57 protein-coding genes, 1 tRNA gene, 1 other RNA gene and 2 pseudogenes (1 of these 61 only partly in view) are annotated in these 57504 nt (G+C 41.9%); 39 read left to right on the top strand and 22 right to left on the bottom strand.

Features of this window, described 5'->3' with window-relative positions; all coding sequences use genetic code 11:
- A protein-coding gene (locus NPX99_RS05410) for a hypothetical protein (protein WP_269030868.1) crosses the window boundary here: on the bottom strand, nt 1-564 show its 5' portion. It extends 78 nt beyond the left edge of the window; only the first 564 of its 642 coding nucleotides appear in the window; it begins with the start codon at nt 562-564; its stop codon lies off the left edge, out of view.
- Nucleotides 565-863: 299 nt separating this feature from the next.
- On the opposite strand from NPX99_RS05410, the gene NPX99_RS05405 reads away from it, so the two are divergent.
- From NPX99_RS05405 to NPX99_RS05390, 4 genes are all read left to right on the top strand, one after another.
- Nucleotides 864-1031, top strand: a complete 168-nt coding sequence (locus tag NPX99_RS05405) for a hypothetical protein (RefSeq protein ID WP_269030867.1) — start codon at nt 864-866, stop codon at nt 1029-1031.
- 251 nt (nt 1032-1282) lie between these two features.
- A complete protein-coding gene (locus tag NPX99_RS05400) occupies nt 1283-1726 on the top strand; it encodes a hypothetical protein (RefSeq protein ID WP_269030866.1) in 444 nt (147 codons plus the stop codon).
- Nucleotides 1727-1768: 42 nt separating this feature from the next.
- Nucleotides 1769-2374: a hypothetical protein gene (locus NPX99_RS05395; RefSeq protein ID WP_269030865.1), complete on the top strand. Its 606-nt coding sequence runs from the start codon at nt 1769-1771 to the stop codon at nt 2372-2374.
- Between the two features lie 42 nt (nt 2375-2416).
- A complete protein-coding gene (locus NPX99_RS05390) occupies nt 2417-3010 on the top strand; it encodes a hypothetical protein (RefSeq protein WP_269030864.1) in 594 nt (197 codons plus the stop codon).
- On the opposite strand, the gene NPX99_RS05385 is transcribed toward NPX99_RS05390, so the two are convergent.
- Entirely contained in the window at nt 2932-5202 is a 2271-nt protein-coding gene (locus NPX99_RS05385) for a toprim domain-containing protein (protein ID WP_269030863.1), read from the bottom strand. The two genes, NPX99_RS05390 and NPX99_RS05385, sit on opposite strands and share 79 nt — an antisense overlap.
- A 93-nt stretch (nt 5203-5295) precedes the next feature.
- Nucleotides 5296-6474, bottom strand: coding sequence for a YdaU family protein (locus tag NPX99_RS05380; RefSeq protein WP_269030862.1), 1179 nt, complete (start codon nt 6472-6474; stop codon nt 5296-5298).
- 514 nt (nt 6475-6988) lie between these two features.
- On the opposite strand from NPX99_RS05380, the gene NPX99_RS05375 reads away from it, so the two are divergent.
- The 5 genes from NPX99_RS05375 (at nt 6989) to NPX99_RS05355 (ending at nt 9798) form a co-directional block, all read left to right on the top strand.
- Nucleotides 6989-7294 carry an XRE family transcriptional regulator gene (locus NPX99_RS05375; protein WP_269030861.1) on the top strand — a complete coding sequence of 102 codons (306 nt, stop codon included), beginning with the start codon at nt 6989-6991 and terminating at the stop codon, nt 7292-7294.
- A 322-nt stretch (nt 7295-7616) separates the two neighbouring features.
- A complete protein-coding gene (locus NPX99_RS05370; RefSeq protein WP_269030860.1) occupies nt 7617-8009 on the top strand; it encodes a hypothetical protein in 393 nt (130 codons plus the stop codon).
- Nucleotides 8010-8014: 5 nt separating this feature from the next.
- Nucleotides 8015-8203 carry a hypothetical protein gene (locus NPX99_RS05365; protein ID WP_269030859.1) on the top strand — a complete coding sequence of 63 codons (189 nt, stop codon included), beginning with the start codon at nt 8015-8017 and terminating at the stop codon, nt 8201-8203.
- Between the two features lie 686 nt (nt 8204-8889).
- Entirely contained in the window at nt 8890-9588 is a 699-nt protein-coding gene (locus NPX99_RS05360; RefSeq protein WP_269030858.1) for a lambda exonuclease family protein, read from the top strand.
- A 54-nt stretch (nt 9589-9642) separates the two neighbouring features.
- On the top strand, nt 9643-9798 hold the full coding sequence (locus NPX99_RS05355) for a hypothetical protein (RefSeq protein WP_269030857.1): 156 nt from the start codon (nt 9643-9645) through the stop codon (nt 9796-9798).
- A gap of 48 nt (nt 9799-9846) precedes the next feature.
- On the opposite strand, the gene NPX99_RS05350 is transcribed toward NPX99_RS05355, so the two are convergent.
- A tRNA-Thr gene (locus tag NPX99_RS05350) sits at nt 9847-9921 on the bottom strand.
- A gap of 165 nt (nt 9922-10086) precedes the next feature.
- Between NPX99_RS05350 and NPX99_RS05345 the strand changes: the two genes are divergently transcribed.
- From NPX99_RS05345 to NPX99_RS05335, 3 genes and pseudogenes are all read left to right on the top strand, one after another.
- A complete protein-coding gene (locus tag NPX99_RS05345; RefSeq protein ID WP_269030856.1) occupies nt 10087-10239 on the top strand; it encodes a hypothetical protein in 153 nt (50 codons plus the stop codon).
- Nucleotides 10240-10398: 159 nt separating this feature from the next.
- Nucleotides 10399-11694: a UDP-N-acetylglucosamine 1-carboxyvinyltransferase gene (murA, locus tag NPX99_RS05340; protein WP_269030855.1), complete on the top strand. Its 1296-nt coding sequence runs from the start codon at nt 10399-10401 to the stop codon at nt 11692-11694.
- An 808-nt stretch (nt 11695-12502) separates the two neighbouring features.
- Nucleotides 12503-12975 (top strand): annotated as a pseudogene (locus tag NPX99_RS05335) (helix-turn-helix domain-containing protein).
- Nucleotides 12976-13118: 143 nt separating this feature from the next.
- Here NPX99_RS05335 and NPX99_RS05330 read toward each other — a convergent pair.
- From NPX99_RS05330 to NPX99_RS05300, 7 genes are all read right to left on the bottom strand, one after another.
- Complete coding sequence (locus NPX99_RS05330) at nt 13119-13349, bottom strand: hypothetical protein (RefSeq protein WP_269030854.1); 231 nt, start codon at nt 13347-13349, stop codon at nt 13119-13121.
- Between the two features lie 34 nt (nt 13350-13383).
- Nucleotides 13384-14235: a TIGR00282 family metallophosphoesterase gene (locus NPX99_RS05325; protein ID WP_269030853.1), complete on the bottom strand. Its 852-nt coding sequence runs from the start codon at nt 14233-14235 to the stop codon at nt 13384-13386.
- Between the two features lie 3 nt (nt 14236-14238).
- Nucleotides 14239-14835 (bottom strand): 5-formyltetrahydrofolate cyclo-ligase, encoded by a 597-nt coding sequence (locus tag NPX99_RS05320; RefSeq protein WP_269030852.1) that lies wholly within the window; start codon nt 14833-14835, stop codon nt 14239-14241.
- A gap of 340 nt (nt 14836-15175) precedes the next feature.
- Nucleotides 15176-15336: non-coding RNA, 6S RNA (ssrS, locus tag NPX99_RS05315), on the bottom strand.
- A 369-nt stretch (nt 15337-15705) separates the two neighbouring features.
- Nucleotides 15706-16524: a tetratricopeptide repeat protein gene (locus NPX99_RS05310; protein ID WP_269030851.1), complete on the bottom strand. Its 819-nt coding sequence runs from the start codon at nt 16522-16524 to the stop codon at nt 15706-15708.
- Between the two features lie 103 nt (nt 16525-16627).
- Nucleotides 16628-16753: a type B 50S ribosomal protein L36 gene (ykgO, locus tag NPX99_RS05305; protein WP_004863016.1), complete on the bottom strand. Its 126-nt coding sequence runs from the start codon at nt 16751-16753 to the stop codon at nt 16628-16630.
- 1812 nt (nt 16754-18565) lie between these two features.
- A complete protein-coding gene (locus NPX99_RS05300) occupies nt 18566-19681 on the bottom strand; it encodes a 5-(carboxyamino)imidazole ribonucleotide synthase (RefSeq protein WP_269030850.1) in 1116 nt (371 codons plus the stop codon).
- Between the two features lie 4 nt (nt 19682-19685).
- On the opposite strand from NPX99_RS05300, the gene NPX99_RS05295 reads away from it, so the two are divergent.
- Nucleotides 19686-20456, top strand: coding sequence for a hypothetical protein (locus tag NPX99_RS05295; protein WP_269030849.1), 771 nt, complete (start codon nt 19686-19688; stop codon nt 20454-20456).
- Here the strand turns inward: NPX99_RS05295 and purE are convergent.
- A complete protein-coding gene (gene purE / locus NPX99_RS05290) occupies nt 20394-20891 on the bottom strand; it encodes a 5-(carboxyamino)imidazole ribonucleotide mutase (protein ID WP_269030848.1) in 498 nt (165 codons plus the stop codon). The genes NPX99_RS05295 and purE overlap by 63 nt on opposite strands.
- Nucleotides 20892-21303: 412 nt before the next feature.
- Entirely contained in the window at nt 21304-21636 is a 333-nt protein-coding gene (locus NPX99_RS05285; protein WP_269030847.1) for a hypothetical protein, read from the bottom strand.
- A gap of 345 nt (nt 21637-21981) precedes the next feature.
- Between NPX99_RS05285 and NPX99_RS05280 the strand changes: the two genes are divergently transcribed.
- From NPX99_RS05280 to clpB, 8 genes are all read left to right on the top strand, one after another.
- Complete coding sequence (locus tag NPX99_RS05280) at nt 21982-22134, top strand: DUF5993 family protein (protein WP_269030846.1); 153 nt, start codon at nt 21982-21984, stop codon at nt 22132-22134.
- A gap of 10 nt (nt 22135-22144) precedes the next feature.
- Complete coding sequence (locus tag NPX99_RS05275) at nt 22145-22726, top strand: disulfide bond formation protein B (RefSeq protein WP_269030845.1); 582 nt, start codon at nt 22145-22147, stop codon at nt 22724-22726.
- A 1393-nt stretch (nt 22727-24119) separates the two neighbouring features.
- Entirely contained in the window at nt 24120-24338 is a 219-nt protein-coding gene (infA, locus tag NPX99_RS05270; RefSeq protein WP_004857577.1) for a translation initiation factor IF-1, read from the top strand.
- Between the two features lie 215 nt (nt 24339-24553).
- Nucleotides 24554-25252, top strand: coding sequence for a Maf family nucleotide pyrophosphatase (locus tag NPX99_RS05265; protein ID WP_269030844.1), 699 nt, complete (start codon nt 24554-24556; stop codon nt 25250-25252).
- A 67-nt stretch (nt 25253-25319) separates the two neighbouring features.
- Nucleotides 25320-25637 (top strand): DNA gyrase inhibitor YacG, encoded by a 318-nt coding sequence (yacG, locus tag NPX99_RS05260; RefSeq protein ID WP_269030843.1) that lies wholly within the window; start codon nt 25320-25322, stop codon nt 25635-25637.
- A 35-nt stretch (nt 25638-25672) separates the two neighbouring features.
- Complete coding sequence (locus NPX99_RS05255) at nt 25673-25807, top strand: hypothetical protein (protein ID WP_269030842.1); 135 nt, start codon at nt 25673-25675, stop codon at nt 25805-25807.
- The gene (locus NPX99_RS05250; RefSeq protein ID WP_269030841.1) at nt 25807-25941 is read left to right on the top strand and encodes a hypothetical protein; all 135 of its coding nucleotides are present in this window, start codon (nt 25807-25809) and stop codon (nt 25939-25941) included. The genes NPX99_RS05255 and NPX99_RS05250 overlap by 1 nt, the downstream gene beginning before the upstream one ends.
- A gap of 310 nt (nt 25942-26251) precedes the next feature.
- Complete coding sequence (gene clpB / locus NPX99_RS05245) at nt 26252-28873, top strand: ATP-dependent chaperone ClpB (protein WP_269030840.1); 2622 nt, start codon at nt 26252-26254, stop codon at nt 28871-28873.
- Nucleotides 28874-29370: 497 nt separating this feature from the next.
- On the opposite strand, the gene NPX99_RS05240 is transcribed toward clpB, so the two are convergent.
- The 3 genes and pseudogenes from NPX99_RS05240 to NPX99_RS05230 all read right to left on the bottom strand — a co-directional run bounded on the left by NPX99_RS05240 (nt 29371) and on the right by NPX99_RS05230 (nt 31150).
- Nucleotides 29371-29724 (bottom strand): helix-turn-helix domain-containing protein, encoded by a 354-nt coding sequence (locus NPX99_RS05240; protein ID WP_269030839.1) that lies wholly within the window; start codon nt 29722-29724, stop codon nt 29371-29373.
- Nucleotides 29725-30000: 276 nt separating this feature from the next.
- Nucleotides 30001-30333 (bottom strand): annotated as a pseudogene (locus NPX99_RS05235) (helix-turn-helix domain-containing protein).
- A 556-nt stretch (nt 30334-30889) separates the two neighbouring features.
- On the bottom strand, nt 30890-31150 hold the full coding sequence (locus NPX99_RS05230) for a hypothetical protein (RefSeq protein WP_269030838.1): 261 nt from the start codon (nt 31148-31150) through the stop codon (nt 30890-30892).
- A gap of 118 nt (nt 31151-31268) precedes the next feature.
- Here NPX99_RS05230 and NPX99_RS05225 point away from each other — a divergent pair, with 118 nt between their 5' ends.
- The 14 genes from NPX99_RS05225 to NPX99_RS05165 all read left to right on the top strand — a co-directional run bounded on the left by NPX99_RS05225 (nt 31269) and on the right by NPX99_RS05165 (nt 46964).
- Nucleotides 31269-31580, top strand: a complete 312-nt coding sequence (locus NPX99_RS05225; RefSeq protein ID WP_269030909.1) for a hypothetical protein — start codon at nt 31269-31271, stop codon at nt 31578-31580.
- A 342-nt stretch (nt 31581-31922) separates the two neighbouring features.
- Nucleotides 31923-33248: a PBSX family phage terminase large subunit gene (locus NPX99_RS05220; RefSeq protein ID WP_269030837.1), complete on the top strand. Its 1326-nt coding sequence runs from the start codon at nt 31923-31925 to the stop codon at nt 33246-33248.
- Nucleotides 33248-35098, top strand: a complete 1851-nt coding sequence (locus NPX99_RS05215) for a portal protein (RefSeq protein WP_269030836.1) — start codon at nt 33248-33250, stop codon at nt 35096-35098. Before NPX99_RS05220 ends, NPX99_RS05215 begins: the two co-directional genes overlap by 1 nt.
- Before the next feature lie 89 nt (nt 35099-35187).
- A complete protein-coding gene (locus NPX99_RS05210) occupies nt 35188-36012 on the top strand; it encodes a hypothetical protein (RefSeq protein ID WP_269030835.1) in 825 nt (274 codons plus the stop codon).
- A gap of 263 nt (nt 36013-36275) precedes the next feature.
- The gene (locus NPX99_RS05205) at nt 36276-37394 is read left to right on the top strand and encodes a N4-gp56 family major capsid protein (RefSeq protein WP_269030834.1); all 1119 of its coding nucleotides are present in this window, start codon (nt 36276-36278) and stop codon (nt 37392-37394) included.
- 128 nt (nt 37395-37522) lie between these two features.
- Nucleotides 37523-38317, top strand: a complete 795-nt coding sequence (locus NPX99_RS05200) for a hypothetical protein (RefSeq protein ID WP_269030833.1) — start codon at nt 37523-37525, stop codon at nt 38315-38317.
- Nucleotides 38318-38553: 236 nt separating this feature from the next.
- On the top strand, nt 38554-40017 hold the full coding sequence (locus tag NPX99_RS05195) for a hypothetical protein (protein ID WP_269030832.1): 1464 nt from the start codon (nt 38554-38556) through the stop codon (nt 40015-40017).
- 338 nt (nt 40018-40355) lie between these two features.
- Complete coding sequence (locus tag NPX99_RS05190) at nt 40356-40814, top strand: hypothetical protein (protein WP_269030831.1); 459 nt, start codon at nt 40356-40358, stop codon at nt 40812-40814.
- Nucleotides 40811-41935: a tail fiber domain-containing protein gene (locus NPX99_RS05185; protein WP_269030830.1), complete on the top strand. Its 1125-nt coding sequence runs from the start codon at nt 40811-40813 to the stop codon at nt 41933-41935. Before NPX99_RS05190 ends, NPX99_RS05185 begins: the two co-directional genes overlap by 4 nt.
- A complete protein-coding gene (locus NPX99_RS05180; protein WP_269030829.1) occupies nt 41932-42933 on the top strand; it encodes a phage tail protein in 1002 nt (333 codons plus the stop codon). The genes NPX99_RS05185 and NPX99_RS05180 overlap by 4 nt, the downstream gene beginning before the upstream one ends.
- A 221-nt stretch (nt 42934-43154) precedes the next feature.
- On the top strand, nt 43155-43439 hold the full coding sequence (locus tag NPX99_RS05175) for a hypothetical protein (protein WP_269030828.1): 285 nt from the start codon (nt 43155-43157) through the stop codon (nt 43437-43439).
- 298 nt (nt 43440-43737) lie between these two features.
- The gene (locus NPX99_RS08810; protein ID WP_442864049.1) at nt 43738-43959 is read left to right on the top strand and encodes a glycoside hydrolase family protein; all 222 of its coding nucleotides are present in this window, start codon (nt 43738-43740) and stop codon (nt 43957-43959) included.
- Nucleotides 43960-44262: 303 nt separating this feature from the next.
- Nucleotides 44263-44706: a hypothetical protein gene (locus NPX99_RS05170; protein WP_269030827.1), complete on the top strand. Its 444-nt coding sequence runs from the start codon at nt 44263-44265 to the stop codon at nt 44704-44706.
- Nucleotides 44707-46175: 1469 nt separating this feature from the next.
- The gene (locus NPX99_RS05165; protein ID WP_269030826.1) at nt 46176-46964 is read left to right on the top strand and encodes a DUF4167 domain-containing protein; all 789 of its coding nucleotides are present in this window, start codon (nt 46176-46178) and stop codon (nt 46962-46964) included.
- A gap of 452 nt (nt 46965-47416) precedes the next feature.
- Here the strand turns inward: NPX99_RS05165 and NPX99_RS05160 are convergent, their stop codons facing one another.
- Both NPX99_RS05160 and NPX99_RS05155 read right to left on the bottom strand, forming a co-directional pair.
- A complete protein-coding gene (locus NPX99_RS05160; RefSeq protein WP_269030908.1) occupies nt 47417-47863 on the bottom strand; it encodes a hypothetical protein in 447 nt (148 codons plus the stop codon).
- A gap of 62 nt (nt 47864-47925) precedes the next feature.
- Nucleotides 47926-48309 (bottom strand): hypothetical protein, encoded by a 384-nt coding sequence (locus NPX99_RS05155; RefSeq protein ID WP_269030825.1) that lies wholly within the window; start codon nt 48307-48309, stop codon nt 47926-47928.
- A 99-nt stretch (nt 48310-48408) separates the two neighbouring features.
- On the opposite strand from NPX99_RS05155, the gene NPX99_RS05150 reads away from it, so the two are divergent.
- Nucleotides 48409-48546 carry a hypothetical protein gene (locus NPX99_RS05150; protein ID WP_269030824.1) on the top strand — a complete coding sequence of 46 codons (138 nt, stop codon included), beginning with the start codon at nt 48409-48411 and terminating at the stop codon, nt 48544-48546.
- Nucleotides 48547-48656: 110 nt separating this feature from the next.
- Here the strand turns inward: NPX99_RS05150 and NPX99_RS05145 are convergent, their stop codons facing one another.
- Both NPX99_RS05145 and NPX99_RS05140 read right to left on the bottom strand, forming a co-directional pair.
- Entirely contained in the window at nt 48657-49670 is a 1014-nt protein-coding gene (locus tag NPX99_RS05145; protein WP_269030823.1) for a PAS domain-containing sensor histidine kinase, read from the bottom strand.
- A gap of 21 nt (nt 49671-49691) precedes the next feature.
- Nucleotides 49692-50486, bottom strand: a complete 795-nt coding sequence (locus NPX99_RS05140; RefSeq protein ID WP_269030822.1) for a response regulator — start codon at nt 50484-50486, stop codon at nt 49692-49694.
- Nucleotides 50487-50656: 170 nt separating this feature from the next.
- On the opposite strand from NPX99_RS05140, the gene NPX99_RS05135 reads away from it, so the two are divergent.
- The 3 genes from NPX99_RS05135 (at nt 50657) to NPX99_RS05125 (ending at nt 53081) form a co-directional block, all read left to right on the top strand.
- Complete coding sequence (locus NPX99_RS05135) at nt 50657-50860, top strand: NepR family anti-sigma factor (protein ID WP_269030821.1); 204 nt, start codon at nt 50657-50659, stop codon at nt 50858-50860.
- 7 nt (nt 50861-50867) lie between these two features.
- Entirely contained in the window at nt 50868-51422 is a 555-nt protein-coding gene (locus NPX99_RS05130) for an RNA polymerase sigma factor (RefSeq protein WP_269030820.1), read from the top strand.
- Nucleotides 51423-51650: 228 nt separating this feature from the next.
- A complete protein-coding gene (locus NPX99_RS05125; protein WP_269030819.1) occupies nt 51651-53081 on the top strand; it encodes a sensor histidine kinase in 1431 nt (476 codons plus the stop codon).
- Nucleotides 53082-53133: 52 nt separating this feature from the next.
- Here NPX99_RS05125 and NPX99_RS05120 read toward each other — a convergent pair whose 3' ends face one another.
- Together NPX99_RS05120 and NPX99_RS05115 are read right to left on the bottom strand one after the other, a co-directional pair.
- Nucleotides 53134-54651: a metallophosphoesterase gene (locus NPX99_RS05120; protein ID WP_329957939.1), complete on the bottom strand. Its 1518-nt coding sequence runs from the start codon at nt 54649-54651 to the stop codon at nt 53134-53136.
- Between the two features lie 643 nt (nt 54652-55294).
- The gene (locus NPX99_RS05115) at nt 55295-57286 is read right to left on the bottom strand and encodes a M23 family metallopeptidase (protein ID WP_269030818.1); all 1992 of its coding nucleotides are present in this window, start codon (nt 57284-57286) and stop codon (nt 55295-55297) included.
- Nucleotides 57287-57504: the final 218 nt, after the last annotated feature.

Raw genomic sequence — 57504 nt, 5'->3', positions numbered from 1 at the left:
TAAGTCTAAACAATCTCGTAAATGATCAGCAAGGGAGTGTTGTTTGCGTTTGGAGGCGCTTAACTCTTTGATTGCTTGATCATAACCGACAACTTTTTCTACAAGAGAATAGCCAAGAATACCAAGAATCATCTTGATCGCTTTTAAATGATTGGATGCTTCTATTTGACGTTCAATGGGGTGGGTGTACCCTTGACTGCTTTCAACTTTTTCCCGGGTATAGTCTGGACTCATATGAAGGTCTGCTTGGCTTTGACGCCAATAAACATAAAAACGTTCTGCTGCTCTATATTGGGCTTTGCTGATATGTCCTTTTGCATATAAAAGCGCAATGGGACGGCTTTGTGCATTGGCAATGGCTTTTATGGTGCGTGGGTTGCTGGAGCTTTCTGGATGGGTTGGTTGAAAATAAGGATTACTCGTTTCAACCAAAATTTCTTGTGTTTTTAAATGGCCAATGTGCGGTTGCTCTTTATTGTGCGGTTGTTCTTTATTGTGTGTGGTGGGAAGAGACGTTTGTGCCTTTTGTTTATTTTGCTGTTCTTTTTTCTTTTGATGATTCATTTTCATCTCCTCAAAAATTATCGATTCTCTGTTTAAAAAATAAAATGTCAATTAATCTGGATGCTTGATGATCAGAGTTCTGGGGGCTTGGAGTGCTTGGTGCTCTGGGGGCTTGGGGGGAAAACTTTGTTGAGGGACGTTTCTCTTGTGAGTGGAGTGAGTAGAGCTGGAGGGGGGATTGGCAAAGAGAGCGTGTGATCTATTCCCTTGTGGAGTATGATGTTTTGTTGCATTGTGGACATTGGGTGGGGATGCGTTTTTGCCCATAAAGGAGGAGGACACATAAAGAAGCAGGGTGTATGGCTGTGACGTGGGGTATGGTTTTTACAGTGGTTGGTGTTTTGCTGCATTGTGGGCGGGATCTTTGTTTGTGCTTATATGATAGCCAAGCGTATGGGCAGGGAGCGATAATTGGAAGTGTTGGGGAAAGTGTTGGGGTTTTGCTTCATTTTGAAGCCTGTCTTTGAGTTTGTTTATGTGGAAGCGGAGCGTTTTGGTGTCCGTTGGCTTTGGTTTTCGAATAAATGGGTGTTGTGCGTTATGATAGGCATTGTTTTTGGCATCATCCTGGGTGGTTTTCACGTGGGAGCAAAGCATTTTGGTATTATACGAGGTTTGTTCTTGAAAGGGGGCGTATTTATATGGAGGGATTTTTTGAAGATGGGGGCATTTTGTTGCATTGTAGGTATAAGTTTTTACGCATAAAGGAGTGGGGTGTATGGCTGTGACGTGGGATGTGTTGTTAAAGGCCGTGGTATTTTGTTGCATTGTTGGAGATGTCCTGGTTTTTGCGCGTAAGGGAGCGAAACATATGGGGGTTACTTGGTGGGAGATCTTGATTGGGGTGGGGCTTTTTGCATTATTGGAAATTTCGTTGGTTTGGCTTATCAGAGAGCAGGAGGGGCTGATGTTGCGTGCTTTGTTGTTCTTGAAGGAGGCGATGGTGCCCTGCATGGTGGGAATTGCTCTTGGTTTTGCTTTGAATGGAGGTTTTGCGGGTTCTGTCTATAATGGAGCGAAGCGCAAGCAGGTGCGCGGGCGTTTGTTCTCGAGGGATATTGTGTTTGCGGGCATTTTGGGAGGTAGCTTTCCTTTTATTGTTGAGGGTGTAAGGTGTGTTGGTGTGCTATGGAATCTGTGCTTGAAGACAGTGGCGTTTTGAGGCATGGCGGGCATTGGTTTTGCATATAAAGGAGCAGGGCGTATGGCTGAGACGCGGGGCATATTTTTAAGAGCAGTGGTGTTTTGCGCCATTGTTGGTTTTTTCCTTGGGGTTTCTTATTTGGGAGCGAGAGGCGTGGTTGATAGGCAAGAGTTGTTCTTGCGGGTGCTCGTGTTTTCTTGCTTTCTTGGAACTGTTTTTGTTTTTGGCTGTGTGGGCGTAAAGAGCACGGCTGTGACGTGGGGATTATTTTTAAAAGCGCTGTTGTTTTGCTGCATTGCTGGCGTTGCCCTTGTTTTTGCTGGTGTGGGGGTGAGGGATGTAGGTATTGCGTGGGGGATGTTGTTGATGGGGGTGAGTTTTCTTGCATTGCTGGCGTTGCTTTTGGTTTGGCTGACAAAGGGGCGCCAAGATGGGGTGGGGTTGCGCTGTTTGTTGCTTTTGAAGGGAGTGGTGTTTTGCGCCATTGTTGGAGGGTTTGTGTTTTTTATGCGTGAGGGCGCCAAACATATGGGCGTGAGTTGGCTTTGGTGCTCGAATGATTTTGGATTTTACGTCCTTTTGGGATTTACTTTCCCTTTGATTTATGAGGGAGCAAGATGTGTTGGTGTGCTATGGAATCGGTGCTTGAAGACAGTGGCGTTTTGAGGCATGGTGGGCAGTGGTTTTGCATATAAAGGAGCAGGGCGTATGGCTGAGACGCGGGGCATATTTTTAAGAGCAGTGGTGTTTTGCGCCATTGTTGGTTTTTTCCTTGGGGTTTCTTATTTGGGAGCGAGAGGCGTGGTTGATAGGCAAGAGTTGTTCTTGCGGGTGCTCGTGTTTTCTTGCTTTCTTGGAACTGTTTTTGTTTTTGGCTGTGTGGGCGTAAAGAGCACGGCTGTGACGTGGGGATTATTTTTAAAAGCGCTGTTGTTTTGCCTTGTTGCTGGCGTTGCTCTTGTTTTTGCTGGTGTGGGGGCAAGGCGTTTGGGTGTTTCGTGGGCGATGTTTTTGATGGGGGTGAGTTTTCTTGCATTGCTAGAGCTGTTCTTGGTTTGGCTGACAAAGGGGTGGGGTAAGTGGCGGGGAGTGTTGTCTTGCTGCATTTTGGGAGTCGTTCTTGGTTTTGCGCATTTTGGTGCCAAACATATGGAAGCGAGCGGGATTTTGTTCTCCAATGAGTGGACGTTTTTATGTATGGTTGGATTGATCCCTGGTTTTGTTTATGAGGGCATAAGGTGTGTTCGTATTGTGTCTGTTTGGTTCTTGGAAAAAGGATTTTTTCTGGGGTCCTCAAGATAACGCCTTTGAGTGAGGAGCTGTTCCTGTGAACAGCGGTAGCGGTAGGTTTTTTGATCAAACCAAAGACCAATTTTGCCTTCAAAATCACCGGAACGTTGTTTGGCAATGTTCATAATAACGCCGGGGCGTTTTCCTAATTCTGCTTTTTCTTCTTGTCTGGGGGCGGCAAAAATTTTGTCTTCTAATGACCGATTACGCCAAACGGTGATGATGTTAAAGGCATTGGCACCAATTTCTGAAGCCCCTTTAATATCTTCAGTGCCGGGGATGTCTTTGTCTAATCCCCCTTTGCGTGCATGAGCAACAAGATGAATATGCACAGCATTTAAAATAGCCCAATCAACCATTTTATAAACCGCTTGTTCCTGTCCTGCATAGTCATCTGAACAAATGCCAAGCCGCATGAGGCTATCGATGATAAATTGATCGCAACCATAGCGCGCACGGCAATAGTCAAAAACATCTAGCAATCTGTCAACGCTGGATTTCCCAACATGTTCGTAAAGAATCAGTCCATCGTCTAAAAAATGCAAGATCCGTTCAATCATCTCTTTTGTTGGTTGTTCTATGCCGCCCGTTTGTTTTGTTAAACGGCGCAATGATTGTTCTCCTTTCATTTCTAGTGAGGCTAAGCAAAGACGACTGTTTTGAGAAATCCAATGAGGAATACAATCTGATAACAATTGGCTTTTTCCCGCACCACTTGCCCCGCTCCATAATGTTAATTCCGCTGGACGAAAATAGAGCTTGCCGTTGAGTTTAGGATAGGGAACTGTGTAGCCAAGATGTTGCTTGGGCGTTGGCCAAAAGAGCCCTATGATTTTGTCTTTATAATCTGAGGCGTGGTATAATCCTTCTGGTGCAAAGCTTTTTGCAGAGGAAAAGGCTGCTTTTATGGTGGCTGCATCAATACCAGCGGTTAAACAGTCATTGGCATCTTTACGGGGTAAGTGTACACGGTAACAGCGATGGCGACCAAGCCGGTTGGCAATTTCACGTGCCGCTTCTTCTCCTGGCTTGTCCATATCGGTGGCTAAAAAAATGGTTTCAAAAGATTCTAAATGATCAAATTCATTTTCAATCCAGTTGTGTTTGCCTCCACTCCCCCCTCCAAACGGTACGGAAACCGCCGGATATCCATAGGCTGCTAAAGAAAGTGCATCAATTTCTCCTTCAGTGATGACAATGGTGCGCTTTGTCGAAGAAAAAGCTTGGGTTAAGGGGATGTGGTTTGCAGCTGCGGGGTTGTGGCTTGTGGCTGTAGGGTTGTGGCTTGTGGCTGCGGGGTTGTGGTTTGCAGCTGCGGGGTTGTGGCTTGTGGCTGTAGGGTTGTGGCTTGTGGCTGTAGGGTTGTGGTTTGCAGCTGCGGGGTTGTGGTTTGTGGCTGCGGGGTTGTGGCTTGTGGCTGTAGGGTTGTGGCTTGTGGCTGTAGGGTTGTGGCTTGTGGCTGCGGGGTTGTGGTTTGCTGCTGTGGGGATGTGGCTTGTGGCTGTAGGGTTGTGGCTTGTGGCTGCGGGGTTGTGGCTTGTGGCTGTAGGGTTGTGGTTTGCTGCTGCGGGGTTGTGGCTTGTGGCTGCGGGGTTGTGGTTTGCTGCTGTGGGGATGTGGTCTGTGGAGAAGAGAGCTTGCCAGCCAAACAAAATCGGTTCACAGTGTGCTGTTGTTGGTTTTGGTTTTGCTCCCGCTTGTGCGAGCCGTTCTTTCACTAAAGCAAGCGTGCCATCGGGCTTATAAAAAGGGAAAATGATTTTTTCGCCTTCTTCTCCTATTCGGTAGCGTTTTAAAATTTCAAGAGGAATGCAGCGTTCTTTGGTGAGGTAAGTTTTCACTAAATTTTGTGGTATGCCCCCTGCGGGAACGGGTGGACGACGATAGGAACAACGCGGCACCATAAAGGGTTTGGGGCGTGTAAGATTGAGAAAAGTGCGGGCTTCTTCGAGGGCTTGAGAAAGATTAATTCCTTTGACTTCACACCAGAGGTCTAAAAGGTCACCCCCTCTGCCTTCAGCAAAATCATACCAAAGCCCCGCTTTTTCGCCGCTTAAACAGACCGATAAACTTTGACCCGCTTCACCGCGCGTGTTGCCTACAATCCAGTTGTTTCCCCGTCTTTGCCCTTTTGGTAAAAGCATTTGTGCGATTGTGCTTGGCTGTGAGATGAGGTGCTGTTTGATCTCAAAAATTGTACTCATGTTCATCCGTGTGGTCGTTGAGAAGATTGTGGGCGTCCTCGTTACTGCCGTGTGCTGTGCGGAGGGCGAGAGGAGCAGGAAAGCCTCTTCTGATTACTCCGTGTGGTAGTTGATAAGATTTGCATAAAGGGCATCATTGTCTCTGCTGTGTGCTGTGAAAACGGCATGACGACTAAAAATGGCAAGCCTCTCCTGTTGTTCTTTTATGCGTTCAATTTCTCGGCGGAACCAGTTACGCCATGTGGCTTGCCAATCGACTTTCAGTGCATCTTTGCCGCTTTTGGCATGCCAATAGTCACGGAATTTCTTTTCTTGCCAACGCGCTTGCTCTTCACTCAAACCTTCTGAAATTGCTGCGCTAATATCCGCTTGCCAATCGGTTGGAAGACGTTGCCCCTTGGGGGTTGCTTTTTTGAATGGGGCGGCTTTGGATATGTTCGTGCGGTTCTTGAATTCGTTGCTCGAATCGGATGTATTTTTTGTGGTTGTGTCCAAGCAGGGAAAACTTTCTGTCGTGATTTCTGCCGCTTCGTGAGAAAAAATCCCTTGCTCTTCTCTCCTTGCAAAGTTGGTGATATTCTTTGCCTTTCTATCAGAGCTTGATCCATGGGAAACCAATTCATCGAGAACTGTTTCATAGGAGCTTGAAGGGATAAGAGCTTGTGGGTGAGATCTATCCGGTGAAGATTTTCTTGAAGGCTTACAGGATGTGGGGGAAGAACGGAGACGGGTTACTGCTTGCTTCTCCTTTGCCTCCTCTTCTAACTCAATCAAAAAAGGATTTTTTTTTGAAACACCGTTAGGTGTTTCTTTTTCTTCTTCCTTCTGAGCTTGTGAGTTTTGTTCATCATCCGATGTAGGGGCGTTCAGCAGATGTTGAAGCTTTGCATTGATTTCTTTGCGTTTTTTTGCCGAAGAATGTCCTGCAAAGGATTTCTGTTCAAGCAATTTTGTCCGCTCTTGAAAGATGGTTTCACAACGCTTATTCCATAAGCCATTGGCTAAATTTAAAATTTTTCCCTCTTCTATCAGCATTTCTAAAACATTAACAAAAGTTCGCTTGTCACAACCGCAAAGACGCGCTAAACGTTCTACCGATAACTCTAGAGGACGGCCGCGGGCATACATTTCATTGAGGAGAATCGTATAAATCCCAATTTCATGGGCACGCATTCCACGTACTCCCCCTAGAAAATCATTCTGATACCAACAAACATAAGGAAGCCTAGACGATTCATAGTGAGGAGTTTCTTGGTGATTGGCGTGTTTCATACTTCAATTCACTTTCTTCTTTTAAACATTTCCATTGGCAATAAAATCAGGAATAGCGTTTTTGTGTATTCCGTGAAAGTTTTTATGCTTTGAGACAGAGTGTTGCGATTTTGTTGCGATTTTTTTGTTCATAATGACACTTGGGGGATGATTCTTTGGGCGTTGCTTTATGGAGTCTAATAAGTCATTGGCTAGGTGCAAATGCATGCAACTTTACAATTTGAGATTACGTAGATGACAAATAAAACATGGGAAAAAAATAAGATAAGACTTCTTAACGCATCGACTTTTTGGGCTTTTGGGGCATCGACTTTTTGGGCTTTTTGGGGATGGCGAGGACGCTTTTTTGCATCCTTTAGGGTGGTAAATTATTCTTTTGATCTAAAAATGAACTTTTATCCCCCCCTAAAAAATAAAATTTTCTTTCTTAATTTTATCCTTTTTAAAGGATAATGCAAGCTCGTTTTACAAAAAGGACGTGTTTTTTTAAAAAGACGCGCTATATGGTGAAACTATGAATATCGATGGTTGGCGTGAAAGGTTAAATGCTGCGCTTGAAAAAAGTGGCCGCTCAAAAAGATCTATTTCCCTCGCAGCCGGTAAAGGGGCAGGGTATCTCCATTCTATCCTCACTGAAGGAAAAGAACCTACAATCGAATCCCTCGCGCGCATTTGTCACGAAATTAATATCACTATGAATTATATCTTATATGGACAAGGGGCGAGTCCTGAAGATAAAGAATTTATCGAGCTTATTTCAAAGCTTTCTCCTGAAGAGAGGCAAGCTGTCTTGACTCTTTTGCGGAGACCAACTGCCTAAGCTGCAAAATAAGTTCTTTCTGTGCTTTTGAATCAAGATTATTCCAGTATTCTATCAATTTTAAATCACTCATTTTAGCTCTCCTGTCTGTTTGTGGTTGTAGTGGGTAAGAACAAATAGAGAACAATACAAGGACAGCGGGCAAAAAAGAGAACAAATTTCTATTCATATATGTCCTTTGAATGTCGTAAAGACTAAAAATATATCTTTTATTAAGGATAAAATAATTGACATATCTTCAATAGAGGATATAAGGGTAACGCTATATTCAGCCTTGTCAAGACAAAGCTGTGCTTTATCAACTATCGAAATGGGGGGAATTATGAAAAATATTCCATTCGTTAAAGAGGATGAAATTATCATCATTCTTTGTGAAGATGAAAAAAGTGATGCCTATGAGGGGCCTCTCGAGCAAATCGAAGAAGTCCTCGAGATTATTGAAGAGTATGAAACGGTTCAAAGACTCTTACGTCTTGATCTCACCACTCTGCATGCGGAGGATGTCACGGAACAACTCGCGGATGTTTATGTCGCAAATCATGATGAAATCGACGAAGAAAATACACACCTTCAGCCATTTATTCTCAATAGTGATGCTTACCATGTGTATTTAGAGGAAAAAGTCGCGCGGGATTATGAAGATAATCGTTATGGTTCTTACGAAAAACAGCACCGTTTGCGCCCATGTGATGTCTTGAATGATTATTGGTGGTGAAAAGCATGGGGGGATATCTCAGAACTTTTTATCAAGGAATTCCACTTTACTACGCTGGAAACACCAAAGACACAATCAGACTCGATCCACAAAAACACAATGCTGTCTTCTTCATATCGAAGCAGGCTGCGGAGTGTGTCGCGAAAAATTTGGCGGAACAATATTTCCGAAATGATTTTTCCATCGTGCAATAAGCACGACTCAATAATGTGCAATAAGCACGACTCAGTAATGTGCCATAGCACCGCTAAACATTGTGCTATGGCACGATAAGACATTGTGTTTCAGTATGTGTGAAGATTGTGCAACAGCATGATGGCAAAGAGACTTTGAACCAATAAATGTGGGGGAATGTAACCTGCTTTAAGGTTTTTAGGATGTTCATTTTAGGATGTGCATGGGCGCTGTAAGGCTTCCATGAGCGGTTTTCAAATTCAAATATGTAAAGCTTTTTAACTTCAACAGTTGTGTTTTCGCTGTTTTGAAAGGGCAAATGTTGGTTTGGAGAAAGAGAGGGGATTGGGAGGAGGAGATGTGTCTTGAGTTTTGCATTACAGAGGGAGGTTATGCGTGCGGGGTGGGGAAAGAGGGAAATTCAAGGTTTTTAGGATGTTCATTTTAGGATGTGCATGGGCGCTGTAAGGCTTCCATGAGCGGTTTTCAAATTCAAATATGTAAAGCTTTTTGACTTCAACAGTTGTGTTTTCGCTGTTTTGAAAGGGCAAATATTGGTTTGGAGAAAGAGAGGGGATTGGGAGGAGATTGTTATTTTATGATGTTTTAGGTGCGGAGCGCAAAAGGTGCACCTCAAAAAGAGTTGATGTTACAAAAAGAGAATGTTGTAAGCAAAAATGCAACAAAAATTGGGGGATAAAAGATTATGCCAATTATTGTCGATTGTATTCAGGGAACAGAGGAATGGCAGCAAGCGCGTAAAGGTTTGATCACTGCTTCTTTATTTGAAATGGTGATGGCACAAAAAAAACAGGGGCAAAAAACTGCAAAATATTATGCTGTGATGATGAAACTCGCTGGAGAAAGAATCACTGGAAAAATCGTCGATGAAGGGACAACGTTTGCTATGCGACGTGGAACAGAATTGGAACCAGGTGCACGCCAGCTTTATGGGACTCTCACGCACACGCAGCCTGAATGCATTGGGTTCGTTTTGGCGGATGATCGTATGAAAGGTTTTTCTCCTGATGCTTTTATTGGAAAAGATGGCGTGTTGGAAATTAAAACCAAAAAACCCGAAATTCTTATTCCGCATTTCATGCAAAAAGGTTTTCCCGAAGAGCATAAAGCACAATGTCAGGGGGGATTATGGATTGCACAACGTGAATGGATCGATTTGATGCTCTATTGGCCGGATATGCCGGTTCTGATTAAGCGTGCTTATCGTGATGAGGTTTATATTCGCAAGCTTGAAAGTGAAATGCGCCGTTTTAATGATGCCTTGGAGAGAATGGTCCAGCAAATGAAGTCTGTCGGTGTGAGAATGGAAAATATCGTAGAGGGGAGGACAGTGGGGGATAAGACAAAAGCAGACAAGAGAAGAATGCACAAACGGAGGGTTTGAGGCAAGTGGGGGGGGGGGGATGAGAATAGAGGCTTGCCTTGGAGGCGCGTATGGGTGGTGGGTTTGAGGCAAGTGGGGGGCAAGAATAGAGGCTTGCCTTGGAGGCGCGTATGGGTGGTGGGTTTGAGGCAAGTGGGGGGCAAGAATAGAGGCTTGCCTTGGAGGCGTGTATGGGTGGTGGGTTTGAGGGGGATGCCTGAGGGGCGTTGAAAGTGCTGGTGTGGTGGTAACAGAGATTGACAAAAATGCTGTGTTAAATGGTGCTGCGAGAGAGGATTGAACTCTCGACCTCTCCCTTACCAAGGGAGTGCTCTACCACTGAGCTACCGCAGCATTTTTCAATCTTTGCGCTGTCTTGTGCCATATTGTCATAAAATAGGCAAGAGAGCATTTGTGTCTTCTTGAAAGAAAACCCCTTTTGTGTCATGACAGAATGTTTCTTATAAAAAGCCCGTGAGTTGCTTTAGAAAAGCTCCATACTGCCTAAAAGGTCGCGCAATGACAGAAATGAAACAAAAACAAAAACAAAAGGAAATTCATCATCAAGACGAAAAAGCAAAACGCCGACAAGAAAGGTTGGCGCAGCAATTGCGGCAAAATCTGAAACGCCGAAAAGAGCAAAGTCGAAAAAGAGCGGAAATAGAGACTTAAAAAATGCCGTATAAGGCATTTTTGCAACTAAATCTCTCAATAATCGTTTTAATAGGAAGAATTCGTTTTAAAATCAACGAGTTTGTTCGAAAACTATAATAAATAACTTCTTAAGGGAGCAAAACCTTTGGAGGGGAAATCAAAGGGAAAGAAAGCACGATGGATTCTATTCAAATTGTTGGTGGGAAAAGACTTAATGGGACTATCCCAATCTCAGGAGCAAAAAATGCCGCATTGCCTCTCATGATTGCGTCACTCCTTACGGAAAAAACACTTACTTTGGAAAATATTCCTCATCTTGCTGATGTCGAATTGCTTATTCGACTTCTTAATAATCATGGTGTTGGATATGCTGTCGATGGGCAAGAAGTCAATAGCGATTATATGGATTCTAGAACAATTCATTTTACCGCTCAAAAAATAACCACCACACGTGCTCCATACGAATTGGTGAAAAAAATGCGCGCAAGCTTTTGGGTGATTGGACCCCTGCTTGCTCGATGTGGAGAGGCCTATGTCTCTTTGCCTGGTGGATGCGCTATCGGAACCAGACCCGTCGATTTTATCCTTGAGGGACTCAAAACTTTAGGAGCTCATATCACACTCGAAAATGGCTATGTCCATGCGAAAGCTCCGAGAGGGCTAAAAGGTGCGCACTATAGTTTTCCTAAAGTCACTGTTGGTGGGACACATGTCATGCTGATGGCAGCAACAATGGCAAAGGGAACAACCGTTCTTGAGAATGCCGCTTGTGAACCAGAAGTCGCAAATCTTATTCGAACCCTCAATGCCATGGGAGCAAAAATCGTTGGTGAAGGGACAACAACACTCACTATCGAGGGTGTGAAAAAACTTCATGGTGCACGAATCCATGTCATTGCTGATCGAATCGAGGCCGGAACCTACGCTATGGCCGTAGCTATGGTAGGAGGAGAGGCGTTGCTCAAAAATGCAAACCCTAACCATCTCACTCAAGTGCTTAAAGTGCTCCAGAAAACCGGACTCACTATCGAAATAAAACCGAAAGGAATTTACGTTAAACGAAATCCTCTCAAAACAAAAATCATGCCTGTCGATATCACAACAGGACCTTATCCCGCTTTCCCAACCGATCTCCAAGCACAATTCATGGCTTTGATGACACGGGCTCAGGGAATTGCACATGTCACTGAAACAATTTTCGAAAATCGTTTCATGCATGTTCAGGAACTCATTCGTTTGGGGGCTCAGATCAAGCTTGATGGACAAACCGCAACCGTTTACGGAACAGATCAATTGCAGGGGGCTCCTGTGATGGCAACGGATTTACGCGCTTCTGTCTCTCTTGTCATTGCCGCTCTGGCTGCAAAAGGTAAAACAATCGTCAACCGTGTGTATCATCTTGATCGCGGGTTTGAAAGGTTAGAAGAAAAATTAGCCCATTGCGGGGCGGACATTCAACGCATCACAACTTAATCCCTTTCGAAGAAACCCCGCTTCGCGGGGGAATGCTCTTCGAGGGTAATACTCTTCGAGGAACATTTTCTTTGGAAAAATTTCTTTCGAGGAATATTTTTCTACCCTTTGAAGAGGGCGTTTTAGAACTATCCTTTGAATTCTCGGTGGAGATGCTTGACGCTTAAAGAGCTAAGCTTTGTTCGTCTTTTCAAAAAAGGTGGGGTGGTGCTTTTGCAGAGCGGGCGTAAGAGCTTGAGAAGCAGATTTCTTTCATAAAAAAATAAACAAAGACTCTTTTTATTGCCAATTTTTCAAAATTTCCTTATGAATAAACCTTGTGAGTTTGGTCGTCTACGTAAGCGATTAAGAGGGGGAACTACAGCTTTCAATTTTCACATGAGAATGCGCTTATTCTGTAAATTTTCCTCAGATAACTCTTCCTCAGATTCCGGGAGTTTTTGCTATGTCCAGGTGTGATAAACACTAAAAGCAAAAAGCTGATTCGAGGTCAGTGCTTTTAACTCCCGGAATACCAATGCGAGGGCGCTCGCAACCGGTGGGGGGACTGACCAGTGAAATCCATTAAATCGCATGCCAATGATATTTCTATCGGTAGAAAAATTCGCTTCAGAAGAGAAGTATGGGAAATGTCTTAAATATTTCATTTTTATTGCCAATCTTTTGAAATTGCCTTATGAATAAACCTTGTGAGTTTGGTCGTCTACGCAACGATCAATAGGGGATTAAAAGCCCGAAAGTCCGAGCATGAAAATGTGCCTACTCTGTAGGTGTCCCGGGATTCCGGGAGTTTTTGCTATGTCCAGGTGTGATAAACACTAAAAGCAAAAAGCTGACTCGGATTCAGTACTTTTAACTCCCGGAATACCAATGCGAGGGCGCTCGCAACCGGTGGGGGGAGTTAACCAGTGAAATCCATTAAATCGCATGCCAATGATATTTCTATCGGTAGAAAAATTCGCTTCAGAAGAGAAATGTTGGGAATGTCTCAAAAACAATTAGGACATCAGTTAGGGATAACCTTCCAGCAAATCCAAAAATATGAAAAAGGACTAAATCGTATAGGTGCTGGACGCTTGCAAGAAGTTGCCGATATCCTCGATGTCTCCATTCTCTTTTTTTATACCGATATCTCAACAAAAGAAAATGCCTCATATTATGGTGATGAAACAATCTCTAGCAAAAAGGAATATCTGCTCCTGAAAAATTTTTAGAGAGCTCAAACCTCAAAAACAAAAGGCAATTTTGTGGCTCATTTCTCAGGACACTAAAAAATTTTAAAAATTCTCTTGCACAATCGTAAATTTTCATATATACGGACGCTTAGGGAAGGGGTTGTTATGTTTCCCCGCAGAAATATCCTAATATAGCCTCCTTCTCTCCATTTTAAAAATCCCCCATTTTAAAAATCATAGAAAATTTTATCATTCACGAGAATTCCACAAAACATTGTCTTGTTTTGCAAGTGAGGCTGTTTTTTGTTGCCGGCGGTGATTTGCTGCCGGGTGATTTGCTGCCGGGTGATTTGCTGTTGGTGCCAATCTTGTTACCACTTTGTGCGCATTCGTTTCATTGGTGTGAGGCAAATGTTCGGGTAAGGAAAGCTTCTTGGCGTGGTTTGAAAATTGGCGCGGTTTGAAAAAGCCGCTTTTCAAAAGCAGCGCCTCATCAACAAGTCTACAAAAGATGTTACCAAAAATCTGGACTCTCTGGCTTTAAATGAGGACCAATCCGTACAGCCGAAACCTTGTCCGCTAATCCTGTGCGGTCTGAAATTTCAACCGCTAAACCACAAAGTGTCGCTGGTCCTTTGGCTGGTTCATAACGCCCTTGCTTCTTCTTATAAAGAAAACGATGCAAAGGCTCTTCTTTATCCATGCCAAGGGACGAATTATAATCTCCACACATCCCTGCATCCGTTAAATACGCACTGCCGCCTTCTAAAATTTGCGCATCAGCTGTGGGAATATGCGTATGCGTTCCAACAATAACACTGACACGACCATCAAGAAAATGTGCAAGACATTGTTTCTCGCTCGTCGTTTCCGCGTGAAAGTCAAAAATAATCGCATCCGCTTGCTCCATCAAAGAGCACGCACAGACAATCTTTTCAGCCATTTCAAAGGGATCTGTTACCTTGCACGGCATAAAAGCATTCCCTAAAAGATTCGCAACAAGCACACGTGCACCATTCTTGGCTGTAAAAATACCAGAACCCTTGCCGGGAGTCCCCTTCGTAAAATTGCTTGGCGCAAAATTAGCAGGACGTAAAAAACGATCACTCTCATGCGCATAATGTAATGTTTCTTTACACGAAAAAGCGTGATTGCCCGTCGTTACAACGTCAACTCCTGCCATTAAGAGATCTTGATAAGTCTCTTGCGTGATGCCAAAACCGTGAGAAGCATTTTCAGCATTTACCACGACAAAATCAAGTTGCCATTTCTTTATCAGTTGCGGAAGCTGTTCAAAAACAGCATTACAACCTGTCATTCCAACAATGTCACCTAAAAATAAAAAACGCATAGGCGTTTTAATCATACTTTAACGCTTTAAGAAACCCTTTTCTGTAAAAATTCCTTGCATAACAAGATCATGTTTTGCATGAGGAATGGATTCAACTTCTTGACACGAAAAACCCACACCTAATAAGGTGATCTTATGTCCTTGTTTTTCAAGAGCTTCAACCGCACGATCATAATATCCACCTCCATAACCAAGACGATGACAGTGTGTGTCAAACGCGGAAAGTGGAACAAGAATAATATTGGGTACAACAACGGCATTATCTGCACGAGGACCAAAGGTGCCAAAGCGCATCGGCTCTAACACTGTGCTTTGTGAAAAGGCACGAAAAACCATGGTGGTGGAATCAAGCACAACCGGTAAGGCTAAACGTCCACCGCGTAAGGCTATGGCATCCAATAAAGGACGAGGATCAATTTCCGATTTAATTGGCCAATAGCCCGCGAGAATCATACGCGAAAAATCTTCCCCCTTTGCTTCAAGATATTGAATCGCGTGTGAACAAGCGTGCTGTGAAAAAACAGCGCGCGTCTGTTCGGTAAGGGCATCACGATTCGATAAGCCAATTTTACGGAGTTGTGCGCGATCCGGTGAAGCAAGGTTTTTGGTGCCCATTGTCTTCTCAATCCTATCGTTCATTCATCATTGGATGTGTTACTGAAGAGTGTCTCTTGTTACAAATGTGAACAGGTATGCTACAAACAGATAGTGCGCTCTTATGACAAAAAAGTAGTATCTTGCTATAAGCCAATTTTGCGCAGCTGTGCACGAGCCCGTGAAGGAGATGGTCTTTTGTCCATTTCTGTTTCGCAAATCCCTCATTTCCCCCTCGTATCGTGTGTTGTTGCAACAAAATAAAGGTCCCCTCAATTTTTAAAGTTTCTCATAAATCTCTTGAAAAATATCATTTCTTGAAAAATATTCGTGCAATTTGCTTCATGACACCGCAAAACAAAGGTGATCCACAACAGCCGATGGAAAAAGTTGACCCCGGGAACCTAAATTAATAGGTGGGCGCCATATGAAAAAGCCCACGGGCCTTATCAGGGACAGCTCCCTTGGAGATCACTAAGGTCTCAGGAATACGTTATTTCCTGTCGAGAAGCGCAGAACACCCTCCCTCACTATAAAGCAGTTTGTGATTTTCAGCTAGAGATAAAATGGAAACTCTCATTTTTATCTTATTTTTTGAGGAATGATCTTTGCTGTAATCTCTCTACGGGTATTTCTCAATTTTTAAAGAGTGTTTGGCGCGCATAGCTTGCATGTGAGAGCATGATTGGTAAGTTTAACGCGGTGCTCTGTGAAGTTATACACATTGTCCTTGGGCTTTGCCATGGGTGGGGGAAAATGCAAGGGCATTTCAATATTTTAAGAGCAAGTTGTGGCGGTTTGGTTGCTTCCATGCTCACGCCAAGTGCAAAAAAGGCAACATCATTGCGGGGCTCAAGCGTGAGAGCATGGTGAAGGTCGATCATGGCAAGTTTAAAGGGCTTGTGGCGACTGTTTCTCTAAAAGATCTTCAAGACGCTTTTGAAGCTTTTGCATTTGTGGATAATATTCAAGCGCTTGTTGATACGCTTTAAGAGCAAGCTGTGGACGTTGTGTCGCTTCCATGGTTATCCCAAGTTCAAAAAAGGCAAGATAATTGCGGGGCTCAAGCGTGAGAGCATGGTGAAGGTCGAACATGGCAAGTTTAAAATCACTCAGTTGAATGTGTATCCATGCACGTCTTACCCAAGCTTCTGCATAATGAGGTTCAAGTGCAAGAGCATTATCAATGTAATCAAGGGCAAGACCATAATTGTCCGTATTGATGGCATTTTCAGCCCATGACATCAAAAGATCAATCGTCTCACTGCCCGATTGTGTCCATAAATGTTGAAGTTGTTGGCTTATCTTTTTTGCTTCATGAACATTCGCACAAAATTTCAATTCTTTCAATAAACGTAAAATTTCTGCCTCTTTGCGCTGCTTCGCTCTGTCGCTCTGGGAAGAGGCGTTTAAATCAGAATCTTCTAAAATCGTTGCTGACGAATCAGAATTTACAGGGGCCGATGGAGGTTGGCTGGGGATCAATTCATCGAGCGGCAAAAGCAATTGTGGAGAGAGACGATCTTCAGGAAGAGAAGGAGGGCTTTGCCCATATCCAACAGAAATAAAACAAAAACTGTTGAAAAAAGAGAACAGAAAACACGCAAAAGAAAACAAAAAACAACGCTGGAAAAAACAAAAGCTCCGCAATTGCAGAGCTTTAAAAAAAATACCACACACAGAGAAAGTTGCTCTAAAAATACCAAACATTGGATTTTTAATCCAAAAATAAATGCTCAAAAAAAGCTTTCTGAGACAAGAAACCTTTATGCCTGCAAAACAGCAGGCACAAAAATCCCTAAACCGAAAATCTTTAACCTTGACGCGCTCTAAAACGAGGGTTCGTCTTATTGAGAATATAAACACGACCTTTACGACGCACCAAACGATTGTTACGGTGACGCTCTTTCAATGCTTTAAGCGAATTCTTAATTTTCATTATACTCACCGTCTCTCTCTCTACACATAAATGTCATCAACATATAAACGCCATAACATAAAAATCACTGTTCTAACACTTTATAACATTTTATTTGGCAATGCTTTATTGAGAAAGCTCTCCCAAATAATCGCCAACACAAAACCACCCTATTGTCATCCCATGTGACATCACCTTCTTGGCAATATAACACCAGCCTTTTGGCAATACGATGTCAGCTTCTCAGCTATGTTAGATTCTTGTGATTGCACTATAATGATTACACTATAACATTCTTCACTTTTCTACTGTAACACCAAAAGAAAAACGCACCTCTAAAAACACGTTTTCACACACTTTATGTACACAACAAATAAGTGAAAATTGCAAAAAAATCTACGGCGCTTCTAACAAAAACGCTTCTCCTTGTCAAGTATGTATTGCTCTTATGTATTGCTCTGGCACGTTAAACGAAAGGGAAAATGAGAAGAACAAATACGATAAAGATTCTCTAGTTATACATTTTACACTCTATAGGTTTGATTGCTGCTGGAACGACGACACTTAAGTGGCTAAGTGGGGTGGTGAATAAGTGAGGAGGTAGATAAGTGGGAAGGTGGATAAGTGGGGTGGTGGATAAGTGAGGAGGTAGATAAGTGGGAAGGTGGATAAGTGGGGTGGTGGCTAAGTAGAGTGGTGGGCAAGTAGAGTGGTGTATAAGTAGGATGGGGGTAGGTGGGTGAAAAAATGTCTATGCATTTTGGGGGCGCTGCTCATGTGGGGGACCTAGATGCATGGAATGTCGCTTGCCTGAGAGCAATTGAGACTAAGGGCTGCCTTTCCGTTTGCTTTAGAAAATGCGTGACAGACCAAGTTGTGTCGCTGTTCAGTGATCAAAAGCCTCATTTTTGCTCTGATAGTTTTGTATAATTCTTTGCTAAAGGGCGAGGCATCATTTCAAAGTGGTTTTTTCCTGGTTTGGCATTTCTTTGAGAATCGATAAACCAGACATGGTGTTGCTCTGAGAGAGTGATATGTTTGTTGTCTTGCGGGATGGTTAGAAATTTTGAAAATATCTTTTGGAATGGTTGTAGGTGTTTTGGGAAATCATTGGTAGCGGATATAAATTATCTGTTGATGCGGATCTTGCGAATCTATCAAGAATGCCTCTGCGCTTTTTAACATGGGTGCTTTGCGTTCTTTTTTCTTAACGCCTTGTAGAAGATTTCCAGTTCATAATAAACATGAGAAGTAGAGTGTCAGACTTGATGTATTGTTGCTCTTTCGAGTGTTTTTTCATTAAATGATGCTCGTGAAGGCAATGATATTCGCTCTCATGTTATGTTTTTGAAATTATGTGGGAAACATATGACAAATCCATGATGTTTTTAACTTTGTGATGTTAAAATCTAAGAGGCTTTGGCCGAGGATTTGATTCTAGAAAAGGCTTTGTTAAAACTGTGTAAAGTGTGGCATTAATATCGTTTTTTGGAAGAAGACAAAGCGTTTGAGAGACGGAGCGCCTCTCTCTTTGCATGAGATGATTAAAAATTATGCTCTAGGGATAATGGTGAGATCATGAGAAAGTGTGCTAGAAGCAATATAGGAGGCATTCACCGCAATTGGCATGGGAGGGCATGAGCATGAGAGATATCTTAAAGGAATGAAAAAGAGGGGAGCGCTGTTTTACCTGTAAGAGACCAAGAGTTGTTGTGAAAAGAAAATATTTGTGCATTTTTATCGCTTAAGCTTAAGACAGCGATAGAGCTCTGGTCCTTTAAGAAGAAAAGACTTCTGTATAAAAGCCTTTTAGTGCGACACTCTTGTCATGTATCATGTATCATGTATCATGATCGGGTTGTTGGTTTCACAAGATTTGCTGGCTGGTCCCGTTAGTTGAATAATATGCCCCATTTTCCGAAGCGGTTGAACAGAGCTTTTGCCATATAAATGCAGTGATGTGTGTTCTTGCTTAAGAAAATATTTGATCTCATGCAGATTGTTGCCAAGAAGATTCGTCATTTGACAATCACTATGACGGTAAGTGCTGCCTAGCGGAAGTCCACAAATAGCACGGATATGCTGTTCAAATTGTGATGTTACGCACGCTTTTTGTGTCCAATGACCAGAGTTATGAACACGAGGCGCCAATTCATTCACTAACAGACCCCCATCTATCAGGACAAAAAACTCAATACAAAGAACACCTACATAATCCAACGCATCCATCACTGTAACACTTATTTCTTGCGCAGCATTTTGTACGTTAAGCGGAATCCGCGGTGGAACAAAGGATTTATGAAGGATGCCATTTTTGTGCTGATTTTCAGGACAATCATAAAAAATATGCTCTCCCTGTTTTGTGCGTGCTGAGATGACCGAAATTTCCGATAAAAAAGGAACAATTTCTTCTAAAATCGAGGGATGTTCTTTAAAAGCCTTGAAGCTCTTATCAAGGATTTTTTCATCTGGATGGTTCAGCATTATCTGGTTTTTCCCATCATAGCCAAAACGGCGCGTCTTCAAAAGACCTCGACCCTTTAATGCAGAAAGCCCTGATTGCAGAGAAGCGAAGTCATCTACAGCATACCACGATGCTGTGCGGATGTTTTGCTCATGTAAAAATTGCTTCTCAAAAAGCCGATCTTGCGTAATCTCCAACGCCTTGGAAGAGGGATAAACATTTTTGGCGCTCTCTACGTGCTGAATCGTTTGCAGCGAAAGATTTTCAAACTCATAGGTCACAACATCACACAGAGAAATAAAATGATCTAATGCCGAACTATCATCATAGGGTGCAACAATATGCTCATTGGCTGTTTGTGCTGCTGGGCAATCCGTTTCAGGACAAAAAACAACCGTTCGAAATCCTAATTCTGCTGCTGCTATGGCTAACATGCGGGCTAACTGTCCTCCACCTATAATGCCAATGACGCTTTTCGGAGGCAATGGAGTGAATGAAGAGGATATGTCGGAGCTAGATGTGCCGGATGCGGCGGATGTGTTGGCTGTGGTGGATGTGCCGGATGCGTTGGGTGTGGTGGATGCGCCGGATGCGTTGGGTGTGGTGGATGTGGTAGATGCGGTGGATGTGGTAGATGCGTTGGGTGTGGTGGATGTGTTGGGTGTGGTGGATGCGGCGGATGCGTTGGGTGTGGTGGATGTGGTGGATGCGGCGGATGTGGTGGATGCGGCGGATGTGGCGGATGCGGTGGATGTGGTAGATGCGTTGGGTGTGTTGGATGTGCCGGATGTGGTGGATGCGGCGGATGTGGTGGATGCGGCGGATGTGGTGGATGCGGCGGATGTGGCGGATGCGGTGGATGTGGTAGATGCGTTGGGTGTGGTGGATGTGTTGGGTGTGGTGGATGTGTTGGGTGTGGTGGATGTGTTGGGTATGGTGGATGCGGCGGATGCGTTGGGTGTGGTGGATGCGGCGGATGCGTTGGGTGTGGTGGATGTGTTGGGTGTGGTAGATGCGTTGGGTGTGGTGGATGTGTTGGGTATGGTGGATGCGGCGGGTGTGCTGGATGTGGTAGATGCGTTGGGTATGGTGGATGCGGCGGGTGTGTTGGGTGTGTTGGGTGTGGTAGATGCGTTGGGTGTGGTGGATGTGCTGGATGCGCTAGGTGTTTCGGGTGTACGAGAAGATTTTGTCATTTTAAACCTCAGTGACCGGAGTTTGCGCAACATTGGCTGTTTGTTGTTGACGCCAATCTTCTAACCGTTGTGCTAGTTTATCATCGTAAACGGCCATCACTGCTGCTGCTAAAAGCGCTGCATTAATCGCGCCGGCTTTGCCAATCGCTAATGTGCCAACGGGGATGCCGGCGGGCATTTGCACAATCGAAAGCAAGGAATCTTGACCCGATAAAGCCTGTGAATGCACAGGGACACCAAAAACGGGAAGAGGTGTGAGGGCTGCTAACATACCAGGAAGATGTGCTGCACCGCCCGCGCCGGCAATCAAAATTTTAAAACCTGCTGCTTTAGCCCCTTTCGCAAATTCATAAAGCCGTTCAGGGGTTCGGTGGGCTGAGATAATCTGCGAAATGTGAGAAATCCCAAGACAGCTTAATATATCTGCGCTATGACGCATCGTTTGCCAATCCGATTGGCTGCCCATTAAAATCGCTACATCACATGATTTTTTCGTCATTCTCAATCTCTATCTTAGGTATTTACTGCGATTCTTACTCTCTTTTTTAAAAGTTTTATATTTTCTTTGCAAAGTCAATTCATGATACAACAACAGTTTTTTTAAGTGTGCTACAGGTTTCGTAAATAGAATGTTTCCAGAAGTTTGGTGGAAGAATGATGGATTGTTTTTTCTTCTTAACAATATTCTTTTGCAGAAAATCTTTTCTTACAAAAACATCTTTATAAAACAATGGAGTCTGCGTGATAAAACAATGGAGTCTGCGTGCAGAAATCTCAAAAAAATTCAATCGGGTTTGTTTCTTCTAGGAATATCATAGATTTTCTCCGTTAAGAGAGAAAATATCTCCGTACAGTGCTGCTTGAATTTTAAGTTGTAGAGCAATCTTTAAAAGAGGACTTGAAATGAAAGCCTAAACTTTCTCGTTGGTTTCAAGATTAAGGGGTGCTGAACAGGATGTGCTTTGGTCAATAATCATGTGGATAAGAGAAAGCCATTGCTGTTTTGGCTTGCTGTTTATTCCTTTGGAGATTTTTGATTCAAAATTGCTGATGTCTTCTGCTGATGTCTTCTGCTGATGTCTTCTGCTGATGTCTTCTGCTGATGTCTTCTGCTGATGTCTTCTGCTGATGTCTTCTGCTGATGTCTTCTGCTGATGTCTTCTGCTGATGTCTGCTTTGCTTGTTGGAAAAAAGGAAAAGCAATCGTTCAAAAGAATATAGTAATATGAACTCTTTCTTATCATGAAAAAGAATTTTTCATGGCAAAACTGCGTTAAATAAAAAAAGGGTTTTTTCTAAAAAATCAGAAATGTAAAAAATGTGGCATTCCTCAGTCATGCTTACTTCGTTGCTTTAATGATTCTTTCATTTTTAGGAAAAAACAGCCCCTTTATTCTTCAGTGTTAAAGGAAAAGACGACATCAAATACTTTGCTTGATATTCCCTTTATGTGCTCTAAATACTCTATCGCTTTCTCTAATCTTGTAAAGACAATAGGGTGAATTGTGAATAATAAATCGATGGTCTCTTTTTTGCCCAATTTTGTAATATTTTACGCATCGATAATAAGATAAGGAGACTTTAAAGCCATGTTTCTTCCATTTTTAATTGCATTAGGTGCAGCCGTAACAACAGTGTATGGGAAAAAGAATATAAGTTACGTCTTATGGGCGATTTTACTCGTTGTCATTCTTCTCACTTTTAATCATCACGCAACTTCTACTTTAAACTTGTCTTTTTGAGAGAATAGCTATGGAAAATGTTGAACAAAAAAATCCTCATTTCGTTGTATTTATGAATACTTTAGGGCTTATTGGCTTATCTATTGTCTTGTTAGTAGCCTTTTATTATCAGCTGGTAAAATTCGAATTACCTTGTCCACTTTGTCTTCTTCAACGCGTTGGTTTGATGCTAGCAGGTTGTGGATTTTTACTCAATATTCACCATAAAGTGAAACATACCCATTATGGTATGGTAATTCTGGGCTGTATGGTAACCAGTTCTGTTGCTGTCCGGCAGGTGCTTTTGCATATCACACCAGATGATCTTGGATATGGTTCAACATTCTTTGGATTGCATTTTTATACTTGGGCACTCATTATTTCATTGCTTTGTATTCTTGGAGTGTCTGTCGCCATGATTTTAGGCGAGTTGGCACACAAAGTTAAAGTGTTTTCTCCTTTACCGATTTTCAATAGAACAGCAAGTTTCTTATTTGTCTTTTTGATTGCAGCAAATTTGATCTCTACCATACTTGAATGTGGAAGTGGTCAATGTGCTGATGACCCTGTAAGGTATGAATTGTTGTCAGGTTGGTCCTCTTCATTGTCTTAAAGTGTTTTTTCTCATAAACTTTCCTTTTAATTTTCCGAATAAACATCTTGTTAATTTTCCGAATAAACATCTTGGTTATAAGGAGGCGGAATTCTGCTATTTCCGTCTCCTTTTTTTGCAAAAAAATTCGTGAAAGATTCATTTAGATTTTTCATTTCCTCTATAAAACCCATTTGTATTGCTTCATTTGAGGACTCTTGTTTTTGTATCCTTCTTTTCTATATCTGTCGGTCTGCAACAAAAGTCCAAAAGCGTAAATCTCGTAATATTTCTAGGAAAACAGTCAAGAGAGGTGTTTTAAAAAAGGGAATGAGGGGCTGCAAAACAGTTGTTGAAAGCGATATCGCAAATGTGTTTTTGAAGATTTGTTGTTTTCTGCAAAACTGTAAATGAGTGAAAACGTGAAATAAAAAAACAAAGCGGTGATATGGAGGCGTGCTGGCGATATAGCAGCGTGCTTTTGTAAAGGGAATATCTACAGGAGAAGAGTATCAGGGCAATGAGAGTTGCAAAGGGAAAAATAAAATATGCAGAGCTGATCAGAAGGGGTATGGGAGGGGTTCGAATAAGACAACATATTGATTTATAACGATAATTCATCATTTTGCATGTTGAATGAGAGACCGGAATATCCTAAGATTCTCTCATTTCAAATCTGCTTATGTTGAATCAATCAAAATCATCCCTTTGCACATCACAAGTGGGATTAACGTGTGGAGAGAAAACATTTAGAAAGGAGCAAAAATACCTCTTATGAATCGTCTAAATACCAAAGGCTGTCGCAACATTGGGGGCTGGCAAATAGCTGGCAAATAGTATGATGGTGCCGGCTTGCACCTTCATAAGCATAAAGAAGGGGGAATACGTGGCGGAAAAGCTGAGATTGCCGGAAAAAAAAGACAGTCACTCTCTCATCGGTCTCTATAAAAGAGCGTTCGTAAATATCATTGGTTAAAGTTTTTTGAAAATACCAGAAAACAAATATAAATGTTTTTTTACTTTTAAATTTTCTTGAAGCATAATATTTTTATAAAAAATAAATGATCTTTTCAAAAAAAATTATAAGTATATTTGAAATATTTACATAATAAAGATATTTTTTCTCATATAAAATTAAACTAATTAGATAAATATAATAAAGATTTTATTAAAAATACTTTTTAAATATTATAAAAAGAAATATCTGTAATCATTATTTTTTTAATAATAATACAACTCATTTATAAAAATGAAATTCATTTCATGAAAGAAAACTTATGATGTACCCTTTAAAAAGAAAAACTTTGTTCTTTTTGTCGAATTTTTGTTCACAAAACCAAGAAAATAAGGTATGAACACTGAAAAATAACGCACAGCTTGAAAGGTTATGTGCATATAAAGGAATTACTTGTTTATGTCAAAAGAAGAAGTTTTAGAATTTTCTGGTATCGTGACCGAACTCCTCCCTAATGCAATGTTTCGTGTAAAATTGGAAAATGATCATGAAATTATTGCCCATACTGCCGGAAGAATGCGCAAAAATCGTATTCGTGTGTTGGCTGGTGATAAAATTATGGTGGAAATGACCCCTTATGATCTGACAAAAGGGCGTATTACATATCGATATAAATAAGTTATGGCTGCTTTTTGTTTTCTAGAAAATCAGCTTTTTGCTTCTAAAACATTTTGTTCCTTCCACAATGTTTTGTTTCTTCCACAATGAGAAATGAAAAAGAAGAAGAAACAGCAAGTGAAAATGATCCTAAATGAATGCCTGAAATCAATGAAAGATATCCGTTGTGCTAAGATGAAGGGGATGGTGGCTTAAGATCGTCCTGAGGGGAGAGAATGAAAAATTTAAAAAAAACCTTCTTAGGAAAAAGGAATTTGGGAAAAAATCTTTCCGAAGAAATCCAGTTGGTGCTTGCTTCTGCTTCGCCGCGTCGCTTGGCGCTCCTTGCACAAATCGGTCTTGATCCTCATTATGTGCACGCAACCGATGTGGATGAAACACCAAAATTAAGAGAACATCCTGCAACTCTTGTAAAACGTTTGGCAAAAGAAAAAGCGCTGAAAGCGCGAGAAACTTTGCTATGGTGTAGTAAAAACAATAAAAGAGATGTCTTAGCGGAAAAAACAGTGATTTTAGCTGCTGATACCGTGGTGGCGGTAGGAAACGTTATTTTGCCTAAACCAAAGGGTGAAGATGAAGCTTATGAATGTTTGCGTTTTCTTTCTGGACGTTGTCATAAAGTGTATAGTGCTGTTTGTGCACTCAATGAAAGCGGAAAAATAGGTATCAAATTGGTCGAGAGTCGTGTCCGTTTTAAACGATTAACCGCTCCTGTCATGAGGGCTTATATCGCTTCTGGTGAATGGGAAGGAAAAGCTGGTGGTTATGCTGTTCAAGGAAGAGCGGGGGCTTTTGTCATCCATATCGCTGGTTCTTATTCTAATGTGGTAGGGTTGCCGTTGGCTGAAACAATGGATCTTTTGTTGGCTTATCGTTATCCAATTCTGGCAAATTGGTCTAGGGAAATTTATTAGATGGGGAAATTTACTAGATGGGGAAATTTACTAGATGAATGCGTGAATGCATGGACGGGAAAAACCGATGAAACAGGATAAAAAGCCACAAAAAATAGAGCAGTTGAATGAAAAAAAACAAACAGTAAAAAAAATCAGTAAAGTGCCCGAACAAAAAATAAAACCAGAAGAAAAAGTACACCAAACACTCATAGAGCCGGATTTAACACAAGCAGAGGCATCTTCGATGCGTCCTCCACACCCTTGTCCTATTTGTGGTCAAAGGGCACAACAAAATGCTTATCCTTTCTGTTCAACACGATGCCGCGCAATTGATCTCAATCGATGGCTTTCGGGGGCTTATATTTTGCCACCACCACCCCAAATCAGTGACGAAGAAGAATAGGTAGGGCGTTCAAAAACGCGACAATTATGTGCCTGATGGCTATGTGTCCATTGGCAGGGGTGATGAATGAAGTTTTGATGCTGGGATTTTGGCGGTGGAGTGTTGGGTATTTAAAAATCAGTGACGAAGAAGAAGTAGGGCGTTCAAAAACGCGACAATTATGTGCCTGATGGCTATGTGTTCATTGGCAGGGGTGATGAATGAAGTTTTGATGCTGGGATTTTGGCGGTGGAGTGTTGGGTATTTAAAAATCAGTGACGAAGAAGAAGTAGGGCGTTCAAAAACGCGACAATTATGTGCCTGATGGCTATGTGTTCATTGGCAGGGGTGATGAATGAAGTTTTGATGCTGGGATTTTGGTGGTGGAGTGTTGGGTATTCTTCGGGGGCATTTTATGTATAAAAGCACGGTTTTTTTGAAAAATCAGAGCATGTTCTCCGTTCCCTCTTGCTATGGCGTTGCTCAAGACCCATATTCATTTTAGCACTATGACTCTTCTTTCATGTTGTCTCTTTTGCGGTGTTTTGCGTGGTTTGCTTGATCCTTTGAGAGTATTTTTCGGGGTGTTTTGGGGGGATAAGTGCGGTGGTGGTCTTAAGATTTAAGGAAAAAAAATGAACTTGGAAAAATATAGCGAACGGCTACAGGGTTTTTTACAAACAGCACAAAATAACGCTCTTGCTTCTGATCATCAGCAGTTTTTGCCAGAGCATTTCCTTAAAGTTTTGTTAGACGATTCTCAAGGATTGGCTGCATCTCTGATCCAAAAAGCTGGGGGTGATCTCACCCTTATCCAAAAGACACTGAAAGCGGCGCTCGAGGCTTTACCAAAAGTGCAAGGCGGAAATGGACAACTTTATTTGTCACAACCTTTGGCGAAAACTTTCGCCATGGCCGAAGATCTTGCGCAAAAAGCCGGTGATCAGTTTGTAACCGTGGAGCGTATGCTGCAAGCGCTTATGATGGAAAAAACAGCAAAAACAGCCGATATTTTAACAAAGGGAGGGTTAACACCCCAAGCGCTTAATCAGGCGATTAATGATTTGCGTAAGGGGAAAACTGCAACAAGCCCCCATGCCGAAAGCCAATATGAGGCTTTACAAAAATATGCCCGTGATTTGACAAAAGATGCACGTGAAGGAAAACTCGACCCTGTTATTGGGCGTGAAGAAGAAATTCGACGCACGATACAAGTGCTCTCACGGCGCACCAAAAATAATCCTGTGCTGATCGGTGAACCGGGTGTGGGAAAAACCGCTATCGTTGAAGGGTTGGCTTTGCGCATTGTCAATGGCGATGTACCAGAAACTTTGCGTGATAAACAGCTCTATGCACTCGATATGGGAGCGCTGATTGCTGGTGCAAAATATCGCGGCGAATTCGAAGAGCGCCTTAAAGCTGTTTTGGCTGAGGTGCAAGCCGAAAATGGACAGATCATTCTGTTTATTGATGAGTTGCATAATCTCGTGGGTGCTGGAAAATCCGATGGTCCTATGGATGCTTCTAACTTGTTAAAGCCTGCTCTGGCACGCGGGGAACTCCATTGTGTGGGGGCTACCACTTTGGATGAATATCGCAAATATGTCGAAAAAGATGCCGCTCTTGCACGGCGTTTCCAACCTGTCTTTGTACCTGAGCCAACCTTAGAGGATACTATCTCTATCTTGCGCGGTATTAAAGAAAAATACGAACAACATCACAAAGTGCGCTTAGCTGATAGTGCTTTGATTGCGGCAGCAAGGCTTTCAAACCGTTATATTACTGACCGCTTCTTGCCCGATAAAGCTATTGATCTCATTGATGAAGCAGCAGCACGTTTGCGTATGCAGGTCGATTCAAAACCAGAGGAACTGGATGCTCTTGATCGGCGAATCCTCCAGTTGAAAATCGAGCGTGAAGCTTTGAAAACAGAAGTTGATCCAAACGCAAAAGCGCGTTTGGATACCGTGCAAGACGAACTTAAAACATTGGAGCAGCAGTCTGCAGAAATGACAACGGCTTGGCAAGCCGAAAAACAAAAATTAGGGTATGCCGCCGATTTGAAAAAACAGCTAGAAGAAGCACGCAATGCTTTGGCTATTGCACAGCGTGATGGACAGTTCCAACGGGCTGGTGAATTGGCTTATAGTGTAATTCCTGAACTCGAAAAACAATTGAGTATGGCCGAAAATGATGATCAACAAAATCATCTGGTCGAAGAAACCGTGACTGCTGAACATATCGCCCGCATTGTTTCACGCTGGACCGGTATTCCCGTTGATCGGATGCTCGAAGCAGAACGCGAAGCATTGCTGCGTATGGAAGACGAAATTGGTACCCGTGTTGTGGGACAGGGTGAAGCTGTGCAAGCTATTGCGCGGGCTGTTCGGCGCGCGCGTGCGGGGTTGCAAGATCCCAATCGCCCCATTGGCTCTTTCATGTTTTTGGGTCCTACCGGTGTGGGAAAAACCGAATTAACCAAGGCTCTTGCGGCGTTTCTTTTTCAAGATTCCAATGCAATGTTGCGCATTGATATGTCCGAATATATGGAAAAACACGCTGGAGCACGCTTGATTGGTGCTCCGCCCGGATATGTCGGATATGAAGAAGGAGGGGTGCTGACTGAAGCGGTGCGTAGAAGACCTTATCAGGTCATCCTGTTCGACGAAATTGAAAAAGCGCATCCTGATATTTTTAATCTCTTGCTCCAAGTGCTTGATGAGGGGCGTTTGACCGATAGCCAAGGGCGAACTGTCGATTTTCGCAACACCTTGTTGATTATGACCTCAAATTTGGGCGCTGAATTTTTAACTGCTTTGCCTGAAGGGCAAACAACCGATCAGGCAAAAAATGATGTCATGAATGTGGTAAAAGCTGCTTTTCGTCCCGAATTTCTTAATCGTATTGATGAGATTATTCTCTTTCAGAGATTGCAGCGCAAGGATATGGAAGCCATCGTTGATATTCAGATACAGCATTTGCAAAATTTGCTCAATGAGCGCAAAATAACGTTGCAGATCAAACCAGAAGTGCGCAAATTTCTCGCCCATAAGGGCTATGATCCGCTCTATGGAGCGCGTCCTCTTAAACGCATTATCCAAAAGGAAATTCAAGATCCCCTCGCTGAAAACATCTTGTTTGGTAAAATTCAGGATGAAACAACTGTGACAATTGCAAAAGAAGGAGAGCGGCTGGTCTTTCTGCCTGGCAAACAAGACACAGAGAAAAAAGAACCCCAGGAATCTGGAAAAGAATGAACAAGAGTCTTGAAAGGAATGAAAAGGAAGGGCTTCGAAAAAGACTGTTTGAAAATGATGGCCCTTTAAAAATGGTGTCCTTTAGAAAATGGAGAATGTCAAGAAAATATCATGAAAGGGCGGGCCATGACAATGGTCAAAAAGGGGGGATAAAGAGGGGATAAAACAGGGTAGGGAATAAAGGGGGGAAGAATATAAAAAGTTGACAAGGTCAATCTAAACGAGTATCATAATGACACAATCGGAATTGTGCGTTTAGAACAGATGAGATTTTCTGATAAGATTTGAGATCTTCTGATAGGATTCTGTGAAAGTGGTGGGGTTCTCCAAAGGTTTTGGTGTTTGTTATCCTATGATGTCGTAAACCGGTGTCGTAAGCTGGTGCCGTAAACCGTTTTTTTGAGATGTGGTGGTATCAGGCGGGCAAGGCTTTCGGCAGAGAGGGGATATTAGCAAATAATGATATTGGCAAATAATATTGATGCGTACTCTTTTGCCTAATCAGAAATCAACCACAGAACTGCTTTTTGTTTTTTCGCTTTGAGCTCTCTAAAGTTTTTCACAAGAGCCTGTTCTTTTTCGCTGTAGGTTTCTTGATTATGGTGTGAGGTATTTTCTTTTGTCGCAATATCGGCATAAAAAAAGCTCATGGGAACTTCTAATTTTTGAGCGATTTCTAGTAAATATCCTGCGCTTACACGATTGAAGCCTTTTTCGTATTTTTGGATTTGTTGGAAACTAACACCTAAATGGCTTCCTAATTCCTTTTGAGAAAGCCCCATTGAAATGCGTCTATGGCGGATTCTTTTCCCTATCAATATGTCGACAAAATGTGGATTTTTGGTTTGCACTTAAAGCCCCCTCCGGTTGCGAGCGCCCTCGCATTGGTATTCCGGGAGTAACAAGTACTGAATCCGAGTCAGCTTTTTGCTTTTAGTGCTTGTGGCACCTGGACATAGCAAAAACTCCCGGAATCCCGGGACGCCCACAAGAGTGGGTTCAATTGTACGCTCGGATTTAGGGCTTGTTGTCCCTCTTGATCGCTGCGTAGACGATCAAAATTACTTTTTAAGGTGTAAAGTAGTTTCAGGAGATTGGCAAGAAAAATTAAAATATTTCTTATTCTGTTATACCGTTTGTTTTTTCGCTTTGAGCTCTCTAAAGTTTTTCACAAGAGCCTGTTCTTTTTCGCTGTAGGTTTCTTGATTATGGTGTGAGGTATCTTCTTTTGTCGCAATATCGGCATAAAAAAAGCTCATGGGAACTTCTCATTTTTGAGCGATTTCTAGTAAACATCCTGCGCTTACACGATTGAAGCCTTTTTCGTATTTTTGGATTTGTTGGAAACGGACACCTCAATGGTTTCCTCATTCCTTTTGAGAAAGCCCCATTGAAATGCGTCTATGGCGGATTCTTTTCCCTATCAATATGTCGACAAAATGTGGATTTTTGGTTTGCACTTAAAGCCCCCTCCGGTTGCGAGCGCCCTCGCATTGGTATTCCGGGAGTAACAAGTACTGAACCCTAGTCAGCTTTTTGCTTTTAGTGCTTGTGGCACCTGGACATAGCAAAAACTCCCGGAATCCCGGGACGCCCACAAAAGTGAGTTCAATTGTACGCTAGGGTTTAGGGCTTGTTGTCCCTCTTGATCGCTGCGTGGACGATCAAAATTACTTTTTAAGGTGTAAAGTAGTTTCAGGAGATTGGCAAGAAAAATTAAAATATTTCTTACTCTGTTATACCGTAAAATAGGGTTGTTTGAGGGGCGGTAATCTGATGTTCGTAGGGGAATTTACTGGTGTCAGCTTGTGGAGAGGAAGGCTCTGGCCAATGTCCCGTGACTTTGGTGAAACCAGCCTCGAAGAAGCAGGAAATCAACAGTATATTTAATCAGAAATGATCATATTTACATAAGTTTGATAGAACGGTAAGAGGTTGGATTATAGTTTAAAATCGGTGCGGGGTGGAAGCTTTATTCTGCAGAGGAACATTTGCTTTTTGAAGTCGAATTGTAGATCAGAGCTTACTTGGCGTGTTTGATGAAACACCATTCGTTGAAGTGTGGGATAGTCGTATGAAATAATCAGCAGGGGAAACTGATAGACGAGCAATCAGATTATTGACAGACCAGTGTTGATAGAGCGGCGCAGGGTGGTGGTATGGGGGGCGTTTGGCTTTATTCTGTAATGACGTAAAAGCGTAAAAACGTTGATCTGTAAAATAATGCGGAGGATTTGTGCTTTGTGCGTGTTTTTTATCTTTTAGGCTATGTCCCATTTTTTAAAATGGCTGGTTGCTCTCGAAATTTCCTTACTGATTTTCATGTCATTTTTTGTGCCTGAGGCTTGGATTTCTCTTTAATTGGGGTTTCTCTTTAATTGGAAGGAATATGATGATGGTAGATGAACATTGTCTTCCCTTACGTCGAAGAGGGCGGAAAAAAGGGGCTTTGAATAAAACAACAAGGCGGTTCAATGAGGCTCTTCTTACAGCTGCTGAGCAAGCCGGATATCACTATGGTGAGGATGGGCTGGTTTCTTATCTGCAATATCATGCCCTCAATAATCCTGTGCCTTTTTTTTCGCTTCTGGCAAAGGTTTTGCCTCTGCAAGTGACCGGAGAGGCTGGGGGTGAGGTGAAAGCCGTTTCACGTGTTGAAATTGTGCCAGTGGTTCCAAAAGATGGGGGGCGTGAGGAAAGTTCATGAAGCGCCTGTGTGAAGGATTGTGTGAGGGGGCGCGGGGCTTTGAGGAGTTGTGGGACTTGGAGGGGTTGGTGCTGGGTTTGAAGAGGTGTGGGGACTTGGGGGTTCCGTGCTGTTTTCGGAGCCTGTGGTGAGTGAGAGGCTGAGGGCTCAAGAGCTGTTTCACGTGTCGAGATTGTGCCGGTGGTTGCAAAAGATGGGGGGCGTGAGGAAAGTTCATGAAGCGCCTGTATGAAGGATTGTGTGAGGGGGGCGCGGGGCTTTGAGGAGTTGTGGGACTTGGAGGGGTTGGTGCTGGGTTTGAAGAGATGTGGGGACTTTGGGGTTTGTAGAGTTTGAGGTTTCATGACAACGGCGCAAATTGCTCTTATTCCAAAGCTCCTTTCGGTTTTTGCCGGAAAAGCAGATGTGCGTGCCGCTTGGGGAGGACGAGGATCTGGAAAAACACGTTCTTTTGCTCTCATGTCTGCTGTGATGGGATATCGGCATGGAATGGCGGGAGAACGCGGTATTATTCTTTGTGCACGACAATTTCAAAATTCGCTCAATGAGAGCTCGCTGGAGGAAATTAAACGGGCCATTGAATCTTATCCTTTTCTGCAGGACTATTATGAAATTGGCGATAAATATATTAAGTCAAAAGATGGACGTATCCTTTATGTGTTCGCTGGGCTTGATCGTAATATCGCAAGTATTAAATCCATGGGGCGGGTTTTCCTCTGCTGGGTTGATGAGGCAGAGCCCGTGACTGAAACGGCTTGGCAAACGCTTATTCCAACATTGCGTGAAGAAGGAAAAGATTGGAATGCCGAATTATGGGTGACATGGAACCCTTGCCGTGAAAATGCCCCCGTGGAAAAACGTTTCCGAAATGTCAATGATCCCAATATCAAAGGTGCTGAAATCAATTGGCGTGATAATCCTCAATTCCCTGAAAAACTCAATCGAGATCGAAAGGCGGATTTAGAACAACGACCCGAACAGTATAACCATATTTGGGAGGGAGATTATCTCCAAGCTGTTCAAGGGGCTTATTATCAAAAAGAACTTCTTGATGCCGAACAGGAGGGACGCATTACCACTGTTCCGCGTGATCCTCTCATGCAGATCAAGATCTTTTGGGATATCGGGGGAACCGGGGCAAAGGCCGATGCGACCGCTTTATGGGTGGCGCAATTTGTAGGACGGGAAATCCGCGTGCTCGATTATTATGAAGCACAAGGGCAGCCCCTCTCAGAACATATTGGCTGGGTCTTTCAACGCGGCTATGAGAAGGCGTTGATGGTCTTGCCCCATGATGGCGCGACCAAAGACCGTGTTTATAATGTCAGTTTTGAAAGTGCTCTCCAGCAAGCTGGTTTTCAAACCAAAATCGTTCCTCATCAAGGGGTGGGGGCTGTCAAAATGCGTATCGAAGCGGTAAGGCGATTGTTTCCTGCCATATGGTTTAACCGTGAAACAACAAAAGCGGGGCGAAAAGCTCTCGCTTGGTATCACGAAAAACGCGATGAACAGCGCAATATCGGTTTGGGCGCTGAACATGATTGGGCTAGCCATGGGGCCGATAGTTTCGGACTCATGTGTGTGGCTTATGAACAACCACATAATCGTCCGCGAAAAAATGCTTATCGCTCGTTTCACCATTCTCAAACTTCATGGATGGCTTTTTAATGAATATTTCTACCAATTCTTTTGATTCCTTAGAGACGCTTGAAGATCAGGCGCTCTTTAAAAAACTCGTTGGCTGGTATCATGATGATATTGCCCATGTGGAGCAATGGCGAAAAAATGCCCAAGAAGACTATGATTTTTATAATGGGCGCCAATGGAATGAACAAGATCTCGCCGTGTTGCGCGAACAAAATAGACCTGTCATGACTTTTAATCGTATTGCCCCTTTGGTCAATGCTGTTATTGGGGCAGAGCGTAATAACAAACGACAAGTACAATTCATTCCACGGCAAGAAGGGGCTGCTTTTGCCAATCAGATCCTTACCGGAGCAGCCGAATGGTTTCGTGATGAAGCCGATGGCGAATATGAGGATTCCGATGCTTTTCAAGATGCGATTATTTGCGGTATGGGGTGGACAGATACGCGGCTTGATTATGAAGAAGATCCGCAGGGAAAACCAGTCATTGCACGCTTAGACCCTATGAAAATGGTCTGGGATGCAAGTGCTGTGAAACCAAACCTTATTGATGCGCAGCGCGTGTGGTATATTGATGAAAAACCTCTGGCTGTTGCAAGGGAAATGTTCCCCAATGTCCATTGGAGTGATCTCAATGCGGATTGGGTGAAACAATATAGCTTTTCGCATCAAACGGATAATGTTGAGGGAAAAATTACCGGAGGAGAGCTTGAGGATGAGACAAATTTTCAAACCACGAAAATGGTTACCTTGGCTGAATGCCGGTGGTTCGAACGCGAAGTCGTTTATAAAGTTCTTGATCCACAAAGTGGGAAATATACCGATTATTCAGAACAAGAGTTCCAAGCTTTGGGAAAAGATTTCCCTTCTTTTCAAGCAACAAGATTAACCAGAAAAATTGTCAAACGTGCTTTTTTAGGAAAAAAATTGCTCGAAGCACCAGATAAGCCCTTGGTGCCGCCTCATCAATTGGGGTGGGAATGTATCACCGGATATTTTGACAAGTTGAGCCGCCAATTTTACGGTATTGTAAAACCAACAAAAGATCCACAACGCTGGGCAAATAAATATTTTAGTCAAGTGATGCATTTGCTTAATAGCCAATCAAAAGGCGGCATTATGGCGGAACGAGACGCTTTCGATGATGATCGACAAGCTGTGGAAAGCTGGGCTCGAGCTGATAGCATTACCTGGTTGAAAAGTGGTGCGGTTTCAGGAGGAAGAATCCAACCAAAACCCGTAGCACAATTTCCACAAGGCTTTTTTCAACTGTTTAATGAAGCAAAAAATGCCATTACACAAGTGACCGGTTTGTCCTCTGAATTTGTCGGAACACGTGCCGTTAACCAACCGGGGATTCTTGAAGAACAACGTAGGCAATCATCCCTCAATTTGTTAGCGTCCTTTTTTGATGGGTTGCGTCGATACCGGCAACGACAGGGAAAAATTATTCTCTATCTCATTCAAAATTATCTTTCTGATGGGCGTTTGGTACGTATTGCTGGTGACGAAAATGCGCAATATGTGCCGCTAACACGAGAAATGATCACAAGTTTGGAATATGATATTGTTGTTGATGATGCCCCTACAAGCCTCAATGAAAAAGAGCGTACCTTTGCTCTCATTATGCAATTGCTGCCTTTGATGCAAAATTTCGCAACACCAGATATCATGCTCGATCTGCTACGCTATTCACCTTTGCCTGCTTCGCTTATCCATAAAATTGCTCTCAAAACGCAAAGGCAAAATGCTCTGCAGGAGGCACAAGATGCTGCTTCACTGAGTGGTGGTGATGGAGTGGCGCACAATGGAAATGCTGATGTCGAGCATATGGTCCAGACTCTTTTACAGATGGCAAAGACCCAAGAATAAAGACAAATATAAATGCAAAGTCACGGCATTGAAAAAAAACACATTATCTTATTGCCCGAAAATTATTATCCAAAAAGAAGGCTAACGCTATGGATTCAGAAGAATTAACACCCGTAGAGAAACACCAATTGGAACAGGATTTTCTTTCCACACAGCAAGATGAGAGCACAATGCGTGGAGAGGAACAAGAAAAAATCCGTGCGGTTCATGTGGAAGAGCGTCGCGGATATCAACAACAGCAGCCGTTACAGCACACTGGTGTGCAACCACAGGGAGAGAAAACAGAGCAAGAGGAAGATGCTCCTCCAGATCCGCAAAAAGATTTTATGGGCTATATGCAATGGTTGGGAAAAACACTTCACCAACAGGGCTTGTTGCATGCTAAACAACAAACCATCATTCCTGAAGCAGAACAGTTGCAGAATTTTTTCCAGAAATCCGTTGCTAGCGTGAAACAAAAATATCATGATTTTGATCAGGCGGCCGATTTTATTTATGAGATGCGGGCAAAACAATTGGCTGCTTTTGCTTCGCTCTATCCCGAAATGGCTGATCCAAAAGCTATTGATGAAGTGATTGGCAATGAGTTGAAGCAGATCTTGCGCGATTGTGCGCAAAAAAATCAAAACCCCGCCGAAGTGCTCTACAATCTTGCGCAAAAAATTGGCTACACAAATGTTTCCAATCCTATGGGGAGAACAAATTATGGAGAGAGAACAAAGTACGAGGGAGAAAATTTACAGGAAAGACAAAATTCTGCACGCACTCTTGCGGCTTATAATGGTTTGACTCCAAGTGGTCCGATTTCTTTGGAGATGCTCGATAAAATGACAGAGGCAGAATTTAGTAGTTGGATTGCTGACCCTAAAAATAAAGCGGCTTTTAATCGTTTAATGGGGGGAGCAGACCTTTAAACAACAAGAAGGGCTCTGTCTCTATGGTTTTTTAAAGTGGGACTTTGTGGGGAATAAGATTTTTGGGGGATAAACAAAGGGGGAATGAGGTTTTCTTGCATGTGCAAGCCATGTGAAGAAGATCTCTCACAAGGGGGAGGTTACTTAAGAAAATATCATCATAACATGCAACAAATGCACCATTCTCAACCATGAGAAATGTAGAGTTTTAACAGCCGGCACTTTGCCGGTTTTTTTATGTCGATAAATTTTTAGAGGACAAAATGACTGTAACTTATATCGGAATCAATGACCCAATGGCAGTGCGCACATGGTCTAAATTATTAAACCAAGAAGTTTCAAAAGCAATTCCTATTGCGCCATTGATTGGGAAAGATTCCAACAGTATTGTGCAATTAAAGGATGAAACCAATAAGGCAAGTGGTGATGCTATTAGCTTTGGCTTGCGCGTACAGTTGCTCGGTGATGGAGTGAGTGAGGGACAAGCGCTGGAAGGCAATGAAGAAGCCCTGCAATTTCTCAATGACCGCTTGGCAATTAATGAACTTGTTCATGCCGTGCGTGTCAAAAATGAAGGAACTATAGATCAGCAACGCATTCTCCATGATTTGCGTACCGAAGCGAAAAATGGCTTGGTTGATTGGTATGCAGATCGACTGAGTATGATGTTCTTCATTCAAGTTTGTGGTTATACCGCAAAATCCATAAACTTTGAAGGACGCTCCATTGCTCTTAAACCTGTCCATTATGGGTTTAATGCACCAACTGCTCCAACCGATAAACGTATTGTGCGCCCCAATGGAAAAACAAAAGATGAAGATTTGAAAGAAAATGATGTCTTTGATCTCAAATTGATTGATAAAGCCGTGGAACGCGCTAAACTGGCTAATCCCAAAATTAGACCTGTGCGGATTGACGGAGAAAATGTCTATGTGCTTTATCTGCACCCTACCCAAGTGACGCAATTGCGGACCAATACAGATGCAGGGCAATGGCTCGATATTACCAAGGCAATCTACAGTGGAAGCCGGCTTAAAAATCCGCTCTATGATGGATCGCTTGGTATGTATAATGGTGTCGTCTTGCGGGAAGCCGAACATGTCACCGAAGGTGTGGAATCTGGTACGACAAACAAAGCTGTGCCTAATGTACGTCGCGCTGTTCTTTTGGGCGCGCAAAGCGCTGTCATTGCTTTTGGTAAAGACCGTGGTGCTACACGCTATAAATTGGTGGAAGAGCTGTTCGATTATGAACGAGAATTCGGTGTTGCAGCCAAAACGATTATCGGAATGAAAAAAACCTGCTACAATTTGCCAGGAAGTACCCAAGGGGCCCAAGATTTCGGTACTATCGTCATTCCAACCTATGGAGCACCAGCTTAAAGACGCTGCCTTAACGACTTTCATTGAAAGTTTGAAAAATGTGAAAATTTGCAAAATCTTCTCCCCAACAAGAGGGTTTGTTGGGGGGATAAAAGCATGCTTCTCATCTAAAAGGATTATGACTGCTTATGACCGCTTTATCCACTGATGCCAATGATCTTCATCCTATATCCTTGGACATTTCGCAAAGTTTTTCGCGTATGGTTGCCCTTATTCAAGATGAAATTGATGATACAACGGCGGAATATTCTACGCAAATTCAAGATTCTATTTTGACTGCTTTGCGTTTGTGTGAACGAGAACCTTTCTTTTTTAATGAAAAAAGAACCATCACATTCAAAACACAACGGGGGAAAACATGGTATGGGCAAGAAGAAGGGATTTTTCTTGAATCAGAAAAGCTTTTGGAATCCGTCTTATTGGGACCTCATGTAGCATCTCAGGCAATATCTGAGGCAACAACCTTGGCGTCACAATTGGTCTTTAAACCTATGCAAATATTGCAAAAACAATATGGGATGCAGCCTTCACAACTATCTTCTCAAGGAACACCCCAAGGAATACCTCAAGGAACACCCCAAGGAACACCTCAAGAAATGCCCCAAGGAACCCCGCTTTTTTATACCTTCCATGAGCAAAAAATAGGGCTCTTTCCAACACCAAAACAGGTAGAGATTGTGTGCCTTGTTTGTGCGCCTGCCCGTTTGGCGGAGGAAAGTGTGCATGAGGGTGATAATCCTTGGTTTACCCATGCTTTTGATCTCATTAAAGCACGTGCAAAATATGAGCTCTACAAAAATATCCTGAAAGATCCTGAATATGCTGCTGTCTCTTTCAGTGATTTTCAAGAACAGCTGCAAGTTCTGCGGTTTGAAACGTCGCGGCGAAAAGGGGCGGGAAATATTCTGCCAATGCGATTTTAAAAGAGTTCTTTTTTCTCCATTTGAGGAGAACGTTGGTGGTTGGCGTTGAAAGGAGACAGTTGAAAATCTTGCATTATGCATGAAGGTGCTTTGCTCTACTTTCTATCGCTTGAGATTATTCCCTTTTTTCAAGAGCCCTTTCCCGTTTGAGGAGCTCTTTTGTTTCAAAAAACATAAACCTTTGCGGTTTGAAATCACCCCAAGGTTTTTTTAATATTCTTTTCATGAGATTTTAAATGGCTTTTTTCCCAATTGCTGATTATCGACCTGATGTCGCGGATATCAATGGTATCTTTACCGATGAGCTTATCAATGTGTTGCCGGCTGATGGCTCCTATATCCCTATGCCAAGCTTTCAACCGCTCTCAGAGCCTTGTCCTGACCGTATCTTAGGAGCTCTTGCTGTTAAAACAAAAAATGGGGTGTCTATTGTTGTTGGAACAGCACAAAAAATCTATCTCCTCAATAACACAACCATGCGCTGGCAAGATATAAGCCGAAGGGGAAAACCTTATTGTGCCAATGTGGATGCGCCTTGGTCTTTTGCTTTGTTTGGCGATTATGTCATTGCTGTTAATGCCAATGATAAACCACAAGTGATTGATCTTAATCGTGACAAAAAATTTAGAAATTTGGGCGGAAATCCTCCGCAAGCAGGTATCGTAAGGGTTTGGGGAGATTTCCTTTGTCTGATGAAATTAACAGAGCATCCAAGACGTGTTCACTGGTCCGGGTTGAATGATGCTGAATGTTGGACCGTTGGGAAAAAAAGTTGCGATTATCAAGACTTTCCCGATGGCGGATTCGTTCAAGGGGCAACAGAAACAACAAATCCAATCATCTTTATGCGCTCTGCTATCTATGCTGGATCTTTTATCCCTGGCTCTAAGATTATCTTCAGTTTCCAAAAAATACACGATAAACGCGGTGCAAAAAATGCGGAATCTATCGTTTGTCGAGGAGATCTTGCTTTCTTTGCTGATGAGGGCGGATTTTATCAGATGACCAATGAGGGACAAATTATACCCATTGGCTTTGAAAAAGTGGATAGAACGATGACGGCAAAGTCGAGTAGCAATAATCTCTACACGCTCTCTGCTGCTATTGATGGCGTGTATAATCGCGTTTATTGGATGATTAATACCGATGATACTGTTCAAAAACATATCTTGCTCATTTATGATTGGGATTTGCAAAAATGGACCAAAGCCACCGTGGACCTCAAAATGGTTTTGCCCATTTTTTTGGCTGGCGTAACCCTAGAGGCGCTTGATCGGATTTCAAAAAGTATTGATAATTTATCCTTTTCTCTCGACAGTAAAGCTTGGAGAAATGAAGCGCCTATTCTTGGTGCTTTTGATCATCAGGGAAGACTTGGCTCATTTTCTGGTAAACCTATGGCTTGTGTGGTGACATCACAAGAGATGGGACAAACAAATGGGATGATTACGCGGGTCAAAAATATTATGCCTCAAGTCAATAGTGGAGAGTTCACCTTGTCTGTGGGAATGCGTTTACGGCAATCCATTGAGGAAGAAACTGTTTGGTTGCCGGAAAAAAAACCTTCTTATAATACGGGGCAAATTCATTCTCGTGCAAGAGCACGTTTTTATCGCTTTAAATTGCGCATTCCTGAAGGGGTGAATTGGACGCATGTCACGGGATTCGATGTGGAATTGAAGGCTGCCGGCATGCGTTAAAGCACGCTTTAACGCATGCCATTGAAACAAAAAATTATGCGATAGGGCACGGGTGCTTGAAAGGAACGTGCGGTAGAGCGTGGATGCTTGAAAGGAGCATGCACGAGAGCGTGGGTGCTTGAATAGGGGGCGCGTGGTAGGGCACGGGTGCTTGAAAGGAGCGTGCGGAGGGCAAGCGCCTGAATAAGGGCGTGTGGTAGCGTGTTGTTATAATGAAGGGTGGTGGTGTGCTTCTTCTTAAGAGACCAGGTTAAGGTGGTTTTATAAAACAAGAGGTTTGCATGCTTCATAAGGGAAAGAGAGCTTGGCTTTAAAAGAAGGTGGGGAAATTTAAAAATATGATATGGCAACAGGAAAGCCAAAATCTTTATTCTGCTCATCTTACAGAGCAATGGCCATGGGAAAAAATAGCACCCTATCAAGAGGCTCTTAATGCTGCTTTAAAAAAATACGCGAAACGCTTTCCCGATGATGTCTGTTTGGCAACGATTGCTGAGGAACTCGCTACAGGGCAAGCACAATTATGGCTGATCTTAAAAAATAAAACACAGTTTAGTGCCTTTGCGATCACTAAAATTGAAAGAACTCAAAGGGGCAAAAAACACGTCGTCCTTTCAGATCTTGCCGGAGAAGGAGGGCTGGAATTGGTGCCATTGATTGAGAAGGTCGAACAATGGGCGCGTTCAATCCATGCTGAGGAATTACATCTGTTTGGAAGAATTGGGTGGGTGAAAATGCTCGCACGTCACGGATATTCTCGTAATCTTATTCACTATAGAAAGGCTTTGGTTCCATGAGAAAAAAAGTAACACCTCAAGTGCAAACAACAACACAGACAAATGCACCACCCGCTTGGGCTGCAGAGATCTTTAAAAAAGCTAGTGCTCAAGCGCTCGATCTTTATAATAATGGTATCGGAGGCAATGTTTATCAGGGGGAACGCACCGCTGGTCTTAGCGATATGACAAAAAATGCCCTCACCGGTTTAGAGAGCGCTGCGCGTCAATATAACAATCCTGCTTTGACACAATGGTTTAATGCACCAACGCAAAGCGCTACAAATCTCCTCAATATGGCAAAGGGAGACTGGATTGGAGGCAATAGTAAATTTAATGCTGCTTTGCAAAATGCTTTGAGTAAAACCTCTGATGCCATTAATCAATCGATGTCTGGGGCGGGGCGCTATGGCTCTGGGGCACATACCGGTGTGCTCGCCGATGAGCTCGGTGCTTTGGCTACAAATGCTACAGCGCAACAGTATAATCAAGATATCAATAATATGATGAATGCCAATCAGATGATTGATCGCTCTTTGCGTGACCAAGTAAATGCCGCTAACAGCTACTATCAAGGGCAAAGCAACGCACAAGCCAATGCTTTGAAGGGCGGAATGATTCAAGATCTCAACCGTCAAAGTGCTTTGGATGCAGAGCGCCAAAAATGGATTGAACAAGATAATCAAGGATGGAGCCGGTTGGCGCAATTGTTGGGTGTGGGAACTCAAGCCGCTGGAAATTACGGAACAAAATCAGGAAATTCAACAACTATGCCTTCCATTACAAAAGATCCCTTACGTGATGCTCAGCAAGTGCTGGGATTGGTGGGTGGAATCTTAGGACTTTGTGATGTGAGAGCGAAAGAAAATATCACTCTTGTGGGTGAGAAAAATGGCTATCCACTTTATCTCTTTAATTATAAAGGAAATCCACAACGCTATCGGGGCGTTCTTGCCCAAGATGTGCTGCGTTTGAAGCCCGATGCCGTTTTTATCAATGCAAAGACAAAATTCTTGCATGTCGATTATCATAAACTTGGCTTTCAAATGGAAAAGGTCACAACGCCTAAAAAGAAAATCGCCGCTTTCTTTTCTTCGCTTTTTGCTCGTCTTCGCTTTTTGCAAAAAGGATATGTTCTATGAGTTCGATTTATGATTGGTCATTGTTCGCATTGGAAAATGCTTCCGCCGATGAAGATATAAATTGGGCAGAAGGACAACCTCCAAGTTCCGTCAATGATAGTGCGCGCGCTATGATGCAACGTATCAAAGAATATCTCTTCGATAATGGAGGGGGAATCGAAACAAAATTTACCGTCGATGAGGACACAAACAGAACAGCTATTTGTTTAGTTACCAAATCGCCTTTCGAAGCTTATGTCAATGGTATTGTGGTGCGCTTTAAAGCACAAGGAGTGAATAGAGGAATCACAAATGTTGCCTTAAACGGATTGCCTTCGCGACCCGTTTATCAGATAACCTCAGAGGGTATCGCCCCTTTAAAGGGGGGAGAAATCCAAAAGCGAGGGCTTTATGAGTTGGTCTATACTTGTGATATTGCTGGGGAAAACGCCGATGGCTGGTTTTTAACCAATCCTACCATAAAACTCCCTGAAATTCCCAAACTTCCTCCCTTACCCGAAAGTTTTTCCTCTGGCTTTATTGGCACTTTTGCTATGGAAAAAGTGCCTGCTGGTTGGCTTTTGTGCGATGGGCAAGAATATTCACGCAAGGAGTATGCGGGCCTTTTTGCTGCTCTTGGTACAACATGGGGACAGGGAGATGGGTGGGAAACATTCAATGTTCCTGATTTGCGTGGAATGTTTTTGCGTGGGCTTGATAGTGCACAAAAGATTGATAAAGGACGCCTTTTGGGAAGTAGGCAAGAAGATTCTTTTAAAAACCATACCCATCAAGGGAAAACAGATTCTGCTGGCAATCACCAACATAGTTTTATAGGGATCAAAGACATGGCAGCAGCCTCTCCTAATGAGTGGAAATGTTATCCATATGGACGAGATAGAACAAATTCTTTGACAGCATTCGCAGGAGAGCATACACATACAGTCATTTTAGAAGCCACAGGGGGAAATGAAACACGTCCTGTCAATGTCGCAGTGATTTATGCCGTGAAAACGTGAAAACACCCTCTTTTTGCATGACTTTTAAAAAACGCTTTAAGCGTTGTTGAAAAAAATACGTTAAAATATTTAAAATAGAAAGTGTTTCCAGTTTGGTGGTATTTTTTAGAAACTTTTCAATAAGGTATCGATGTCTGTCTGTAAAAGCGCGCTGGGGAAAAGGTGTCCAAATACGCTGATGTCATGCATCATTTATTCTGTAACAAATATGAGGACATAGTATGGCACTCTTTCCTTTTTCTATCTCTGACATTGATGAGCCTGAACATATTCGTGTGGTTCTTTATGCCAGTGGACGAATGGGACATGCCCCTCTCAATGCATTGCTGAAAAAAAATGACCAAGATATCGAGCGCTTTGACAAAAAACAAAGCAAAAACATCTCGCAATTGGTGCAGCGTATAGAGGATTTGGAACAGCAATTGAAAATAATGATGAAAGATCTTGAGAATCTCAAACAAAGTGGTCAAGAGAGTGAGAGAGAGCATGAAGATCTCAAATCATGAGCGATGGAAACATTAAAAGCGATCATGCAAATGGATTTCTTGGCATAAATGAAGATCTATCTACTGATTTTTTGCCGTTTTATCTATGAAAGGAAATATAGATTTATCTGCGGAAAAAAATGCTTTGGTCGATTTTCTATTGTCTGCAAAGCCTATGTCCAGTGCTAAGACGTACGAAAAATTTTATAAGAGTTTGTGCTTGTTAAAACCTTGCCCTTACTTAAGCCAATGAGAAGATTTTGCTTGGTCAACTTCGTAAGATTGCATGAATGTGTGTGTCATCGGTTATAGTTAGAGCGTGTGGGGAGCCTCTTTTGCGGAGGTGAAAATGTCAATGTTTCAAAAAGAAATAACGAAAAGCAAAGCGAAAATCCTTCAAGGAAGAAATTTGGCACAATTTGAGAAAATCATTGAACCGAGGCGTAAAGGGGCTTTAAGCAATAAGCAATTTGGTGCTGTTGTGTCTTTTTGCTATAAACTGGGGATAGAAGTCTTTTGCGATTTGTATGTGCGGTGTTGACCTTTATAAAAGTTGTATAGCATTTTATTCTCATGGTTCGTAAAATAGAGTGTTCTTGAGGATGGTGATGTAAGGCACATTTATACAGAGGGAAAGACAGTGCCTTTCTGTTTTGTTTTGTATAAATGTGCGATAAATGCGTCAAGTTGTCATGAAACATGTGAGGCAGAAGTTGCTTAGTGCGCTAAAGTGTTTGATATAAAAAATAGAGCGTTTGGTGCTGTAACATGCTTTTAAACATTGATGCTTCTCTTACTTTTGCTATAAAAAGCTTATTTTGAGACGCTAAAGGACAAAGTCTTTATGGAAAAAAGAATCCGCGCGCGGCAAAATGCTTATTTAAAAAAAATATGTCGCAAGGCCATGTTGGTTTGTCTGTTCCTTTTTGGTGTTGTGGCATTGTGTTTTGGTGTTGTAAAAATGATTGACTCTTTTTCTTCTCAAAAACAATTCATACAACAAGCTCCTGTGGCATTGACGATTCCGGTTTTTGATTTGCGCGTCTATTGCAAAGAAATTTCTGCCTCAGTGATGCCCGATATGAAGAAGGAAATATATCAGCGTTGTATTAACTTGGAAAGCGAAGCCTATTTTACTATTCGTGAAATGTGGGATACACTCTCTGATGCTGCAAAGAAAAAATGTGTGAAAATAGTACGACCGGGGGATGGAAATTATTTTCTCTTACGGGATTGCCTTTTCAATGAAAAAGAACATGAAAAAAGTAAAGTGCGTAATCACTTTTAAATTTTAACAAGAAAATTTAATATTCTGCGCAATTTGATGAACAATACAAAAGTTTAATCTTTAAAAAAGAGCGTATTTTGTAATGCTTATGCCATTTTACAATAACACCCTATGAGAAAAGCAGAAATGACAATGAAGTTTGATAAAAGCTTCTTTATTATTTAATGATTGAAAGATATTACAAAATTCACAAAAGTAAAAAGAGAAACACTGGTCAGAGAAACACTGGTCATTGTCTGGCGTCTTTATTATAGGTCTCGCTTGAGAGAGAAAAGAAAGGCAAAAACCATACTTTTTGCTATTGGTTCTGAAAAAGCAGAAAAATCGTTCATTTTTATGATAGAGTATGTACATGTTTCGCTTGAGGAATGTTATCAAGATAAACCATAAAAATGTCGTATTATTATTGGTAGATCTGTCTATTAGAGCATGCGTTATAATGTGTGAGAGGTGAGAAAAGGTTTTTTGCATTTCTTTGTGGTAAGACCCATTATTTTGTCCTTTGTCACTGTTCCATGGCTTTCCGATAGCTTTTCTTTGCAACTACCGAAGAGGGAGTTTTTAGAAAGATTTTTGGCAGGAAGCTGTCTGGTTGTGGGAAAAGTGAATTATCTGAGGTTTTTTGCTCAAAAAACGTTGAATTTCTCACTCTTAAAAGGAACCTCCTTTTCCAAAATCCGTTGTGGTGGGGATGAAGCCGTTAGCAGAGACACTCCTTATAGCGTTTTGGTAGGTAGCAATAAAAGCCGCATATCTGAAACTTTTAAATAACATGCTATTGAGCAATTGGCTCGCTTTGACAAGAGAACCGTCAAGAGAACCGCTTTGCTGATAATTAAAGGATTTGAAGTGTGCTTTCTGTTCAACAGTGTATAAAAAATGAGAGATTTGTGAAGAGAGAGTGGATTATCGTTTACAAAGGTCTTGCTTTAATGCAAAAGAAAGACTATATTCGAAATGTGAATACGTTCATGCAATGACTCGTGGGGGTGTAAGTACTTATGAGTTAAGTGCGATGTGGGGCAGGGAATATCGGCGTTTTTAGAATCAATCGGTCATTTTAAAGCGAAAAAAGAGCTTCTCTTTATTCTCTGATAGAATTTATTCTTTTACTAGGGGTATCGCATGCATGTTCTTTTTTGTTTTTCCACAAGATGGTTATTTTTTTAGTAAAATATGGTCTATTTTAAAAAAAAATACTTGGCATTTTAATACTTGGCATTTTATATGGACATCACTGGGTTTTTGCTGGTTAACAGAGAAATAGGGAATTTAAGTTTGCGGTTTCCCTACTGTTTTTGTAATTTTCAAAAAATACATGTTTTTATCAAATATCAGTAGGTATCATTTAAGTAAAATAAAACGTGGATGGTCTGATAACCGTATTTTAGGCATGACCAGCATTATCGGAAAATAGTGCAATTAAAAGAGTCAATTAAGACACACATACTCCAAAAAAAGGGACAAAGATGAGGCCACAACAAAATAGACGGGTACGCGGTCGCAATAATAACAGTAATGGTAATAATAACAACAATAATCGTCGTGGACCTAACCCGTTATCTCGAAATTATGAAAGTAGCGGTCCAGATGTTAAGATTCGCGGAAATGCGCAGCAAATTGCTGACAAGTACATAAGTCTCGCGCGTGATGCTCAGGGGGCTGGTGATCGCGTTATGTCAGAGAATTATCTCCAACATGCGGAGCATTATTTGCGTATTATTCTCGCAGCGGTTGGCCAAAATTCCCAATCTGCTAAACGTGATGAAAACCGTGATGAGAGCCGTGATGAAAACAATGAGCAAGAATACGGTGAAATAAACACTGAGGGTGAGAGAAAAGACACTGTCAGTTGTGATACGGACATCTCTCAAATACGAGCGCAAGAAAATGGTCGTGGTCAATACACTAAGCCACAAAATGGATGCGCATATGGAGAGGCATTAAAGGCACCTGCTTTGTTAGATGAGGAAAGTGATCAAGAGCAATGCGCTGCTGAAGAAAGTGTTGAACCTGTCAAGAAAATACGTCGCTCTTCACGTCGACGTACTGTCCGTGCCCAAGAAAAAGCCCCCCTTGAGCTTCCAGGTTTTGAACTTTCAAAGGCTGCATTAGAAACTTCTCAAAATGGTGAGGTATCACAAAATGGTGATGCGTCGACAGAAAAAACGGCTTCTTTTCCTGTCTTGGGTGAAGAGATACAGAGAAAGCCGCGTCGTCGTCGGGTAGCAACATCTTCGGCCGAGGAAAATGTTTAAAAATCATCAAGCAGCATGAAAGCGCTTATGGGTGGCGGGCTTAATGGTGTTAGACTGTATTTCTCTTGAGAAAGAGCCTATCTTGAGCTTTTAGGTTTTGAACTTTCAAAGGGGGGGCAGAAATTTCTCAAAATGCTGGTGCGTTGAGAGAAAAAGTTGCTTTTCCTGTTTAAAGAAACTGAACTATTTATAGAAAGAGAAACAATCTTTTCTAAAACCATACTGCTAAACAGGCTTGGTTCTTATTGACAGGAAGCATTTGTGCTTCAAAATATCCATTGCAAGTGATGAGGTGTTGCATTTCTTAGCTGAAAAGATGCAGAGGGAACCACGTCGATGTCGCGTGGGGCAATATGTTTGGCAGAGGAAGATGCTTAGCCAAGAGCGATGTTTTAGACCCTTGTGAGGTTAGTCCCTTGTGAGGTTAGTCTCTTGTGAGGCGTGTTATCACTTTAATGGGGGAGGGATGCGCTTTCTGTTGTTTCACAGATAAGTACAGCAATCAGCGCACCGGTATAATAATTATAGACCATGAACTTTGTCTGTCCCTCTGGTGTTAAAACTTTCAAGACAATGTTCTGTTCCGAAAGGCTTTGCGACAAAATTTGTGTTTCTTTCGGTAAGGAGAGTGTATGGTAAACGGTTTTTTGATTTATCCTATGAGAGGAAAAAGGGGTTGTTTGTTGAGGCGCTGAATTTGTTGCTACAATTTTGTAGATTACTCCAAAGAGTACGACAAGAATAAGAATAAGCGTTATGAGCATAGAAATAAACATGAAACGCATAAGCTTTTTTCTTACGCGTTCTACCGCGGGGTCTAAGGGAGGGTAATCTTGAGGCAATGTACATTGCTCTGCGTGATGGTCTTTTGAAGATTGAATGTGTTGATTATCCATCATGCGCTCCTCTTCCATTGGTTTTTTCCTGCCGATTATTTTGGGGGCCTGATGGGTTTAGGCTTTTAAGTTTTTTTGTGCAAGTGGTTTGTGGAAGAAGGATGGAGAAGAGGCAAGGATGGTGGTAAAATATCTTCTTCGTGCTCTTTAGACATTTTATCATTTATCGTTTGATTTTTAAGCAGGGTTTGACTTTTAAGCAGAAAATTTCCGCGGTTTGTTACAAACCAGATCAATTTTACTTCTTGTTGGTGTAAGTTTGCTTGTATGCTTGTACATTGGGCAAAAATTTGTTGCCCATAAGAGGCAATTTTTTTTGTGGATGGTATCATGGCTTGTTCACAGGCTTGAGCTGTTGGGTAAGTTTTAACCATTGTGTTGTTAGAATAACAGCTGTTAAAATCATCTGTACATGAAACCAAGAGAAGAAGAAAAACGAGGGTATTCATAAAATATTTTCCAAATGAGAGGTTGACAGGATAAAAACGGATATGTCAGCCTCGGGGCGTCTTCTTATGAAAAAACGTTTTTAAAGGTTTTAGGTTCCGGTGGGCTGTTCCGGTGGGCTGTTCCGGTGGGCTGTTCCGGTGGGCTGTTCCGGTGGGCTGTTCCGGTGGGCTGTTCCGGTGGGCTGTTCCGGTGGGCTGTTCCGGTGGGCTGTTCCGGTAAACTCAATTGTAGAATAAATGCTCAGAAATGTATTGTGCAAAAAATATCTTGGTGCTGGACAAGAAAGATCACGAGGTAATTGGGAGGGACTGTTGCTTTTTCATGTTACAGAGTTTTAACCGCTATTTTAAAAAAAAGTGTCAAAATACGTATCAGGAACACACAAGCAATAAACAATTCCCGTCTCTGTTAATTTTAAAGAAGCTGAACCATTGACAGAAACAGGGACAATCTTTTCTAAGACAGTACTGCCAAAACAGGCTTGTTTCTTATTGACAAGAAGCGTTTGCGCTTCAAAACGTTCATTCCAAGTGATGAGAAGTTGCATTTTTCCATTTATTTTTGTGTGGAGTTCACAGCCTACGCAAACACTACCCTTTTCTTGTGATAAAGCGCCGAAAGAAAGAGAATTCACAATGAGTTCATGAAAAGCCAAACCAATATGTAAAGCCGCATTGGGAAAAAGATAAGGATCTATGCCTTCAAGTGAAAAACGTTCTGTCTCTTTTATCAAATAGCCCAAAGCTTGCGTTTGTACCAATTCGCGAAATTGGGCACCGCGCCAATCAGAATCGGTAATGAGATCTTGAGAATGAGAAAGAGAGTGAAGGCGTCCTTGAAATTTGCGTAAAAAAATCTGAAGAGACTCAGTATAGCGTGCCGTTTGACTAGCTATACTTTGAATGATGGCGAGAAGATTTTTAGAACGGTGACTCACTTCCCGAAGAAGTATTTTCAATACTTGTTCACGGCGACGTAAGCCTGAAATATCAACACCGGTGGTGATAATACCGATAATGTCTCCATGATCATTGCGGTGGCAGTCGATAGAAAATTTATACCACATTGCTTGTTTGGACATATCTTCAAACCGTGCTTCAATGGTTTGCATCTTGCCGGTGGCTAAAACTTGCAATTTGATTGTTTCCATATTGTCTGCCAGATCAAGTGAAAAAAAATCACTGTCACGACATCCTACCCGCCATTTATGATGCAAATGCTGTGGTAGGTTTTCTGCCCATAAATAAACCAAATTTGTTGTCTGGTATAAAACAAAAATATCTGCACCACGGATCGCTTGCATGAGAGCGCTAAGATGGGATTTATCCATAGGGGGCTTTGGAATGGGCGTAACGATCATTTTGCAAAATGTTAATCTGTTTTAGGCGGCTTTCGAAGCATTCTCTTGAAAAAATAAAGCCTGGGAAATAAGCGCTTTCACCATATCAGGATTAAAGGGTTTGGTGACTAAAAAAGTCGGTTCTGGCCGTTCTCCAGTTAATAATCTTTCAGGAAAAGCCGTGATAAAGATTACAGGAATCTGGTCATTTTGCAAAATGTCATTGACCGCATCAATGCCTGAACTGTTATCGGCCAATTGAATATCAGCCAAAATCAAACGGGGCTTTTTCTTATGATACATAATGACAGCTTCATCACGGGTGCGCGCTATTCCTACCACCCGATGACCTAAGCTTTCTACCATTTGTTCAATGTCTAGTGCAATGAGAGGCTCGTCTTCAATAATCATAACTTCTGTAGCAATTTGTTGAGAAATATCCGTCGAGGCTTGGTTAAGCAGCGTGCGAAACGCTTTCGCGTCAAGATCCATGACTTCACGGGCTTCTTGTTCATTAAATCCTTCAACCGCAATCAATAAAAATGCTTGGCGTGCACGCGGAGTAAGGTACGATAATTTGGCGTTGGTTTTTTGTTCAAGTCCAAATTGTGGAAGTGGTTCAGGTATATTAGGGGTGGTTTGGTCAAAAAGATGACAAAACAGCCAATAGGTACCAATGCGATCACTGGATGTTTTGGGAAAAATGGAAATATCGGCAATAAGTGCCTCCAACATCGCTGACACATAAGCATCACCAGAGGATTGGCTGCCTGTTACAGAACGGGCAAAACGCCGAAGATAAGGAAGATGCGGTGCTATACGCGTGGATAATGACATGTTTATAACTCCTTTGACCTTTGAAGCACTTTGTTGATTGAAATTCTCAAGAGATGAAAAAGTTCCTGTCCTCGTATGGAACTTTTTGCATACAACCATATTTACAACCATAAGGCGAAAAATTCTTCTCGGTGCTACTGATATTATAATATGGATTAGGGGGATAAAAAATGAACGACCGTGATGAAAAAAATCTCACCAATCATTTCATGCGTGGGGATGATCTTCTCGGGGTCAATTGCGAAATAGCACGGAAATTACGCCAGTTTTACATGGAAATTCAAGAAGAAGCCCTACCAGTGCGTTTGCTAGAGCTTTTGGACAGATTGGAGCGCGCAGAGCAATTTCGCTTAAATCATGTGGAAAAGGTATAAATCCACTATGTTAGAGGGCGTGAAAAACTTTAAACAAGAACTTCTTTCTGTGTTACCAGCCTTGCGCGCTTTTGCACTTTCTTTAAGTGGAAGACACGATAAAGCGGAGGATTTGGTCCAAGATACCGTTATGAAGGCATGGGCAAAGCAGGACAGTTTTGAAATGGGAACAAATCTGAAAGCTTGGCTTTTTACAATTTTGCGTAATGAATTCTATAGCCAAATGCGTAAAAAAGGGAGAGAAGTTCAAGACACCGATGGTATATTGACTCAAAATGTAGCGGTTCATCCTGCTCAATATGGATCACTCGATTTGCAAGATTTCAAAAAAGCCTTAAATATGCTCTCTGCTGATCAAAGAGAAGCCATTATTCTCATTGGAGCCTCTGGTTTTTCTTATGAAGATGCTGCAGCTATTTGTGGTTGTGCTGTGGGGACAATTAAAAGCCGTGTGAGTAGAGCACGCAATCGCTTACAGGAACTTCTTAAAGTCAATGGTGAATCCGATTACGGCCCCGATGCGCATTCCGCTGGAAGCACATTGTGTTCATTTAACGGCTAAAAAAGCATAATAATTATGGTCAATAGCCTTGTTTTTTTTATTCCCGTTATAGCTATTAATGTAAAAGTCAGCATCTGAAGGAATTCAAAGTGTTTAGCATGATTCCTTAAGGAAAAGTGAGGAAAGCCTGTATGAAATCATCCAGCGGGTTTTTTGTGTTATGTTTTATAAGGGCGTTTTCCTTTGTGCTGAAAAATGACAATTTTCAGGTTCGCCAATGGAAATTCTATGACAACAAAGACGAATTTGCTTTCTCATAATCCTTCTTCTGATTCAAGCATGTCAAGCTGGCGTTGGGGAGCAATTGTTGTTTCTCTTGTAATGGCCCTTTTGGCTGCAATCTTTATTATACTGCTCTCAAATGCTGTTGATCGAGAAGTCGCGCAATTGAATACAAGTTCAGAATTGCGTGAACAAGCTGATTTGGTGCTGATTAGTTTAATCGATATGGCTGTTGCTGATCGTAGCTATGCGAAAACCCGAAAGGCAGAAGACAAAGTACGCTTTGAAAATGCTGCACGTGAGATTGACGATATTCTCGATTATACCGCGCTTATTGTTTATGCCCATCCACAATGGTATGAATGGTTTAGCGCTTTTAAAAAAGAGGTCGAAGCACGCAAAGCTTTTATGAATGCCCATATGCATGCCGTGGATGTGATTCCTGACCAATCTTTTCAATCTTCTGTTTCTTTAGAAATTCCCAAGATTCAGGTGGCACGTCTCGCACAATTGATGAAAAGTTTTCTCAATGGTGATGATGCAGTACGACAAAAACAGCGTGAAGGTATAGCGCTTATGCGGGCTGCTTTAACATTGGCGGCGATACTTTCTGTCGTGAGTACTTTTATTTCTGCCTATTTTGTCATTAATCGGTTTCATCGAGATGTGCGCTCCTTAAAGATGTATCAATTGCTGCTTCATAGTGAAAATAGAGCACTTGAAGCACGTGTGAAAGAACGGACACAGGAATTGGAAAGGGCACGCAATCACGCCGAAAAAGAACGTCAACGGGTTGAGATGTTGTTGCAAGATGCAAGTCATCGTATTGGAAATTCACTTGGTACGGTGTCTTCTTTGCTTGGGCTACAGTTAAATCGGAGCAAAAATGAAGAAGTGCGTTCTGTTCTTGGGGCAGCACGTGATCGTATCCAGACAATATCTACAGCCCATCGCCGTTTGCGTTTGAGTGATGATATGGAAACAACTTTGTTGGCAGAATTTCTCAGTTCAGTGGTGCATGATGTTGAATTGGCTGTGCCTTTTGAATTGCGCGAAAATATCACTGTTCACACGAATTTTGAAGATTGTCGGCTATCTTCAAGAGATGCAACAACGCTTGGAATTATTCTTGGTGAATTGCTCACAAATTCTTTCAAACATGCCTTTCCTAATCAGCGCACTGGCCATATTTATATCTCCTTTGGTCCTCAACAAGATGGGCAATTCATGTTGATTGTGGAAGATGATGGGGTCGGCATGAAGAGTCAAAATACAGCGCAAAAAGCAGGTCTTGGTCGTTTGGTTGTTGAACAGCTTTGTATGCAGTTTGGTGAAAAACCACTTTTTGAAACTTCTGTTTTGGGAGGGACAAAAATTGTCATTCCTTTGCCAAAGCTTAGCACGAATGGTTCAAAAGAGGCACAAACGACAACGTAAAAGGGGGGCTTTTAAGACCCCCTTATTTGATAAGAGAAATATAAAAATATTCTTATAAATTACTACAACTGCTTCGAAACCGTTTGGTGATGCCACTTGTCTCTAAATCCTTAATCAGAATAGCTTTCCCTGTTTTTCCATTATACGCTTTAACGTGAATGTCTTTGCCTTGGACATCAACGAGATAGTAGTCTCCTGTGAAGAGTGCTCCTGCTGTATATACAGGGATATTGCCGAAGACTTTATCATCTTCTGCACGGCAATATCTTCGATAATGGTTGTGTCCGACAAAGATGGCTTTGACATTATGAGAGGTAATGATTGATTTAAAGGTAGCAAGATCTGCCGCATTTTGTGGATGAAGAAAATGTGAATCTTTATCTCTATAATAGGGACGCGCATCGTGGAAGTTGAGAATTGTCACTTTTCCTCTTTTATCGGCAGCTTCTAAATCTTTTTTCAACCAATCGAGCGCTTTCGTGATGACGATTTTCGTATAACTATCAGATAAATTCACAGTATAAGTGGGATAATTTTGTAGTTGTACATAGTGGATATCTCCATAATCCCATGAATAACTCAAACTTCCTATTATCATGTTATGAGTGGTTCCAAAGGGTATGAGCTGACGAGACGTTACGTGTTTATTGAATTCAGGTAAAGAACTGCTGTATTTGTCTATTTCTTTGAGCATTCTTTTAACAGCACTTATTGCACATGCATCTTTTGAAAGATTATATATCGGTATTGTGCAGTCACCAACATTATTATAATAATCGTGATTCCCTAGTCCTTCATAGATAGGGTAAGGGATGCTTTTATACACATCTGCATAGTCTTGATAGGTTTGTGGTCGGCCGAATTCAGTCAAGTCGCCGTTGATAATATAAAATGTAGCAGCGTGTGATTCTATGGCTTTTGCTACCTTCTTATTTACTTTTAACCAAGGTTCTCTGTTGCTCCACCCGTTAGGATCGCCAGATCTCAAGCGCCATGGTTGCGGATCGGCTGCTATGACAACAGAATAATTTTTTACCGGCTCTTTTCTTTTTACGTACCAAATGACTCTAGCATTTTTCTCCCCTTCTTCTCTTCGTTCAAAATAATAATTTTTGTTGCTCGAGGTAGCAGAATATTCAGGTTTTCCTGTATAGGGATTATACCAACGGAATGTTAAAAATGTTCCATCATCTTGTATTCTATATTGTATCGCACCACCGGCTCCAAAAAGCCAAGCATTCGATGTTGTTGCTGCTGTTCCTACCGAACCAGGTGCAATGATACTCCCAACCTTTGTCTTCTCCCAGTGTCCTCCTGTTTTCCATTCTCCACGCTCAATTCTTCTAGCAGTTAACACCATAGAAGTAGGTGGATTGTTAAGCTCATTAACGATGTAGACATCTGTTGAACGATCATCAAACGCACTTTGTTGCGGTTTAGGTAATTTTTCGATAAAGCTTCGTCTTGTTTCGTGTGTCACAGAAAGATCTTGAGCGTGAGAAAAATAAGGCTTTATACACACAAAGATGGTAAAAGAAAAAATAGAAATTATTGTATATTTGTATTTCATAAAATTATCACCCAAACAAAATAACTCTATAAAATATTAGACAGGCTTGATCTCATAAGAGCTGTTAAAATTAACTTTTCACACATTAAATTTTTTAGCTCTTTTTTAGACGAGATAACGTATCTGAAAAATATTTATAGCGATAAAAGTTAGATCAAATCGCTCATAAAGCAGAGCTCGATTCTACAGATTCTGTTTCTTAATCGATATCTCTACTTTCTTGCAGCAATTCACAAAGACAAGACCTGAGATCAAAATTTTATGACTTTTGTGTGATAGTTATTTAAAATAAGGCAATGAATGGTAGATTTCATCACCAATAGTGTGGTTTTGTAAGATTTGAGAGGACGCTATACGCTTTAACGTGAATGTCCTTTCCTTGTATAATCATCAATATTATTACAATAATCGTGATATTCTCACCCATTTTTTGGGTTTGAAAAGCCAAGATTAAGAGATGTTACCGCTGTTTTATAGCGCCAGATGCAATCTTCTTCGTAGGTTCTGCATTACCTCAGATCTATAATGTGAGTTTTGTCTAAAGCTTGAGAAAACAATATTTATGCTTTTTTCTTTTATAAGTTTAGGATCTTCTGTTTGCAGAAATATTCAAAACTTTTTGGGCTGTCTATTTATGTGTGGTTTAAGAAGTGTCTTCTGGTGGTGGTGTTGGGCTGTTTAATAAAGAATCAATATTATGTTTTTCGCGCAAGAATGCTTGTAAGTCTTGATTGGTTAAAGCTTTACTGTCCGGGATACGAATGCGCATGGGATCGACTTTTACACCGTTGACAATGATTTCAAAATGACAATGGGGCCCCGTTGCCATCCCTGTTGTTCCGACATAGCCAATAACTTGCCCTTGTCGTACTTTAACGCCTGGTTTGATATCTGGCGCATAACGACTTTGGTGTGAATAACTGCTGATATATCCATTGCTATGTTGAATTTCTGTATGGTTTCCATAACCACCGGTTACACCCATTCTTGTGACAATACCATCTCCTACCGCAATAATGGGCGATCCTTTTGGGGCAACCCAGTCAACGCCTGTATGCATGCGCACATAGCCTAAAATGGGATGCTTGCGTGGTCCAAAGGGAGAACCAAAAACACCATTTGGAGTGGGTTTGCGGAGCAAGAAAGGTTTGGAGCTTTTTCCCTCTGAATCATAATAATCGACAGTTCCGTCTTTTGATTGATAACGGTAATATTTATAAGTCGTATTGCCGAAAGTTGCACTGATATAACGAATTTCAGGGTCTATGTTTGTAGATAATCCTTTTGTTTTTTGATTCTTTTGTCCGTTTTTGGCTTCTTTATCGTTTTGTTGGGGTAAAGCATAAAATATTTCAATCTGGTCACTTGGTGTTATCCGGTTTTTCATATCAATATTGGTGGCAAGCAGACGAATGAGATGCTCAGAGAGAGTGTGTGATATATTATGGCTCAATAAAGCACTATAGAGGGCATCATAAGCTGTTGGTAATTGTGTTGCATTGACATAAGAATGCGGGATACCATTTTGAAAAGCCGTTTTAAGTGCGTTCGACATTTGGGGCTCTGTACTTTCAACAAAGCGCCCTTTATCGTTTAGGGCAATGGTGAGAACATGATACATTCCTTGATAAATGCTTGCACGCACCAGATGATCTTCTTCTCCTGCTTGTGTCACGATACCAATGCGTAAAAGGCTTCCTTCTTTCAGCATATCAGAATGGTAAAACTTGGTTAAAGTGCTCACCACCTGATCAATTTGCTCCTTTGTATAGCTGGTCTCTTTGAAAGCATCGGCTATTTTTTTCTTTTTACGAATGGGAATAATATCTTCAGCATAATTTTTTGTGAGATCAATGCGACGACTTTGCGGGGAAATGGTCACATTTTCTTGAACGATGCGCACCTCAGGAGCTTCTGTAAAGGGGGAGGGTGAGGATAAATCGTCTAATTTTAAAGGATCTATGAGGGTAAGAATGGAAAGAAGTTCACTGGATTTTTCCAAAGAAAATCCAGCGTTTTTTAATTCCTTTTGTACTTCATCATCCGTCATGATATCCGCACCATCAAAGTCACTTTGATCAATGATAAAATCACGGTTGCGTAAGACGATTTTGCTTTCCACTTTCGCTCCGTAAATTTGTCCGGAATCTTGTAATTTGACGGTTCGTATTTTCGAATCACTCGCAAACATGCTTAAAGCATCAAATTTGGGATAATTATATCGATGTGGGCGATTTTCTGCTAAAGCCATGCGAATCCATTCAAAATGTTGTGTTTGAATGACCTGTTCATCTCCTTTTTTTTGCAGAATGGATAATTCAAATTGTCGTTTACTATCAAAACTTTGACGCGCATGGGTGGGAGAAATACGGTCACTTTTATAGCCATTGGCATCAGGATCTTGTGTTTGTGCAAGGTTTTCTGCTGTAAACCATTGTGGAGGTGTTACCAATCTTTGCTGTTCATCAAGGGCGGCAAAAAGTGCAATACCCATAAGAATGCAAGAAGTGATTCCCGTGAGAACCGTTCCTGTAAGCCAACGCACAGAAATTTGTCGTCGAGCTGGCAGCAAGCGTTTGACTACAAGAGCAGGGTCCTGTCCAGGATCGTTTTTCTGTTGTTCGCTATCCCACATGGATTTTTAGAGCACTTTTCAAACATTAAATAAAAGGAGCTAGCATAGCTTAATGTCTTTCTACAAGAATTTGATTCTTGATTATAGAAAAGCAAATCCTCAATTTATACCGTCATCATTCCTCATAATAGCGAAGAGTCGCAGAAGAGCAACAACAGCTTTGAAAAGGATATCAACAGCGCACAACAAATACGCATGCCATCGCACAACATAAGTGC

This window comes from Bartonella sp. 220B (assembly GCF_026930205.1).
Classification (GTDB): domain Bacteria; phylum Pseudomonadota; class Alphaproteobacteria; order Rhizobiales; family Rhizobiaceae; genus Bartonella.
This window is presented reverse-complemented; position numbering and strand designations above follow the sequence as displayed.

Bases quoted from the DNA above. Each gene is read 5' to 3' on its own strand.
- NPX99_RS05405 (WP_269030867.1), top strand. From the start codon at position 864: ATGGCTGTGACGTGGGGTATGGTTTTTACAGTGGTTGGTGTTTTGCTG.
- NPX99_RS05400 (WP_269030866.1), top strand. From the start codon at position 1,283: ATGGCTGTGACGTGGGATGTGTTGTTAAAGGCCGTGGTATTTTGTTGC.
- NPX99_RS05395 (WP_269030865.1), top strand. From the start codon at position 1,769: ATGGCTGAGACGCGGGGCATATTTTTAAGAGCAGTGGTGTTTTGCGCC.
- NPX99_RS05390 (WP_269030864.1), top strand. From the start codon at position 2,417: ATGGCTGAGACGCGGGGCATATTTTTAAGAGCAGTGGTGTTTTGCGCC.
- NPX99_RS05385 (WP_269030863.1), bottom strand. From the start codon at position 5,202: ATGAGTACAATTTTTGAGATCAAACAGCACCTCATCTCACAGCCAAGC.
- NPX99_RS05380 (WP_269030862.1), bottom strand. From the start codon at position 6,474: ATGAAACACGCCAATCACCAAGAAACTCCTCACTATGAATCGTCTAGG.
- NPX99_RS05375 (WP_269030861.1), top strand. From the start codon at position 6,989: ATGAATATCGATGGTTGGCGTGAAAGGTTAAATGCTGCGCTTGAAAAA.
- NPX99_RS05370 (WP_269030860.1), top strand. From the start codon at position 7,617: ATGAAAAATATTCCATTCGTTAAAGAGGATGAAATTATCATCATTCTT.
- NPX99_RS05365 (WP_269030859.1), top strand. From the start codon at position 8,015: ATGGGGGGATATCTCAGAACTTTTTATCAAGGAATTCCACTTTACTAC.
- NPX99_RS05360 (WP_269030858.1), top strand. From the start codon at position 8,890: ATGCCAATTATTGTCGATTGTATTCAGGGAACAGAGGAATGGCAGCAA.
- NPX99_RS05345 (WP_269030856.1), top strand. From the start codon at position 10,087: ATGACAGAAATGAAACAAAAACAAAAACAAAAGGAAATTCATCATCAA.
- murA (WP_269030855.1), top strand. From the start codon at position 10,399: ATGGATTCTATTCAAATTGTTGGTGGGAAAAGACTTAATGGGACTATC.
- NPX99_RS05325 (WP_269030853.1), bottom strand. From the start codon at position 14,235: ATGATTAAAACGCCTATGCGTTTTTTATTTTTAGGTGACATTGTTGGA.
- NPX99_RS05320 (WP_269030852.1), bottom strand. From the start codon at position 14,835: ATGGGCACCAAAAACCTTGCTTCACCGGATCGCGCACAACTCCGTAAA.
- NPX99_RS05310 (WP_269030851.1), bottom strand. From the start codon at position 16,524: ATGTTTGGTATTTTTAGAGCAACTTTCTCTGTGTGTGGTATTTTTTTT.
- ykgO (WP_004863016.1), bottom strand. From the start codon at position 16,753: ATGAAAATTAAGAATTCGCTTAAAGCATTGAAAGAGCGTCACCGTAAC.
- purE (WP_269030848.1), bottom strand. From the start codon at position 20,891: ATGACGAAAAAATCATGTGATGTAGCGATTTTAATGGGCAGCCAATCG.
- NPX99_RS05285 (WP_269030847.1), bottom strand. From the start codon at position 21,636: ATGATAAGAAAGAGTTCATATTACTATATTCTTTTGAACGATTGCTTT.
- NPX99_RS05280 (WP_269030846.1), top strand. From the start codon at position 21,982: ATGTTTCTTCCATTTTTAATTGCATTAGGTGCAGCCGTAACAACAGTG.
- NPX99_RS05275 (WP_269030845.1), top strand. From the start codon at position 22,145: ATGGAAAATGTTGAACAAAAAAATCCTCATTTCGTTGTATTTATGAAT.
- infA (WP_004857577.1), top strand. From the start codon at position 24,120: ATGTCAAAAGAAGAAGTTTTAGAATTTTCTGGTATCGTGACCGAACTC.
- NPX99_RS05265 (WP_269030844.1), top strand. From the start codon at position 24,554: ATGAAAAATTTAAAAAAAACCTTCTTAGGAAAAAGGAATTTGGGAAAA.
- yacG (WP_269030843.1), top strand. From the start codon at position 25,320: ATGAAACAGGATAAAAAGCCACAAAAAATAGAGCAGTTGAATGAAAAA.
- NPX99_RS05255 (WP_269030842.1), top strand. From the start codon at position 25,673: ATGGCTATGTGTCCATTGGCAGGGGTGATGAATGAAGTTTTGATGCTG.
- NPX99_RS05250 (WP_269030841.1), top strand. From the start codon at position 25,807: ATGGCTATGTGTTCATTGGCAGGGGTGATGAATGAAGTTTTGATGCTG.
- clpB (WP_269030840.1), top strand. From the start codon at position 26,252: ATGAACTTGGAAAAATATAGCGAACGGCTACAGGGTTTTTTACAAACA.
- NPX99_RS05230 (WP_269030838.1), bottom strand. From the start codon at position 31,150: ATGGGACATAGCCTAAAAGATAAAAAACACGCACAAAGCACAAATCCT.
- NPX99_RS05225 (WP_269030909.1), top strand. From the start codon at position 31,269: ATGGTAGATGAACATTGTCTTCCCTTACGTCGAAGAGGGCGGAAAAAA.
- NPX99_RS05220 (WP_269030837.1), top strand. From the start codon at position 31,923: ATGACAACGGCGCAAATTGCTCTTATTCCAAAGCTCCTTTCGGTTTTT.
- NPX99_RS05215 (WP_269030836.1), top strand. From the start codon at position 33,248: ATGAATATTTCTACCAATTCTTTTGATTCCTTAGAGACGCTTGAAGAT.
- NPX99_RS05210 (WP_269030835.1), top strand. From the start codon at position 35,188: ATGGATTCAGAAGAATTAACACCCGTAGAGAAACACCAATTGGAACAG.
- NPX99_RS05205 (WP_269030834.1), top strand. From the start codon at position 36,276: ATGACTGTAACTTATATCGGAATCAATGACCCAATGGCAGTGCGCACA.
- NPX99_RS05200 (WP_269030833.1), top strand. From the start codon at position 37,523: ATGACCGCTTTATCCACTGATGCCAATGATCTTCATCCTATATCCTTG.
- NPX99_RS05195 (WP_269030832.1), top strand. From the start codon at position 38,554: ATGGCTTTTTTCCCAATTGCTGATTATCGACCTGATGTCGCGGATATC.
- NPX99_RS05190 (WP_269030831.1), top strand. From the start codon at position 40,356: ATGATATGGCAACAGGAAAGCCAAAATCTTTATTCTGCTCATCTTACA.
- NPX99_RS05185 (WP_269030830.1), top strand. From the start codon at position 40,811: ATGAGAAAAAAAGTAACACCTCAAGTGCAAACAACAACACAGACAAAT.
- NPX99_RS05180 (WP_269030829.1), top strand. From the start codon at position 41,932: ATGAGTTCGATTTATGATTGGTCATTGTTCGCATTGGAAAATGCTTCC.
- NPX99_RS05175 (WP_269030828.1), top strand. From the start codon at position 43,155: ATGGCACTCTTTCCTTTTTCTATCTCTGACATTGATGAGCCTGAACAT.
- NPX99_RS05170 (WP_269030827.1), top strand. From the start codon at position 44,263: ATGGAAAAAAGAATCCGCGCGCGGCAAAATGCTTATTTAAAAAAAATA.
- NPX99_RS05165 (WP_269030826.1), top strand. From the start codon at position 46,176: ATGAGGCCACAACAAAATAGACGGGTACGCGGTCGCAATAATAACAGT.
- NPX99_RS05160 (WP_269030908.1), bottom strand. From the start codon at position 47,863: ATGATGGATAATCAACACATTCAATCTTCAAAAGACCATCACGCAGAG.
- NPX99_RS05155 (WP_269030825.1), bottom strand. From the start codon at position 48,309: ATGAATACCCTCGTTTTTCTTCTTCTCTTGGTTTCATGTACAGATGAT.
- NPX99_RS05145 (WP_269030823.1), bottom strand. From the start codon at position 49,670: ATGATCGTTACGCCCATTCCAAAGCCCCCTATGGATAAATCCCATCTT.
- NPX99_RS05140 (WP_269030822.1), bottom strand. From the start codon at position 50,486: ATGTCATTATCCACGCGTATAGCACCGCATCTTCCTTATCTTCGGCGT.
- NPX99_RS05135 (WP_269030821.1), top strand. From the start codon at position 50,657: ATGAACGACCGTGATGAAAAAAATCTCACCAATCATTTCATGCGTGGG.
- NPX99_RS05130 (WP_269030820.1), top strand. From the start codon at position 50,868: ATGTTAGAGGGCGTGAAAAACTTTAAACAAGAACTTCTTTCTGTGTTA.
- NPX99_RS05125 (WP_269030819.1), top strand. From the start codon at position 51,651: ATGACAACAAAGACGAATTTGCTTTCTCATAATCCTTCTTCTGATTCA.
- NPX99_RS05120 (WP_329957939.1), bottom strand. From the start codon at position 54,651: ATGAAATACAAATATACAATAATTTCTATTTTTTCTTTTACCATCTTT.
- NPX99_RS05115 (WP_269030818.1), bottom strand. From the start codon at position 57,286: ATGTGGGATAGCGAACAACAGAAAAACGATCCTGGACAGGACCCTGCT.